47 protein-coding genes (1 of these 47 running past the window's edge) are annotated in these 57,671 nt (G+C 47.5%); 28 read left to right on the forward strand and 19 right to left on the reverse strand.

Going from position 1 to position 57,671, the window contains the following annotated elements:
• The first annotated feature begins 448 nt into the window (after positions 1-448).
• Positions 449-3,940 carry a DNRLRE domain-containing protein gene (locus FVR03_RS04665; protein ID WP_255474061.1) on the forward strand — a complete coding sequence of 1,164 codons (3,492 nt, stop codon included), beginning with the start codon at positions 449-451 and terminating at the stop codon, positions 3,938-3,940.
• 125 nt (positions 3,941-4,065) lie between these two features.
• On the opposite strand, the gene FVR03_RS04670 is transcribed toward FVR03_RS04665, so the two are convergent.
• On the reverse strand, positions 4,066-4,746 hold the full coding sequence (locus FVR03_RS04670) for a hypothetical protein (RefSeq protein ID WP_255474059.1): 681 nt from the start codon (positions 4,744-4,746) through the stop codon (positions 4,066-4,068).
• A 470-nt stretch (positions 4,747-5,216) separates the two neighbouring features.
• Between FVR03_RS04670 and FVR03_RS04675 the strand changes: the two genes are divergently transcribed.
• From FVR03_RS04675 to FVR03_RS04705, 7 genes are all read left to right on the forward strand, one after another.
• Positions 5,217-5,498: an ATP-dependent Clp protease adaptor ClpS gene (locus FVR03_RS04675; protein WP_147920606.1), complete on the forward strand. Its 282-nt coding sequence runs from the start codon at positions 5,217-5,219 to the stop codon at positions 5,496-5,498.
• A gap of 15 nt (positions 5,499-5,513) precedes the next feature.
• Complete coding sequence (gene recR / locus FVR03_RS04680) at positions 5,514-6,122, forward strand: recombination mediator RecR (RefSeq protein WP_147920607.1); 609 nt, start codon at positions 5,514-5,516, stop codon at positions 6,120-6,122.
• A gap of 241 nt (positions 6,123-6,363) precedes the next feature.
• On the forward strand, positions 6,364-7,638 hold the full coding sequence (locus FVR03_RS04685; RefSeq protein ID WP_147920608.1) for a glycosyltransferase family 2 protein: 1,275 nt from the start codon (positions 6,364-6,366) through the stop codon (positions 7,636-7,638).
• A 666-nt stretch (positions 7,639-8,304) separates the two neighbouring features.
• Positions 8,305-9,519, forward strand: a complete 1,215-nt coding sequence (locus tag FVR03_RS04690) for a pyridoxal phosphate-dependent aminotransferase (RefSeq protein WP_147920609.1) — start codon at positions 8,305-8,307, stop codon at positions 9,517-9,519.
• The gene (locus tag FVR03_RS04695; RefSeq protein WP_147920610.1) at positions 9,519-10,538 is read left to right on the forward strand and encodes a bifunctional heptose 7-phosphate kinase/heptose 1-phosphate adenyltransferase; all 1,020 of its coding nucleotides are present in this window, start codon (positions 9,519-9,521) and stop codon (positions 10,536-10,538) included. Before FVR03_RS04690 ends, FVR03_RS04695 begins: the two co-directional genes overlap by 1 nt.
• Positions 10,519-12,318: a TrkH family potassium uptake protein gene (locus FVR03_RS04700; protein WP_147920611.1), complete on the forward strand. Its 1,800-nt coding sequence runs from the start codon at positions 10,519-10,521 to the stop codon at positions 12,316-12,318. The genes FVR03_RS04695 and FVR03_RS04700 overlap by 20 nt, the downstream gene beginning before the upstream one ends.
• 80 nt (positions 12,319-12,398) lie before the next feature.
• Positions 12,399-14,198 carry a TrkH family potassium uptake protein gene (locus tag FVR03_RS04705; protein ID WP_147920612.1) on the forward strand — a complete coding sequence of 600 codons (1,800 nt, stop codon included), beginning with the start codon at positions 12,399-12,401 and terminating at the stop codon, positions 14,196-14,198.
• Between the two features lie 138 nt (positions 14,199-14,336).
• On the opposite strand, the gene hemE is transcribed toward FVR03_RS04705, so the two are convergent.
• Together hemE and FVR03_RS04715 are read right to left on the reverse strand one after the other, a co-directional pair.
• On the reverse strand, positions 14,337-15,377 hold the full coding sequence (hemE, locus tag FVR03_RS04710; protein ID WP_147920613.1) for a uroporphyrinogen decarboxylase: 1,041 nt from the start codon (positions 15,375-15,377) through the stop codon (positions 14,337-14,339).
• Positions 15,378-15,754: 377 nt separating this feature from the next.
• A complete protein-coding gene (locus tag FVR03_RS04715; protein ID WP_147920614.1) occupies positions 15,755-16,369 on the reverse strand; it encodes a MarC family NAAT transporter in 615 nt (204 codons plus the stop codon).
• Between the two features lie 210 nt (positions 16,370-16,579).
• Here FVR03_RS04715 and FVR03_RS04720 point away from each other — a divergent pair, with 210 nt between their 5' ends.
• The 3 genes from FVR03_RS04720 (at position 16,580) to FVR03_RS04730 (ending at position 19,890) form a co-directional block, all read left to right on the forward strand.
• Positions 16,580-17,710: a 5-(carboxyamino)imidazole ribonucleotide synthase gene (locus tag FVR03_RS04720; protein WP_147920615.1), complete on the forward strand. Its 1,131-nt coding sequence runs from the start codon at positions 16,580-16,582 to the stop codon at positions 17,708-17,710.
• A 2-nt stretch (positions 17,711-17,712) separates the two neighbouring features.
• Positions 17,713-18,240: a 5-(carboxyamino)imidazole ribonucleotide mutase gene (gene purE, locus FVR03_RS04725; protein WP_147920616.1), complete on the forward strand. Its 528-nt coding sequence runs from the start codon at positions 17,713-17,715 to the stop codon at positions 18,238-18,240.
• Positions 18,241-18,447: 207 nt separating this feature from the next.
• Positions 18,448-19,890 (forward strand): HTTM domain-containing protein, encoded by a 1,443-nt coding sequence (locus tag FVR03_RS04730; RefSeq protein WP_147920617.1) that lies wholly within the window; start codon positions 18,448-18,450, stop codon positions 19,888-19,890.
• Positions 19,891-19,998: 108 nt separating this feature from the next.
• Here the strand turns inward: FVR03_RS04730 and FVR03_RS04735 are convergent, their stop codons facing one another.
• The 7 genes from FVR03_RS04735 to FVR03_RS04760 form a co-directional block, all read right to left on the reverse strand.
• Positions 19,999-20,271: a hypothetical protein gene (locus tag FVR03_RS04735; RefSeq protein ID WP_147920618.1), complete on the reverse strand. Its 273-nt coding sequence runs from the start codon at positions 20,269-20,271 to the stop codon at positions 19,999-20,001.
• A 347-nt stretch (positions 20,272-20,618) separates the two neighbouring features.
• Positions 20,619-24,260 carry an AAA family ATPase gene (locus FVR03_RS04740; protein ID WP_147920619.1) on the reverse strand — a complete coding sequence of 1,214 codons (3,642 nt, stop codon included), beginning with the start codon at positions 24,258-24,260 and terminating at the stop codon, positions 20,619-20,621.
• A gap of 227 nt (positions 24,261-24,487) precedes the next feature.
• Positions 24,488-25,714, reverse strand: a complete 1,227-nt coding sequence (locus FVR03_RS04745) for an exonuclease SbcCD subunit D C-terminal domain-containing protein (protein WP_147920620.1) — start codon at positions 25,712-25,714, stop codon at positions 24,488-24,490.
• A 201-nt stretch (positions 25,715-25,915) separates the two neighbouring features.
• Positions 25,916-26,317: a rhodanese-like domain-containing protein gene (locus FVR03_RS04750; RefSeq protein WP_147920621.1), complete on the reverse strand. Its 402-nt coding sequence runs from the start codon at positions 26,315-26,317 to the stop codon at positions 25,916-25,918.
• Positions 26,318-26,435: 118 nt separating this feature from the next.
• Entirely contained in the window at positions 26,436-26,954 is a 519-nt protein-coding gene (locus tag FVR03_RS04755; protein ID WP_147920622.1) for an ankyrin repeat domain-containing protein, read from the reverse strand.
• 163 nt (positions 26,955-27,117) lie between these two features.
• On the reverse strand, positions 27,118-27,258 hold the full coding sequence (locus FVR03_RS24260; protein ID WP_187270036.1) for a hypothetical protein: 141 nt from the start codon (positions 27,256-27,258) through the stop codon (positions 27,118-27,120).
• Positions 27,259-27,510: 252 nt separating this feature from the next.
• Positions 27,511-29,037, reverse strand: coding sequence for a catalase (locus FVR03_RS04760; protein WP_147920623.1), 1,527 nt, complete (start codon positions 29,035-29,037; stop codon positions 27,511-27,513).
• A gap of 306 nt (positions 29,038-29,343) precedes the next feature.
• On the opposite strand from FVR03_RS04760, the gene FVR03_RS04765 reads away from it, so the two are divergent.
• From FVR03_RS04765 to FVR03_RS04795, 7 genes are all read left to right on the forward strand, one after another.
• Entirely contained in the window at positions 29,344-29,988 is a 645-nt protein-coding gene (locus tag FVR03_RS04765) for a LuxR C-terminal-related transcriptional regulator (RefSeq protein ID WP_147920624.1), read from the forward strand.
• 521 nt (positions 29,989-30,509) lie between these two features.
• Positions 30,510-31,406 carry a heme/hemin ABC transporter substrate-binding protein gene (locus tag FVR03_RS04770; RefSeq protein ID WP_222707171.1) on the forward strand — a complete coding sequence of 299 codons (897 nt, stop codon included), beginning with the start codon at positions 30,510-30,512 and terminating at the stop codon, positions 31,404-31,406.
• 6 nt (positions 31,407-31,412) lie between these two features.
• Positions 31,413-32,474 (forward strand): FecCD family ABC transporter permease, encoded by a 1,062-nt coding sequence (locus tag FVR03_RS04775; protein ID WP_255474060.1) that lies wholly within the window; start codon positions 31,413-31,415, stop codon positions 32,472-32,474.
• 250 nt (positions 32,475-32,724) lie between these two features.
• Entirely contained in the window at positions 32,725-33,552 is an 828-nt protein-coding gene (locus FVR03_RS04780; protein ID WP_147920627.1) for a heme ABC transporter ATP-binding protein, read from the forward strand.
• Positions 33,545-34,636, forward strand: a complete 1,092-nt coding sequence (locus FVR03_RS04785) for a hemin-degrading factor (RefSeq protein ID WP_147920628.1) — start codon at positions 33,545-33,547, stop codon at positions 34,634-34,636. The genes FVR03_RS04780 and FVR03_RS04785 overlap by 8 nt, the downstream gene beginning before the upstream one ends.
• A 676-nt stretch (positions 34,637-35,312) precedes the next feature.
• Complete coding sequence (locus FVR03_RS04790) at positions 35,313-37,574, forward strand: TonB-dependent receptor (RefSeq protein WP_187270038.1); 2,262 nt, start codon at positions 35,313-35,315, stop codon at positions 37,572-37,574.
• 131 nt (positions 37,575-37,705) lie between these two features.
• The gene (locus FVR03_RS04795) at positions 37,706-39,073 is read left to right on the forward strand and encodes an HmuY family protein (protein WP_147920630.1); all 1,368 of its coding nucleotides are present in this window, start codon (positions 37,706-37,708) and stop codon (positions 39,071-39,073) included.
• Positions 39,074-39,285: 212 nt separating this feature from the next.
• Here FVR03_RS04795 and FVR03_RS04800 read toward each other — a convergent pair whose 3' ends face one another.
• Both FVR03_RS04800 and FVR03_RS04805 read right to left on the reverse strand, forming a co-directional pair.
• A complete protein-coding gene (locus FVR03_RS04800) occupies positions 39,286-39,579 on the reverse strand; it encodes a putative quinol monooxygenase (RefSeq protein WP_147920631.1) in 294 nt (97 codons plus the stop codon).
• A 95-nt stretch (positions 39,580-39,674) separates the two neighbouring features.
• Entirely contained in the window at positions 39,675-40,451 is a 777-nt protein-coding gene (locus FVR03_RS04805) for an SAM hydrolase/SAM-dependent halogenase family protein (protein ID WP_147920632.1), read from the reverse strand.
• A 99-nt stretch (positions 40,452-40,550) separates the two neighbouring features.
• Between FVR03_RS04805 and FVR03_RS04810 the strand changes: the two genes are divergently transcribed.
• From FVR03_RS04810 to thiL, 5 genes are all read left to right on the forward strand, one after another.
• On the forward strand, positions 40,551-41,588 hold the full coding sequence (locus FVR03_RS04810) for a PhoH family protein (protein WP_147920633.1): 1,038 nt from the start codon (positions 40,551-40,553) through the stop codon (positions 41,586-41,588).
• Between the two features lie 194 nt (positions 41,589-41,782).
• Complete coding sequence (locus FVR03_RS04815; protein WP_147920634.1) at positions 41,783-42,679, forward strand: Rpn family recombination-promoting nuclease/putative transposase; 897 nt, start codon at positions 41,783-41,785, stop codon at positions 42,677-42,679.
• A gap of 76 nt (positions 42,680-42,755) precedes the next feature.
• Positions 42,756-43,220: a GNAT family N-acetyltransferase gene (locus FVR03_RS04820; protein ID WP_147920635.1), complete on the forward strand. Its 465-nt coding sequence runs from the start codon at positions 42,756-42,758 to the stop codon at positions 43,218-43,220.
• Complete coding sequence (locus tag FVR03_RS04825) at positions 43,220-45,418, forward strand: ComEC/Rec2 family competence protein (protein ID WP_147920636.1); 2,199 nt, start codon at positions 43,220-43,222, stop codon at positions 45,416-45,418. Before FVR03_RS04820 ends, FVR03_RS04825 begins: the two co-directional genes overlap by 1 nt.
• Before the next feature lie 277 nt (positions 45,419-45,695).
• Positions 45,696-46,721 (forward strand): thiamine-phosphate kinase, encoded by a 1,026-nt coding sequence (thiL, locus tag FVR03_RS04830; protein WP_147920637.1) that lies wholly within the window; start codon positions 45,696-45,698, stop codon positions 46,719-46,721.
• A 210-nt stretch (positions 46,722-46,931) separates the two neighbouring features.
• Here the strand turns inward: thiL and ppnP are convergent, their stop codons facing one another.
• Positions 46,932-47,213: a pyrimidine/purine nucleoside phosphorylase gene (gene ppnP, locus FVR03_RS04835; RefSeq protein ID WP_147920638.1), complete on the reverse strand. Its 282-nt coding sequence runs from the start codon at positions 47,211-47,213 to the stop codon at positions 46,932-46,934.
• 74 nt (positions 47,214-47,287) lie between these two features.
• Positions 47,288-48,388, reverse strand: a complete 1,101-nt coding sequence (locus FVR03_RS04840) for a Gfo/Idh/MocA family protein (protein WP_147920639.1) — start codon at positions 48,386-48,388, stop codon at positions 47,288-47,290.
• A gap of 169 nt (positions 48,389-48,557) precedes the next feature.
• Here FVR03_RS04840 and FVR03_RS04845 point away from each other — a divergent pair, with 169 nt between their 5' ends.
• Complete coding sequence (locus FVR03_RS04845) at positions 48,558-48,968, forward strand: hypothetical protein (RefSeq protein ID WP_222707172.1); 411 nt, start codon at positions 48,558-48,560, stop codon at positions 48,966-48,968.
• Positions 48,969-49,232: 264 nt separating this feature from the next.
• On the opposite strand, the gene FVR03_RS04850 is transcribed toward FVR03_RS04845, so the two are convergent.
• Positions 49,233-49,604, reverse strand: a complete 372-nt coding sequence (locus FVR03_RS04850) for a hypothetical protein (protein WP_147920641.1) — start codon at positions 49,602-49,604, stop codon at positions 49,233-49,235.
• Between the two features lie 306 nt (positions 49,605-49,910).
• On the opposite strand from FVR03_RS04850, the gene FVR03_RS04855 reads away from it, so the two are divergent.
• Complete coding sequence (locus FVR03_RS04855) at positions 49,911-50,486, forward strand: YMGG-like glycine zipper-containing protein (protein ID WP_147920642.1); 576 nt, start codon at positions 49,911-49,913, stop codon at positions 50,484-50,486.
• 119 nt (positions 50,487-50,605) lie between these two features.
• Positions 50,606-51,064: a YybH family protein gene (locus FVR03_RS04860; RefSeq protein WP_147920643.1), complete on the forward strand. Its 459-nt coding sequence runs from the start codon at positions 50,606-50,608 to the stop codon at positions 51,062-51,064.
• Positions 51,065-51,154: 90 nt separating this feature from the next.
• On the opposite strand, the gene FVR03_RS04865 is transcribed toward FVR03_RS04860, so the two are convergent.
• Positions 51,155-51,967 carry a DUF4488 domain-containing protein gene (locus FVR03_RS04865; protein ID WP_147920644.1) on the reverse strand — a complete coding sequence of 271 codons (813 nt, stop codon included), beginning with the start codon at positions 51,965-51,967 and terminating at the stop codon, positions 51,155-51,157.
• Positions 51,968-52,515: 548 nt separating this feature from the next.
• On the opposite strand from FVR03_RS04865, the gene FVR03_RS04870 reads away from it, so the two are divergent.
• Positions 52,516-53,388 carry an SMP-30/gluconolactonase/LRE family protein gene (locus FVR03_RS04870; RefSeq protein ID WP_187270039.1) on the forward strand — a complete coding sequence of 291 codons (873 nt, stop codon included), beginning with the start codon at positions 52,516-52,518 and terminating at the stop codon, positions 53,386-53,388.
• Positions 53,389-53,553: 165 nt separating this feature from the next.
• Here the strand turns inward: FVR03_RS04870 and FVR03_RS04875 are convergent, their stop codons facing one another.
• The 3 genes from FVR03_RS04875 to FVR03_RS04885 form a co-directional block, all read right to left on the reverse strand.
• On the reverse strand, positions 53,554-53,808 hold the full coding sequence (locus FVR03_RS04875) for an SRPBCC family protein (protein WP_147920645.1): 255 nt from the start codon (positions 53,806-53,808) through the stop codon (positions 53,554-53,556).
• A 216-nt stretch (positions 53,809-54,024) separates the two neighbouring features.
• Positions 54,025-54,273: a hypothetical protein gene (locus FVR03_RS04880; protein ID WP_147920646.1), complete on the reverse strand. Its 249-nt coding sequence runs from the start codon at positions 54,271-54,273 to the stop codon at positions 54,025-54,027.
• 260 nt (positions 54,274-54,533) lie between these two features.
• The gene (locus FVR03_RS04885) at positions 54,534-54,812 is read right to left on the reverse strand and encodes a hypothetical protein (RefSeq protein ID WP_147920647.1); all 279 of its coding nucleotides are present in this window, start codon (positions 54,810-54,812) and stop codon (positions 54,534-54,536) included.
• A gap of 1,217 nt (positions 54,813-56,029) precedes the next feature.
• On the opposite strand from FVR03_RS04885, the gene FVR03_RS04890 reads away from it, so the two are divergent.
• Positions 56,030-57,671, forward strand: partial view of a PAS domain-containing hybrid sensor histidine kinase/response regulator gene (locus FVR03_RS04890; RefSeq protein ID WP_147920648.1) — the beginning only. 2,891 nt of this gene lie beyond the right edge of the window; 1,642 of the gene's 4,533 nt are visible here — the first part of the coding sequence; it begins with the start codon at positions 56,030-56,032; its stop codon lies beyond the right edge, outside the window.

Raw genomic sequence — 57,671 nt, forward strand, 5'->3', positions numbered from 1 at the left:
ACTAACGCCAGAGCAGAATGAAAAACTACAGTTAACCCGCCAAGAGGAACAGCGTCAGAAAATGGCGTATGCGGAAGAGAAACTTTACAGAAGTGTACAAGACATGGAACTGAATTTCTAATCCAGCGTGCCTGTTAAATAGGAATTTGGGTAGACGTTTCCCTTAAGAGATCATCTGAAGTTACCCAACTTGATCCTGATACCAGTATCACATCAGGGAGATTGAATCTACACTGCATGCGCCTGCTTGTAATACCATTTGCATTGCAGGAAGAAGATTTTACATGAAGCCAATTCTGAAGTAACTAAATAAGTCATTTTTATGAAAAAATATTTATACTCATTTATGAGAGTGGCATTGCTATGCCCTTTCCTTTTGATGCTGTCCAGCCATCTACTGGCTCAAACGACTGTCACCATTGGCCCAGGAGCCGATTGGACAGATGTTATGCTTTACAGAAACAACTCGAACACTAGTATCGCCAATACGAATTACTATAACCAAGCAAGGAACCTAGCCAGCGCCTGGACTGTTAATGGGCAACAAACCTTCTGGAGAACCCTATTCAAGTTCAATCTCAGCAATATTCCCAGTGGGTCTACAATTACAAGTGCAACCTTGTATCTCTATAGCGATCCCACGGCCACAGGTAACTCAGGCACGACCAACAATCAGTTAAGCGGCTCTAATGCCATTTATTTTGAGAAGGTCGTCTCTAACTGGGGAGAGACTTCCGTTACCTGGAATAATCAGCCGGGAACCACAACCAGCGGGAGAATCTGGCAAGGCCCTTCTACCTCAACCACAGAAAATATACAAGTCAACGTCACATCCTTTGTGCAAGATTGGGTGAACGCTCCCTCCACAAACTACGGCATGCGGATGGCGCTGGAGAATGAGGTGCATTTCAGGGGACGGTCTTACGGCAGTGAGGAACATACCAATACCACTATTCGCCCTAAACTTGTCGTTACCTATACTTCCCCTTCCGGGCTGACGTTCACGCAGGAGACAGATCAACTGTTCCAACACCTGAACAAAACCCCCATTACTACCGGCATACTCTACGACCGCGTAGTTCCCTTTACACGCCTTGACCTGTTCGGACAGCCGCTACAGCTCAACACCGCTGATAGAGAATATTTCAGGCAGGCATATTCAGAACTACGAGGGGCTACTTATGGTACCTCTTCCCTGCTGTCAACAGAAGCAGTAGATCAGAAAATCCGAGAGTCGCTAAATTCCGGCACCGTGCCAATCGGCCTGATCGCCTATAAATTCAATCAGATAGACACCATGTCTATCCAGCATAATTTGCTCTATCAGAGCAACGGCCTCTTGTACGACTCAAACCCACGCAGCCGCTCCCCTTATTGGGAGAAGAAAGCTGTTGTATTGGCTGCTTTAACAGGCTCTGTCAAAGCGGGAGTAGTGAATTTCAGAATTTCTCCGGATCTGGTGGCAAATAACCTGGGGTTAGGAATAAACTATGTGCAGATAGATTTCGGTAATGGGGCGGTTAATTATTCGGTAGGGCAGCAGTTCAGCGTCTCGCTTACCACCGGGGGCGTACGCACGATAAGGTATACGGTCTACTTTAACAACAACACCCAGGTCACTACTTATTCTACTTTGACTGTTGCGTCTAGCAGTGCTGCAACTATGGCAGAGAATGCTCCATGTGGTGAAGCTGCTAGACCAATTGAATCAGACATACCTTTTAGAGGGTATGACGAATCAGTGGCAATTCGTGGTGTAGGGGATCTTACTTATTACTACAAGGACTGTAATACAGAAGTTTTAAATAAACCCGTTATCATACTGGATGGGTTTGATCCAGGCGATGATAGAAAAGGTATTGATATTTATGACGAAGATCTACTGTATGATAATAGAACTAAAAATTTCGGCAGAACTTTAAGGGATGCAGGCTATGATGTAATCATCTTAAACTTTCCTGAGAATAAATACATTCCTGCCGACAAGAGAAATGCGTATGGTGGCGCTGACTTCATTGAGCGCAGCGCTATGGTGCTGGTAAAACTGATAAGGGAAATTAACAAGGACCTGACTGACAAAGGCAGCACAGAACAGCTCATCATCATGGGGCCTAGCATGGGTGGTTTAATCTCCCGGTACGCGCTGGCCTACATGGAGCAGATGAGCTCTCAAAATCCTGGTGATGCCACCTGGAATCATAGGACAAAGCTCTGGATCTCTTTTGATTCGCCACATTTGGGCGCCAACATTCCAATCGGTGATCAGTACTTTCTTGATTATTTTGCAACTAAAGCTGATAATGATGGAGCAAAGGATGGTAAGAAAAAGCTTGATACTCCTGCTGCCAGGCAAATGTTAGTACATCATTATTCTACGAACAGCCAAACTCCGCAGGCACATGCTTTCAGACAAACTTTATTGAACAATTTCGTAAGTGTGGGCAATTACCCGAGCCAGCTACGCAAAATTGCCATTGCCAACGGCAGCCAAAACGGCATTCTGAATAACAGTCCTTGCCAAAAAGCTTTCACGATGGATGTAGCCACTGGAAGGGGCGCACCAGCCCGTACATTTTTGACTATTCTCTATCGTCCTTGGGTTGCTTTCGCGTCAGTAGCTACCTCTAAAGTGCATTTTACACCTAATTATGGTGGTATTTGTGAAGTCTTTGATGGAAGATTTCTTCTTAACTCATCCACAAAATACGCGAGTTCTAACGGGGCTTCTGTTGGTTACGATACGGCTCCTGGTGGTACTTACAATACACAGGAACAACTTAGTGTGCAAGGTACAGGTAAGGACACCTGGATTAAGATGATGCATGCAAAGTTTTATAGCGTAGTTGCCACTCATTCCTTTATTCCGACAACCAGTGCATTGGCTTATAACAAGCCCAACCACAATTTAGCTGAAAATTTAAGTGTCAAAAATCTGGTATGTACCGGAGAAACTCCCTTTAATGCCTACTATGCACCTGCAAATAATCAGGAGCATGTGGAACTTACTGTTGCCAATGTAAACTTCGCCATAAACGAGATACTAGGGAATCTTACTCCCCCTACAGTAGTTTACAATGCCAGTATCCAAGGCCCTGGAAACCTTTGCACCAATAGTACCTACCAGCTAGCCAATCTCCCAACCGGGGCAACCGTAACCTGGAGCGCCGGCGGCTCCATTGCCATAACGGGTTCCAATACAGCCAATCCGGTAAATGTAACCACAGCAGGTAACGGAGCAGGAGCGTTAACAGCTTCCATAACTTCTTCCTGCGGGTCAGGTACTGTAACGAGAAATATCATCACCGGTCCACTCTCTCGGCAAACTGGCAACATTGTGTTGAACAACTATAATATAGGGCAAAGCAGCTCCAACTCCTATTATGTGCCTGATAATATCTGTACCAACTCCTACTATCAAATGAATCTATCTTACTCAGATATATACGGTAATCAGTCGGGCCCCTATAGTTCTGATATATGGTTTGAGGTAGACGAGGGTAACGGCTATGTTGTGAGCACACTGGGCAACAACAGCTTTGAGATTTCTGTGAATAACTCTTCTTTCATCGGAACCATACAGATACCTGTCCGGATAAGGAACCAGTGTAACGTCTTCGGCGACCCGTTGTATGTGTATGTCTATTTCCAGCCTTGCTGGGGTCCTTACTCGTATGCGGTCTCTCCAAACCCTGCCGGAGACGAAATCGTGGTTGCCTATCATCAGGGTGAAGAAGAAACTCTGATAGATGACGAAAAGGCAAAACCCTTTGAGGTAGTGCTCTACAACGACAAAGGCAAAGCGGTAAGCCAGGCCCAAAATGTGGGCAGGGCAAACAAACTTGTTCTCAATACTCGTAATCTGCCAAACGGCATGTACATACTGCACATTACAGACGAGGAAGAAACCATTAAAAAGCAGATTCTCATTAAACATGAGTAGTTGCTAAGCTTCTTAATCTGGTTATGTGGCAGCCGGCAAAAAAGTATATCAGCTTTTTCGCCGGCTGCTTTGCTTTCTGATGCCTGTTGTATTTGTGCCCTGCTTTTACACTAATGCGGATGCGCCTAATCCACCTCAAATACATAAGGCAGCTGGAAACTAAGCGGCTGGTTCCGGTGGTGGATCTGCTGCAGGAAATGATCTACTTCCGGTTTATACTCCAGGTGGTAATCTTCGTGCAGGTTTTTACGGATGAGCTGCGTTGTTTTGAGCAGCAGACGGGCCGTTGCCGTGAAAAAGCTTTTGTAGTAGCCTTCAAAGTGGCTGGTGTAATACTCAAAAATAAGGCGGAGGATGTGCAGGTGCAGGTCTGCCTCTCCTTTGGGATCTTTGGTGATACGTTTAAAACGGGCAATTTCTTTCACTGCTTTCCGTAAGGCTTTGTTACGGGCTTTGCTCATGTTGCGGCCGCTGGCATTGTGCAGCAAATCGGTTATGGTTTCGGCCGACTGGTTATACACATCCTGCAGCGTAACCTCCTCTACCAGTTCATAGGTAAGCATATCGAACAGCTCAGCATCGCGGCGCGCGGCTTTCAGAATAACAGCTTCTTTTTCTTTGTCGCTTAACTGGCGCACAGCCAGCCGTAAGGCCGAAGAGATAGCAGGCATAATCAGGAGTAGTTTAGGTTTACTGTTGAAGCTGATACGCTTAAAAGGGTACAGCAGGTTCCGGTAGCTGGCAAGGCTTGGCAACCCTTGACTAAAAATATGCGGTTTTACCTCCGGAAGGCCATTTTCATTCAAATAATTGCTTGTTGTTAGTTGTTGCTTGTTAAATGGTTAAACAGGTGATTTAAAGAGGGGAAGATTTGGAAATGGAGAAGGATAAATTTTGATTGATTGAATGAGAGGATGAGTGAATAAAAAACCCTCAATTCTTAACCCATACCTTTTAACTAATGAAGGTCTGGCGTCTAAAATCTATCAGAAGAGTAAAATGAATGAATCGACAAGACCTGGCAGTATGCGCAGCTTCGGTGGGTATCTGGGCAGTCGGACGGTCAAAATCTTTCCTTGGTTTTTTAAAAAAGTAAATTATTTGTATTAAACTTTGTGGTAATCGTATAGAGGGGCATAAAAGTCAGTTTCATGGAATTATACCTGTTCTATATTTGTTTTGTTGAATGGTCATTATCAGTCAAATACGTGTATAGTTATTTGCAAATGTTTTAGCCGGGCTTCATAAAATTTAAAATAAATCGTAATTTCGTGTCATGAATATTGGAACAGAAATTTTGCATCAGGAAGATGTAGCCGTTTTAGAAGAAACGACTGATTTCAGAAACCTGGTTGTCTATAATGATGATGTGAATACCTTTGATCATGTAATTGAAACGCTGATCAGGGTGTGCGGCCACGATGCCGAGCAGGCTGAGCAGTGTACGCTCCTGATTCATTATAAAGGGAAATGCACGGTGAAAGTAGGTGCTTACGAGGAACTCGAAGGCATGTGTACTGCCCTGCACGACAAAGACCTTTCTGCTAACATTGAATAACAGGACGGAGGTTTAATGAATTTCCCGTCGAAGCTGATTGAGGGCGCAGTAGAAGAATTAGCGAAGTTGCCCGGTGTTGGTCGTAAAACAGCCTTAAGGTTAGCACTTCATTTGTTAAAAGAAGAATCGGAGGAAACGTTTCAGTTGGCAGAAGCCCTCGTTAAAATGCGGGCAGAAATAAAACATTGCCAGCAGTGCCACAACATCTCCGATACCGACATCTGCAGTATTTGCTCAAACCCACTGCGCGACCGTAGCCTGCTCTGTGTTGTAAGCGATATCCGCGATGTTATTGCCATCGAGAATACAGCTCAGTACAAAGGGCTGTACCATGTGTTGGGTGGTGTTATTTCTCCTATAGAGGGCATCGGGCCATCAGACCTGCACATAGAATCGCTGCTGGAGCGCCTGCCTAAATCGGAGGTAAAAGAAATAGTACTCGCCATTAGCCCGACCATGGAAGGCGATACCACCGGATTTTACCTTACACGCAAACTCCGCGATGCCAATGTCCGCATCACCACAATTGCCAGAGGAGTACCCGTTGGTGGCGAACTGGAGTACACAGATGAAATTACGCTGGGCAGAAGCATTGTGGAAAGAACGAATTACGGGAAGGTGTAACCAGTGTGGGTGTGGTTTTAAAAGCAAGATGTTATACCATCAGTCAGTTATTTTTAGTAGGACACAAATTTTCTGAAGCTTTTTTTACCAGTAAAACGTTTTTTAATGCTCTGCTTGGAAAAAGATACCTCTTTTCGTGGTATCTTTTTTTTATTTTATATTCAGTTTAACTAATATGCGTTTGTAAATTAATTCATCCCGAACCATAAGTACTTGTTTTGTGGGAATATAACATTGTTGCATGTCTAAGAAGCTATCCGTAATTATTGTGAGCTACAATGTGCAGTACTTTTTGGAGCAAGCCTTGCGGTCGGTTCAAAAAGCACTGGCAGGTATTCCTTCAGAAATTTTTGTAGTTGATAACAACTCTAGCGACAGCTCTGTAGAAATGGTTGCCTCCAGGTTCCCGGAGGTGGTGCTCCTTGCAAACCAGGATAATGTTGGTTTCTCCAAAGCAAATAACCAGGCTATTGCGCTGGCAACCGGGCAGTATATACTGCTCCTGAACCCCGACACCGTAGTAGAGGAAGATACCTTTTACAAATGCCTGGAGTTTATGGATGCCAACCCCGAAGCCGGTGGCCTAGGCGTTAAAATGATAGATGGCACCGGCACATTTTTGCCAGAGTCGAAACGGGGGCTGCCAACGCCACTGGTAGCTTTCTCTAAAATTGCAGGTATATCGCGGCTCTTCCCAAGTTCAAAGCTGTTTGGCAGGTACCATTTAGGCTTTTTGTCGCCAGATGAAGTGCATGAGGTGGAGGTGCTTTCGGGCGCTTTTATGCTGATGCGCCACCGCACGTTAGAGCAGGTAGGCTTGCTCGACGAAAGCTTTTTTATGTATGGCGAAGATGTGGACCTCTCGTACCGCATTCTGTTAGGAGGCTACAAAAATTACTATTTTCCTTATACCACCATTATTCATTACAAAGGCGAGAGTACGCACAAAGGCAGCCTGAACTATGTGCTGGTTTTTTATAAAGCCATGGCCATTTTTTACCAGAAGCATTTTTCAGGTTCAAATGCGGTGGTTTTCTCTAAGCTCATTTTAATTGCGATTTACGTGCGGGCTGCCTTGTCGGTGCTGGCGGTGTCGGTAAAAAAACTGTTCGGGTTTAGGTTAAGTAAAAAAGACACCAGCCATAAACTGCCGGCCAGTCGTATGGTATTGGTGGCCGGTCAGGAGCAGGAATATAAGCGGGCGCATGCTATTTTGCAGCTGGCAGGTCTCACTCAATTGCAGATAAACAGAATTTGCCCCTCGCAACTACACCCAGAACAGTTACAGAAGGCACTGGAGCACCGCAAAGCCTGCGAAATTATCTTCTGTGGCAAAGATATGGCTTTTGCTGATATCATAAGTACTATGGAGCAATTGAGAGGAACTGGAATAGCTTGTAGCATTTTGCCTCCCCAGGCCGACTTTATTGTAGGCAGCTACTCCAAAGTTGACAGAGGCTACCATTATGCGCCTGCCACAGCACCTGTTAAAATGCCGGAGGTGGTTAGTTGTTAAGGTGTTTGCCGGTAAGGGGTTCAAGGTCGGTTAATTTCTTTCTCAATTATTCAAATAAAAAAGCCCTTCCAAAGCAAAAAAGCTCCCAAACCTCCAAGGGTACTGCTTAACGAATTGATGTTTGGCAGTCAGCAAACCAGGAAGTTAGCATAAAAATGCTACCAGATAATTTTGGTATTCATTATGTAACTCTCAGCAGCGCTACTTGTAGTATAGCCAAATCTTCCTGAACCAGATTATTCAAATAATAATAGCCTCCAGAAGAAATTTTATCAAAATATTGCCAAGGGTATATCCCACAGTTTTAACGTAGGCGCACCAGCCAGGGCAGTAGTAGCTATCGAAACGTTTGTAAATAAAACATGAACTTCTGTTTGTTCTTAAACGGCGGCTTAAAAGAACTCAGGCGCAAGTGGTTAGGGTGCTGAAAATCTTTGCCGGGCCGCCTGTAGCTGTGCACTCAGGAAATATTTCTTATCTGCAACTTGAAACCAATGCCTCACCTGATTCAAATTTTTTCAAGTTTTTGCGTTTTTCTTTTTAAAATCCATTGCTTCTTCACAATTTACCCGCTTAAATGAAAAGACGCCCGGCAAAAGTGGCTGCTGCCAGGTTGGGAAGTCTGTTTTAGAATAAGTAACTTTGACCTTTATTAATTTTAACCTTATGTATCAGACAGAAGAGGTGAATATTGTACTATCAGACAGAATAAATGCGTTAGCGGAGTCACAGACAATCGCTATGGCAAAGAAAGGCCGCGAGCTATCTGCTCAGGGCTTCGATGTGATAAACCTTAGCTTTGGGGAGCCTGACTTCCAGACCCCACAGTATATTAAGGACGCTGCCAAAAAAGCTATCGACGATGGCTTTACCTTCTACACGCCGGTACCTGGTTACCCAGAGCTGCGCCAGGCGATCGTAGACAAGTTCAAACGCGATAACAACCTCGACTATAAGCCTGAGAACATCGTTGTTTCTACCGGTGCCAAACAATCTATTGCAAACGTGGTATTGTGTTTGGTAAACCCCGGCGATGAGGTTATTATCTTCTCGCCTTACTGGGTATCTTACGAAGAAGTAGTAAAACTGGCAGAAGGTGTTTCTGTGCCGATTATGGGCACGCTCGAGAACGACTTTAAAGTAACCGCCGAGCAGCTGGAGCAGGCTATTACTTCTAACACCAAGCTTATTATGTACTCCTCGCCATGCAACCCGACCGGTTCTGTGTTCGATGCTGCTGAACTTGAGGCCATTGCCCGGGTACTGGAGAAGCACCCGCAGGTGTATGTGATGGCCGACGAGATTTACGAGTACATCAACTTCGGAGAAAAGCATGCCAGCATGGCCAGCTTCGACTTTATAAAAGACCGCGTTATTACTGTTAACGGCTTCTCGAAAGGCTATGCCATGACAGGCTGGCGTGTTGGGTACATTGCAGCCCACAAAGACATAGCCACAGCCTGCGATAAAATTCAGAGCCAGATGACATCCGGCACCTGTTCCATTGCCCAGAAAGCTGCCTATGCCGCCCTGCAGGGTGGTAAGTCCGCAGCCGAGGAAATGTCGGCTGTATACCTACGTCGCCGCGACCTGGTACTGAACCTGATGAAGGACATACCTGGTTTTGCTACAAACGTGCCAAGTGGTGCCTTCTATCTGTTCCCTGATGTTAGCTACTACTTCGGTAAAAGCGTAGACGGCAAAGAAATTAAAGATTCTTTTGACCTGAGCATGTACCTGCTGACCGATGCCCATGTGGCCCTGGTGAGCGGCGATGCCTTTGGTGCGCCACAATGTATCCGCTTCTCTTACGCCACTTCCGATGAGAAGCTGACAGAAGCCATGGATCGCATCAAAAATAGCCTTGCCAAACTTCAGTAATGAGTAAACTTACTTCTCTGGAGGCAATTTCGGAGGCATTTAACAAACTTACTGTACTAATAGTGGGCGATGTCATGATCGACTCCTACTTGTGGGGCAAGTCTACCCGAATATCTCCTGAGGCTCCTGTGCCGATCGTGAACGTGGTAAAACGCGAGAAACGGTTAGGCGGAGCTGCTAACGTGGCCCTTAATGTGCAAGCATTGGGGGCCACTCCTTTACTATGCGCTGTTGTAGGAGACGACCCCGATGGCGCAGATCTGTTGCGCCTGATGGAGGAGCGGCAATTGCCTACAACCGGTATTGTCCAGAGCCCTGAGCGCATAACCACCATTAAGCACCGCATTATTGCTTCCGGGCAGCAGCTGCTCCGCGTAGATGCCGAAATAGAAACAAACCTCACCGACTACGAGGAGCGTTTTCTGGAAGATCGTTACAGAAAGCTACTGGAGCAGGCCGATGTCGTTATTTTTGAGGATTACGATAAAGGCGTGTTTTCGAAGCAGAATATCCAGTCGTTTATCCGGCTGGCACAGGAGCAGGCAATACCCACTGTCGTAGATCCTAAAAAGAAGAATTTTCTGAGCTACGTAAGCTGCACCCTGTTTAAACCTAACCTGAAAGAACTTAAAGAGGGGTTGGGCACCGACTTTGCCGATGAGAACCAGGCGGCGTTTGAGAAAGCAGTAGCTGACCTGCAGGAACGGTTGGCCACTAGCAAAGTGCTTGTTACCTTATCGGAGCGTGGTGTGTTTGTAGCCGATGGCCAGGAAAAGACCTATATCGAGGCACATCGCAGAGCCATTTCCGATGTTTCTGGCGCAGGCGACACTGTAATCAGCATTGCTGCTTTGTGCATGGCTCTGCAAACCTCTATGCCGTTTCTGGCGGGGCTGAGTAACCTGGGCGGAGGACTTGTATGCGAGCAGGTAGGGGTGGTGCCGGTAGATAAGAACCGGTTGTTTGAAGAAGCAATGCAGGTAAGGCTATTTGAGGTGCATGAGTACAGAAACGCTTAACAGGTACCTATACGACAGCAAGCTGAAGGCCTATGCCCTGATGCGACGCACAACCTATATACTTACTACGCTGGCCATTGCCCTGCTAATTTATGCACACGGCGTAGTAGAGAGTCCTGTTGAGCTTCGTGTGCTGTATTATGCCATAGATGCTATTCTGGCTATTTTTGTCTTTATTTACCTGCTTCGGATACTCTACAACTTTGAGCGTATTAAATTTTTGAGGCGTACCTGGTTCGAAGGGCTGCTGATGGCAGTTATTCTGGTGAACCAGGTAGGCACTTACCTCCTTCATTTCCCGGTTATCTTTATCTTTTTTGATCGGCTGGGCATTCCGCTATCTGTCGAGTTGTACCGGATAGCCATCTCTCTCTACATGCTGGTGCTACTCCTGATCGAACTGTTTGAGACCAGGGTGTACCATAAAACCTTACAGTTACAGCCTACCATCACCTTTATAATGAGTTTCCTGCTACTCATTTTTACCGGAACATGCCTTTTCATGCTTCCAAAAATGAGTAATGCACCCGATGGCATGCGCCTGGTTGATGCCATTTTTATGGCCACCAGTGCCTCCTGTATTACAGGGCTGGCCGTAGTGGACCCTGGCACCTACTTTACATTTGCCGGTCAGGTGGTGCTGCTCATGCTCGTGCAGTTGGGTGGCCTGGGTATCCTGACCTTTGCTACATTTTTTGCTTCGCTTATGCGGCAGGGGCTCGGTATAAAACAGCACGTGGCCATGCATAAACTCATGGAAGGAGAAAGCCTGTTCTCTACCAAAGGCTTATTGCGCAAACTCATCCTCCTGACGCTTACCATAGAGGCAGTAGGTGCTTTTCTGATTTTTCATACCTGGGGTCCCGAGGTCGAATTTTCGAACCTGGGTACGAAGTTGTTTTACTCGGTTTTTCATGCGGTTTCTGCGTTTTGTAATGCAGGTTTTTCGCTTTACCCCGAAGGGCTTTATACGGCTCCCATTCGTAACGCCTATGTGCTGCACATGATGGTAGCCATACTTATTATGTTTGGGGGAATCGGGTTCCCGACGATGCTCGATGTACTGTCGCCTCAGGCGATGCGCAAACGGATGGATGCCCCCTGGCAGAACTGGAAATTACTTTCCAGAATAACTATTTACACCTCGGCAGCTTTGCTGTTGTTTGGCACTATCTTCTTCTTTTTTCTGGAATATTTCAACACACTGTCTCACTTAAGTTTTGTCGAGGCGCTCATAACGTCTTTTTTTCAGTCTGTCACAACACGATCCTCAGGTTTTAGCACCGTAGATATCTCGGCACTTTCTGGCCCAACCCTGCTTATTTTTATGATTTTAATGTTCATAGGGGCATCGCCGGGTTCAACGGGTGGCGGCATCAAAACCACAACCTTTTTGGTGGTGCTGCTCTCGGTGCTCACCACCATCCGGGGCCGCGACAACCTGGAGGTTGGTAGGCGCACCATTCCGCACTCTGTGTCGTACAAAGCGTTTTCGGTTTTTACCTTTGCCGTACTCATCGACATGAGTTTTCTTTTTCTTCTTTCTATAACCGATGCGCAGTACGATATTTTGCGTCTTGCCTTTGAGCAGGTATCGGCCTTTGCAACCACAGGTTTAAGTACCGGTATAACAGCAGGTCTTTCAGATCCGGGTAAAATGATAATTGCGGTGTCTATGTTCACCGGTAGGGTAGGCACCCTGACGCTGGCACTGGCCCTTAGTACCAGGGCAAAATCTACCTCCTACAAATATCCGCCAACGCACTTGCCGGTTGGCTAGTGGCTGCAAGTGTTTGCTGTTGCACTTCAGGAGTTGTTCACATCCCGGAAAATTAATCTTACCAGATCATCTCTACTTTCATGAGTACAGAAACCCTTAACAGGTATTTATACGACAGTAAGCTGAAGGCATATGCCATCATGCGGCGAACTACTTATATCCTTACCATTCTATCTATAGGGCTACTGATTTATGCGCACGGTGTTGTAAAGAGCCCTGTCAGACTTCAGATTCTGTATTATGCCATCGACTTTATTCTGGCAGTATTCGTTATTATTTACCTCCTGCGTATTCTTTACAATTTTGAGCGGGTAAGGTTTTTAAGGCGCACATGGTTTGAGGGGGTACTTATGGCGGTTATCCTGGTTAACCAAATAGGAACTTACCTGCTCCATTTTCCTTTGGTATATATTTTTTTCGAGTGGCTAGGTATTCCGCTTTCTGTAGAACTGTACCGTATTGCTATTTCGCTTTACATGCTGGTGCTGCTCCTCATTGAGCTTTTCGAAACCAAAATTTACCTGCAGACAGTACGGTTAAAATCGAGTATTACCTTTATCCTGAGTTTTGTATTTCTGATTCTGGGTGGGGCCTGCCTGCTCATGCTGCCCAAAATGACCAATGCGCCAGCAGGTATGGGGTTTGTCGATGCACTTTTTATGTCGGCCAGCGCTTCTTGTGTTACTGGCCTTGCCGTTGTAGACCCAGGTACTTATTTCACATTTGCCGGGCAGGTCGTGCTGCTCATGCTGGTCCAGTCGGGTGGTTTGGGTATTCTGACCTTTGCCACTTTTTTTGCTTCGCTTATGCGGCAGGGGCTGGGGTTCAAACAAAACGTAGCCATGCACCAACTGCTCGAGAGCGAAACACTCTTCTCTACTAAAAGGCTGCTGCGCCAGTTAATATTTCTGACCATCACCATTGAGGCTATCGGGGCCATCATCATATTTATGACCTGGGGGCCGGCTGCCGAGTTTCCAAACCTGGGTGCCAAAATATTCTATTCGGTTTTTCATGCGGTTTCTGCCTTTTGCAATGCCGGCTTCTCCTTGTATCCGGAAGGACTCTACTCCGAACCTGTGCGCGTTGCCTATGTAATGCACCTGGTGGTAGCCATCTTAATCTTGTTCGGAGGTATTGGTTTTCCTACTATTATGGATGTATTGTCGCCCAAGGCAATGCGCAGGCGAATGGATGCCCCCTGGCAAAACTGGAAACTCCTCTCGCGGGTAACTATTTATACGTCGGCTGCCCTTATCTTTTTCGGGACATTTTTTTTCTTCTTTTTAGAGTACTTTAACACGCTCTCGCACCTTAGTTTTGTAGAGGCGCTCATAACGTCTTTTTTTCAGTCTGTAACTACCCGTACTGCCGGTTTTAACACCGTCGATATTTCGGCGCTCAACGTGCCAACGCTCCTTGTTTTTCTGGTGCTGATGTTTATTGGGGCATCGCCGGGTTCAACGGGTGGCGGCATTAAAACCACTACCTTTTTGGTAGTGCTGCTCTCGGTGCTCACCACCATCCGGGGCCGCGATAACCTGGAAGTTGGTAGGCGCACTATCCCGCACTCTGTGTCGTACAAAGCCTTTTCTGTTTTTACCTTTGCCGTGCTGATAGATATGGGCTTTATTTTCCTGCTTTCCATAACCGATGGACAGTACGACATCCTGCGGCTTGCCTTTGAACAGGTGTCGGCTTTTGCTACTGTAGGGCTGAGTACAGGAATCACAGCTGGCCTTTCTGATCCGGGTAAAATGATTATTGTACTTTCGATGTTTATTGGCAGGGTGGGTACGCTTACACTGGCGCTGGCACTGAGTACCAGGGCCAAATCCACTTCTTATAAATATCCTCCAACACATTTACCAGTTGGGTAAAAACAACCGCGCCTCAGACCTGTTGAGGTTGAGGCGCGGTTGTTTTTATGTGAAACTCCTTGTAAGGCCTTGGGTAATTAAAGGTGAAAAAACCTTCGGAAGGCCATTTCCATTAGAATAATTTAAAACAGACTTATTTTAGCTGTTTACGATACCGCTGTATTCCTTCACCGTCTGGATAAAGCATTTCACTTTTTCCGGATCTGTATCGGGATAAACGCCGTGGCCCAGGTTGGCGATGTGCCGCTGTGGCCCGAATTGCTTCAGCATTTTTATAGTTTCGGATTGAATGGTTTCGAAAGAGCTGTACAGCAGGCAAGGGTCCATGTTGCCTTGCAGGGTTTTGCTGTTGCCCACCTGCTCCCGCGATGTAGCTACCTCCATGTTCCAGTCAAGCCCGATAACTTCGCAATTCAGTTTGCTAAAATCCTCTAAAGCGAAGAAGGCACCTTTGGCAAATACAGTTACAGGCACGTCATTTATAGCATTGCAGATTTCGCTGATGTATGGCAACGAAAAAGTCCTGTATTGCGCCGGCGACAGAATCCCTGCCCAGGAGTCGAAGATCTGAATCAGGTTAGCGCCTGCCTTTACCTGCGCCTGCAGGTAAGCAATGGTGGTGTCGGTGATCATGCGCAGCAACTGGTGCGCCAGTTTGGGGTTGGTGTACAACAAGCCACGGGCATGCGAAAACGTTTTAGAACCGCTTCCTTCTACCATATAGGCCAGAATAGTCCAGGGGGCACCGGCAAAACCGATGAGGGGAACCCGGCCGTTAAGGGCTCTTTTGGTAACGCGTATTGCTTCGAGCACATAGCCCAGGTGCTCCTCAGGGTCAGCTACCCGCAGGCGTTTCAGGTCCTGCTCCGTCCGGATGGTAGCCGGGAAGTAAGGACCACGCTTCTCCACCATCTCGTAAGTGCAGCCCATGGCTTCGGGCACCACCAGGATGTCGGAAAAAATAATGGCCGCGTCCACATCCAGAATATCAACCGGCTGAATGGTTACTTCTGCTGCAAACTCCGGCGTTTCTACCAATTCTTTAAAGCCACTCAGGCTTTCGCGCACCGCTCTGTATTCAGGTAAAATGCGTCCGGCCTGGCGCATGAGCCAAACAGGAGTGCGTTCTACTACCTCTCCCTTAGCTGCTCTAATAAGCAAATCGTTTTTCAGTTGCATGCCGCAAAGATAGGGATTTTTAGGGATTTTGAATGAGTGATTGAATGGATGAATGAATGGTTTTGTTTGTAGGTTTTGATGAAAAGAAGAAGCAAATTCGATTTTGAGTGAGCGTAAAAACGAATCGGTCTGTTTCTATAACCTGTGCAGAAGCCATTCAGATATAACTCTACAACCTTGGCAATAAATGCCTGAAAAACCTTCTGAAGGCCAAATTCATTAGAATAATTATAGGGAACACCATACAAACATCATGATCAAAGAGCAAATTCCTGAAATCATAAATTTTGTGAACTCTTAAATTAGAGGCTATTTATAATGAATAGCATTACTATTAATTCATCCATTCATTCTCTAAATCATCCATTCATTCAAAATTAAAAAAACAGCGCCTTTAAAGCAGATACTATAAAGTTTACACCGATAGAAAGCACAATAAAGCCCATAATACGTGAAAGAGCGGCCAACCCTGATTTGCCCATGAAACGGGTAAGCTGGTGCGAAAAACGAAGAATAATAAAAGTAACCACAGCCAGCAGCAGAATAGCAGCCAGAATCATGACCATATCTATAATGGAGAGCGACGTAGTAAAAAAGCCAATGCTCACCGCTATAGCACCCGGACCAGATAGCATGGGCATGGCCAGTGGCGTAAACGAAATATCTTCTTTCTGCTGTCCTTCTTCCACCACATCGGGCGAAATCTTTTTCTTGTTGGCTCCCGGCGTTAGCAGATCAAAACCTGCTTTCATAATCATGAGGCCACCTGCAATGCGCAAATCGTGCATCCGGATGCCGAAAAAGTTGAGCACATATTGCCCCGTCAGGAAAAAGATAGCCAGAATACCAACCATGTAGAGGCAGGCCTTGAGCGCCTGCTGGTTACGGTGGGCCGGGGTGTCGTCCTGTGTCAGGGTTAGGAACACGGGCATGGCGCCAAAGGGATTTACAACAGAGAACAAGGCAGAGAATGTAGCCAGTAATATTTCCATAGAGGATCGGTAGCGTATAAAGTAGGGCGTTAAATATAGCTTTTTCAGGATGCAAAACAAAAGTATTGCCGCCCCGGATGCATAATACCGCAGCAGGGGGAGTAGGGTTTGCAGATTATCCTTAATTTTGAGGAAACATTGGCTGAAGCAACCCCGCAACAAGGTGCACCAGCTGCAAATTGTAAAGATCATTTTATTCAGATAAATAGTATGAAAGGAGAAGTAAAGCTGGGGATTTTGGGTGGCGGACAGCTGGGCCGGATGCTCATGCAGGCCGGGCTCGATTTTAACCTCTACACGCTGGTGCTCGACCCGGATGAAAACGCGCCCTGCAAAGACATTTGCCACGAGTTCTTTGTGGGCAGTTTCCGCGATTTCGACACAGTGTATGAGTTCGGTAAAAACTGCGATATCCTCACCATCGAGATCGAGCACGTAAATGCCGATGCGCTACAGAAGCTGGAAGAGGAGGGGGTAAAAGTGTACCCCGATGCCACCACCGTTCGTACCATTCAGGACAAAGGGCTGCAGAAAGAGTTCTTCCAGAAGCATAACATCCCGACTTCTGAATTTAGACTTTTGAAAGATGCCACAGAGCTGGAGGCCAATACCGATTTTCTACCCGCTTTCCAGAAGCTGCGCCGCGAAGGCTACGACGGCAAAGGAGTAGTAAAGCTTACTGGCAGCAACGACCTGGGCAAAGGTTTTCAGGAGCCATCGGTGCTGGAGAAACTCGTAGATTACGAGAAGGAGATTTCTGTGATCGTGGCGCGCAACCCAAAGGGCGAGGTCACTGCTTTTCCGGTGGTGGAGCTGAGCTTTCATCCGGAGCATAACCTCGTCGATTCGCTTTTTGCACCGGCCAATGTACCTTACAAGCTACAGCGCCACGCCATCGAAATTGCCAGCCGGGTAATAGAGGCCTTCGGAATGGTAGGTATTCTGGCTGTTGAGATGTTCCTGACAAAAGACGGGCAGATACTGGTAAACGAAGTAGCACCGCGTCCGCACAACAGCGGGCACCATACCATCAAAGCAAATTTCACCTCGCAATACGAGCAGCACCTGCGGGCCATCCTAAACCTTCCGCTGGGTGCCACCGATATTCAAAGTGCCGCCGTTATGCTGAACCTGCTGGGCGAGCCCGGTTACGACGGCGAAGCAGCCTACGAGGGCCTGCAGGAGGCGCTGGCGGTACCAGGCGTTTACATTCACCTCTATGGCAAAAAGTACACCCGGCCTGCCCGCAAAATGGGGCACATCACCGTGCTTGGCCAGACCATTGAAGAAGCACAGCAGCGGGCCGAGTCAGTTAAAAATGTTATCAAAGTAAAAGCATAAACATGTCTGAAGAAACAAAACAAACGCAACCGCTGGTAGGCATTATCATGGGCAGCCAGTCTGACCTGAACGTAATGGACGCAGCGGCAGAATTTCTGGAGAACCTGGGCATACCTTTCGAACTGACCATTGTATCGGCGCACCGCACGCCGCACCGCATGGTCGAGTATGCTGAGTTGGCGCGTAAAAAAGGGCTGAAAGTAATTATAGCCGGAGCAGGTGGAGCAGCCCATTTGCCAGGCATGGTGGCTTCGTTAACAACCTTACCCGTTATTGGCGTACCCGTAAAATCGAGTAACTCCATCGATGGCTGGGATTCGGTGCTGTCTATTCTGCAGATGCCCGGAGGTGTACCAGTGGCTACTGTAGCCTTAAATGGCGCCTTAAACGCAGGCATTCTGGCAGCCCAGATTCTGGGAACAAGCAACGCAGCCATTGCCGATAAGCTGGAGAAATACAAAACCGGCCTCAAAGATAAAGTCATGCGCTCTGTTGATGAACTCAGAAGAGGCGACCGCGATATAGATTAAGGCTGCTCATAAGTGAGCTGTAGCACCACAAAACGGCTTTCCCTGTAATAAGGGAAAGCCGTTTTGCTTTTAAAGCAGAAGGCGGTGCAGCAGTAGAACCAAGCAAAATCATTGCTTTGATTTCTTAACATAAGCTTAACCTCTCTGACTTAACAAGGTGTTTGCAGCAGCGTAGTTTCTATTTTCGGTTTTAGCACCTTCACCAACATGCGCACTGTATACCCCCTGAAAACTACACATGCCCCTCTCGACCAACTGGCTGTTTTCTCTTTTTTATGGGGAATGGCCAACCTGTTTCACCTGCTTTCCTTCCCGTATGTGGTTAGCCTGGATGATCCATTTAGTTGGGTGGTAGGCATTTTTGCATTTTTTGTGGTGCTGTGGCCCCGGTCTTTGGCGCTCCTGTTCCTGATGCTCTGCTTCAGCCTTACCAGAACATTTCGTTGGATGCCCGACACGCCCAATCATATTCTGTTTGAGTTTGTGCTTAACACGGCTTTGCTGCTGTGCATTTGTTATGCGTGCCTTTCCTTCTTCAACAAAAACAGGAAGATGCCGGACCTGCGCAACCTGGCGCTAAGAGAGCAGGTGTTTACTGCCTTTGCTGCACCTGCCCGGGTTAGCCTGCTGTTGTTGTATTTCTACGCCGTGCTCCACAAACTGAACTATGATTATTTAAATACCGACATCAGTTGCAGCTCTGTTCTGCTGACCTCTTTCGGAGATCGCCTGCCTTTTCTGCCTACAAACCAACCAGCACAACTAGGAGCCATTTACGGGACCTTGGTAGTAGAAGCAGCCATTCCGCTGATGTTCTGCTTTAGGCGCACCCGTGCTGCCGGCATCTTTTTAGGCTTAGGCTTCCACTATTTTCTTTCTTTGCACCCACACGACGGACTCTATAGCTTTTCGTCGCTACTGTTTTCGCTCTTCTTCCTGTTTACACCACCTGCTTTTACCACCGAGCTGAATAAGTTGCTGCTGTCTTCCTCCGGAAAAGTAAGACAGCCTCTCCGGCTGCTGCTGAAAGCGCTGGTTCTTTTGGTTGCAGCAGCCATACTGGTACGGTGGGCAGGCGCCATAAATTTTGCAGGCTTCTTAATCTGGTTGGTATTCGGAGCTTTTGTGATTATGATTTACACCGTGCAGGCTGTTGCACAACCTGCTACAGAAACCATGTTTGCTGCTTACTTTTCCATCAGACCTGCTGCACTATGGGTATTCCCGGCACTGGTGCTATTTAATGGCTTAAACCCTTACCTTGGTTTTAAAACCCAAACCAGCTTTTCGATGTTCAGCAACCTGCGTACAGAAGGTGGTTACAGTAACCACCTGTTTATTCCGGGTTCTTTGCAGTTCACCAACCTGCAGCACGATTTAGTTGATGTTGTGGAAAGTGATTTAGAGGAGCTGCAGCGGTATAAGCAGGAAGATCAGTATTTAACTTACTTTGAACTACGCCGCTTGGTAAGCTCTCACCTGAACAAAGATTTTTATGTAAACTTCCTGAGAAATGGTCAGCTGCAAGGGCTCCGGGTGGAAAATGGTATCGCCGATCAGCCGGACCTGGCGCTTCCGCACGCTTACCTGACCTCCAAATTTGTCCGTTTCAGACCAATAGACAAAGGAGCCTGCCTCTGCAAACACTAGTGCTGGCAGCAAATTATTTAAATGAAAATGGCCTTCAGAAGCTTCTCAGGTCATTTTTAGCCAAGGGTTGATCTAAGTTAGTTCGTTTTTATAGACCTGAACTACTGCTTAAATATCGCATTTAAAGTATTCCGTATCGTAACCGGGGGCTGGTGTGTCGCCGACCCGCACCAGCTTGCTGAGTGGTATGGTTTCGCCGGTGGCAAGTTCCAGGTAATCTACTCCCGCTGTAGTTGTAAGTTGTTTCAGAAGCGCCCTTACGTTCATAAATTCGCCAATTTCACTGTGGTACTGCACCCGCACATACACCTTCTGCCGCACAAGCTCTTCTAATGCTGTTCTGAATTGCTGTACCTCTGCTGTTTTATCTGTTGTACTCATAAAGTTAGAGTTGATTTTTGATAGTATACGGTGGTACAGTAAAAGCTGTGCTATCACATTTTTACTTTGGCGAACCCCGGTCCCCAACCAGTATCTCTAAATAAGTATAGGCAATTATTATATGTCAGGTAAACCCTTGGCAGCAATTTGATGAAAATCCTTCAGAAGGCTATTTTCATTAGAATAATTTGGAATACGAAAGCTGAAATAGTTTTGGACTTAGGAGATAGAACTAATTTGCATGTACTTAGTTCACAGTCAGCTTTAGTTCTAAATATAACTTAAGACCTATAAATTAAGAAATGCCCCTATAGCCCCTCATTCATAATTTCTGATTTGGGAAAAGTCTAAACCACCTCCACCTTACTTACACCACCAGCCAGTTTTTTAACGCGAATCTGCGTGCTGATCCGCTCTTTCAGCGCCTCTACGTGCGAGATGATTCCGATCATTTTACCGCCTGCCTGCAGGTTCTCCAGGGTCGAAATAGCAGCATCCAGCGTTTCAGCATCTAAAGTGCCGAAGCCTTCATCAATAAACAAGGAATTGATCTGGGTGCGGCGGCCGGCAAGGTCAGAGAGCCCCAGGGCCAGCGCCAGGCTCACCAGAAAGCTCTCGCCGCCCGAAAGCGTGTTCATCGGTCGCACCGCCTCCGCCTGGTAGGTGTCCACAATCAGCAGCTCCAGGTCTTCGGCAGTAGATTTCTGGATGCGGTAGCGGTCGTTGAGTTTTTGCAGGTGCCGGTTGGCCAGCTCCACCAGCCTTGCCAGCGTGAGCCCCTGCGCAAAGCGGCTGAACTTGTTGCCATCTGCAGAGCCGATCAGCTGCGACAGTTGCTCCCAACGGTTACACACCTGCTGCTGTGTCTGGAGTTGTTCGGCCAGGTCGCGGTTTTTCTCGCGCTGCTGTGCGTCCTGCTCCAGCAGTTGCTGGTGGCGTGCGCGTTGTTCTATCAGGTTGCGCTGCGCTGTGGTTTTCTGCAGGTGCAGTTCCTGCAGTTCTTCTGCTGTTTTATCAGTCAGGTTTTGTTGCCGGGTTGCTGCCAGTTCGTGCTGCACATCTGTGAGGCTTTTTCGCAGCTCGGTCAGGTGCTTTTCGGTCTGGGCTTTGAGGTTGGCCAGGCGCAGGGCTTCGTCTTTGTCGAGGAGCATCTGGCTCAGGGCCTCAATGGTTTCGATACCCTGCTGTTGCAGTACCCGCAGCAGCCCGTCGCGCAGATTATCCAAAGCTGATTTGCTCTGCTGTTGCGACTGCTGGATTTCCTGCTGCCGCTGGCGGTTTTCGTGCAGTTCATGTTTCGTTTGGAGGTGTCTGGTGCGGGCTTTTTCAGCCTGGTTCCTGCTGACAATCAGTTGCTGCTGTGCCTTTTGCCGTTCCTTTTGCGGGTCTTTTTCACTGAAAAGCTGGGTACGCTCTTCCTTAAGTTTAGTCAGGTTAATATGTGTCTGCTTCAGGTGCTCCTGCCGTTCTTTTAAGTCCTGCTGCTTCTCCTCCTGCCGGGTTTTCATGTTTTTTACGTTCTCCTGCAACTGCTGGAACGGGTCGCGCAGGTCTTCGTAAGCCTTGTGCTTCTGCTGGTACTCTACCACCTGTGCCTCAAAAGTTCGTAGCTGCTCGGCCAGCCTGTTGTTTTCAGATGAAGCGCCATAGGCTGCAGCAAAAGAGGCAGCCATTTCCAGCTGGTCCTGCTGCTCTTCGAGCTGTTCCTGCAGCTGTGCCTGCGCCTTCTGGAGCTGCGCCTGGTGCATTTTTTCAGATTGCTCCAGCCGGCTTTGTTGTCCCTGCGTCCGAAGCTGTTCTTCCCGAATCTGCTGCAGGCGCTGGTTCAGCTGCTCTGCCGTGCGGCTAAGGCTGCGGCCCATACTTAAGGTATGGTTCAGCTTCTCAAAGTCTTTTCGTTGCTGCTCCAGGCTGTTTGCCAGCAGGTCGGGTGCGGTAATGGCAATTGCAAGGCCTTCGGATTGCTGTTGATATGCCTGCTGCAGCCGCTTTATTTCCGTATCAGTTTCAGTTTTTTGTTGAAGCGCTGCCTCTTGCTGGTGCTGCAGGGTGTGCAGTTGCAGCTGAAGGTTGTTCAGGCTGGCTTCCAGTTCTTTTACCAGGAGCTGTTGCTTGTCGCGCCGCTGCACTTCTTCGGTAAGCGTGGTCTCATAGGCTCCTTCTACAAACGGATGATGCGCGGAACCACACAGCGGGCATGGCTCGTTTGGCTGCAGTGCATGGCGGGCCTGCTCCAGCTCCTGGATGCGCTGCTGCTGGGTTACCAGTTGCTGCAGGTCCTGCAGGCGTTCTGTCGCGTCGGCATATTTTTGCCGGGTTACTTCAAGTTGTGTTTTCTGACTAATACTGTTTTTTTGCTGCTGCTCCAGCTGCAGTTCAAGTTGCTCCTGCTTTTGCTGCACTGCAGTATGCAGCCGCGAAAGCTCCAGCAGGCGTTCGTAGCGGTTCAGGAGTTGTTGTTGCGCTTGTGGCAGTGCCTCCAGTTCTTCCAGCTTTTGCCCGTTTAACTTCTCCTGCAACTGCACCGATACCTGCTGCTTTTCTTCTGTGAGCTGCGCATAAGCTGCCTGCTGCTCTTCCTGCTTTTTGCTTAGCGCCTCTAGTTGCTGCGTATCCTGCTGCAGTTGCTGTTGCAATGCCTGCTGTTCCTGCTCCAATTTTTTCCTGCTTTGGCTTACCTCTGCCAGGCTTTTCACCATGAGGCGGAACTCGGGGAGGTGCTGCTGCAGGTCCTGCAGGCGTTGGTTCTGCTGCAGCCAGGTTTTGTAGCTGATGGCTTTTTGCGTCAGCTCCTGCAGTTCGCTCTGTTTCTGTTGGAGCAGGCTTTGTTCCTGTTTCAGCGAAGCATCCAACTGCTCATAAATTTTCTTGTTTTCCTGGAACTGGTCCCGGATGGTTTGTAGCTGGTGGTCGAGTTGGGCTACTTTCTGCAGGAGCGGCTCGAGCTCCTGCAACGCAGTTTCCTGTTGCTGCTGCTGTTTACCGGCCTCCTCAGCCACCCTTCCCGATAGCTCCAGCTCCGTCTCCAGCACGGGTAGCTGTTTTACCAGTGTTTCGAGCTGGGTCTGTTCCTTCACCAGTTGGCCGTTGGCCAGCTCAATACGGGTTAGCTGCCCTTCGTATTGCCGTGCGTGTTCGTGCTGCTCCAGCCTCCGGAAATCGGGTTGGAGCTGTGCCAGTTTAACTTCCTGTGTATGTAGTGCCTGCTTGTGCTGTTGCTCTTTTGCCTGCAGTTTCTGTACCTGCCCGAGCCATTGCGACTGCTCCTGCAGCATGGTGGCTTCCTGTCGTAACTGTTCCTCCTGCTCCTGTAGTTCGGCAATGGATGTTTGTAAGGCAACCAGCTGTTCCTCCGGCAGCAGTTTAGTGTCCTGCAGGCGGCGTTCCATTTCTTCTTTCAGGCTGCGTTCGGTTTTGGCTTTTTCAAAAGCGAAGCGGGATATGTCGGAGTAAATGCCTGTTTCGGTTATTTTTTCGAGCAGGCTGCTGCGTTCGTTGGGGTTCGCCTTTAGAAATCGTGCGAAGTCGCCCTGCGAGAGCATGACGGAGCGCAGAAACTGGTTATAGTCGAGGCCGCAAAGTTCGGCTACTTTGTCGGGTACCTGGCTTGGCTTCAGGTCGAAGTTCTTTTCGTCGGCCAAATCGCAGAGCTCCATGTGCACTGCCTGCATGTTGCCATCTGCTTTGCCCCGGCTCCGCCTGATGTGCCATTTGGAGCGGTAGCACCTGCCGTTGGCCTCAAACTCCACCTCGGCAGAACTTTCGGCGGTGTGGCGTGTCATGAGCTCCAGCGGTTTGTCGTTGCTGTGGCGGTGCACCAGCCCATAAAGCCCCACGGTAATAGCATCCAGAATGGTAGTTTTACCTGCGCCCGTTGGCCCGGTTATCGCAAACAAACCTGCTTCTGCCAATGGAGCCTGGTCGAAACGGATCTCGTGCTGCCCTTTAAGCGAGTTCAGGTTCTGGAAACGGACGGCAAGGATTTTCATGGGTTGCTTTTTTTAGAGACACAAGTATCAGGACAGAAGACTTTGTCAAATTAAAAATTAGGAATCAGGAATGAATATGGCGCGAGCATCCTCGCTCGTGACTTCTATTCCAAGGCCCCTGGCCACATTTAAGCACAAATTTGGTTGGAGGGGCAATTTCATTAGAATAATTCAGATGTCAGAAGTTGCTGCTCTAACTATCCAACTCACCAGCTTTCTATCTAAGATCAGCTCTCTTTTCCCTGCCCCATCAGCTCCAGCAGCTCAGAGAAGGTGGCCAGGAGTTCCTGATGGTCGCCATCCGGGTACACGCTTTCGCAACGTTTCAGAAATACATCTTTTTCCCGAAGCGTGTGTAGGTCGGCCTCCTGCTCTACCTGTTGTTCCAGCGTCTGTCGCTGTAACTGTATGACAGGCGGGCGGTGGATGAGCATTTCGATCTCCGGCTTTAGCTTCAGGACCTCCTCCAGTTGCTGGTTCAGGTCGGGGAGGGGCGTTTCGAGTTCTACCTGCACTTCGGCCCAGGCAATGAGGGAATAGCCGCTGTTATCGTACACGGCCAGTTGCTGTTTCACTTTATCGAGTGCGCCTTTAATCCGGATCAGTTTGCGGCTGTAAGGCACCTCCAGCTCCCGCAGGCCTGCTAGTTTGCCATCCTCAAAATCGAGGATGTAGACCAGTTTTTTGTCTGTTACTTCACTAAAGCTAAGCGGAATAGGGGAGCCGGAATAGCGGATGTGGTGCGTTTTATTTACTTGCTGCGGCCGGTGCAGGTGCCCGAGCGCCACGTAATCGAACTCTGCGGGAAACTGGTCAGCGCCGATTTGCCCCAGGTTGCCAACATGAATTTCTTTTTCACTGTCAGAAGCGGTACCTCCGGCTGCAAACAAATGTCCCATCGCCACCACTGGTACCTGCTGTGCTTTGTAGGGTTGCAGATGCGGCACAAAAGCCTGGTAATGTGCCGCAATGCCTTGCTTAATGCGTTGCTCCCGTTCCTCGTAGGTCTCTCCGGCCACCGACAACCGTACATCGCGGTCGCGCAGAAAAGGTACGGCACACACCACGAGTTGCAGCCTTCCCTGCGCATCGTGCAGCTCAATCAGCTCATCCAGTAGGTTATCGGTGGCACCGCCTACTACTTTAATGTGCAGGCAGTCGAGCAGCTCTTTGGGCGCGTTTAGGGTGGAGACGGAGTCGTGATTACCGCCTGTAATAATAATGTGGCGGCAGCAGGTGGAACAGACCCTGGTCAGGAAGCTGTAATATTGTTTAAGCGCTGTATTAGACGGAGCACCCGTGTCGAACACATCGCCGGACATGAGCAGCACCTCTACCTGCTCCTGCTCGATGGTCTGCAGCAGCCAGTCGAGGAAGCATTGGTGTTCTTCTGTGCGTTCGAGGTTAACGAGTCGCTGGCCCAGATGCCAGTCGGAGGTGTGTAGTATGCGCATGTTCCCGGGTTCCTTTCTCCAATACTGCTCCAAGATACATCAGGATGCAGGAACATGGCAAGCTTGCGCCTGAAAAAACTGGTAAGCTGGCTCTATGCTGCAGTAGCCAATCCTCAGGCGGCTTTAATCTGCCAGCCACAAGAAAGACTGGCAAATCAAATTATTCTAATGAAAACGGCCTTCCAAAGCTTTTTAGTGAAATTAAGGCTTAGGGTGCTTCACTGGAAGGCCAGCTTCTTTAAGCTCTTTAAAGCCTCCGATATTATAGATGTGTTTAAAACCAGCTTCTTCCATAAGTTTGGCCGCTTTGCCGCTCCGGTTGCCGGAGGCACAGTAGAGGTAATAGGTTTTGTTCTTGTCCCAGTGTTGCATCTGCTGCTCAAACTCCTTGCTCAGGAAGTCGGCGTTTTGGGCGCCTTGAAGGTGTCCTTCTTCAAACTCAGCAGAAGTCCGCACATCAACCAGCACAGTATTTTTCTTTTTCGCATGTTGTTCTTTATAAGCAGTAGCTGTTAACGAAGTGTTGGCCTGCGCCCTTTCCTGCTGATGCGGGGCAGCACAGGAAGTTAAGTATATCAAGACGATTGCAAATATCCATTTCATAAAAGCAAGTTAACACATTGCATCGTGCTACTAAACGTTTTTATTTAGTTTTAGATTGTGTGTCGGGTATTTGCGTTAAAAAGTCTTCGGCCACTTTACCTCCTGTGGCACGCAACGGCTACTGCAGCAGAATTACCGCTTCCTGGTTTCCCTGCTGTTTTGCCAGATCCAGTGCGGTAAAGTTGCGCTCGTCTTTCACGGTTTTATCAGCTCCATTTTCGAGTAGAATTTTTACGAGTTCGTTACGGCCAAACATGGTCGCGAACATGAGCGCAGTGCCTCCGTTACCGTTTTGCAGGTTTGCCTCAGCCCCATGTTCCAGGAGTAATTTTGCCAGTTCGGAGTATCCTTTAAAGGCTGCACCCATCAGGGCTGTGTTACCGGTGGCATCCTGGTGGTTAACTTGGGCTCCAGCCTGTAACAGTTGTTCTGCAGCAGCAGTGTGCCCGCCGTAAACGGCTATAATAAATGGCGTAAAACCTTTCTGGTCTTGTGCGTTTACATCGGCTTTGTTGTGCAGCAGTGTCCGGATGGTAGCAGTATCGCCTGCTCTGGCAGCTGAAATTAAGTCTGTTGCTTGTGCAACAAGTGCAAGCGGGAAAAACAAGAAGAGGATCGGAAGAAAAAATAATTTCATGGTTGGTTTGTTATGTTAATTAGAAATGTAGGTTAATAGCTGATGAAGCTCCTAGTGCTCTTTCAAATTAAAAATTAGAAATTAAAAATTAGAAATGAGGTAGAGAAAGCACGTTTGCTGGGCTTTTAATTCTAAAAACTAAATTGGAAGAGCACTAGGCTATCTAAAAAAGGGTGTTTAACGAATCCAGTAGCAGTTGCCGGGAGGGGCCTTCGGCAGATCTCAGGGCTCCGGCTGGCCTTCTGATGAGGCGGTCCAGCGCAGCTTTGGCCATTGTCTTGCCTGTTTCCGGCTGCAGGTGCATGTTATGTTTACTTAGCCGTTTGATGCGATAATGATACTGCTCGTAACATAAATAGTAAAGGAGTAATTGTAAGAATGATAGAATGTTGTTTTTAAGTCGAAAAAGTGATGGCAGAAAAGGTTTTAGGTAAAGTGGCGTGGGTTCTCTGCATGAATGAGCATCGGGGAGAAGAGGAGAGTTTTTATACTCTTCTTCTATAACCCAGCCTGGCTTACTTTCGAACCCTTCTGCCATCACTCCTTCAACATGCTGTTACCTGGCAGAGGCTACAATAGAAGTTACCTCTTTCTGGTTCAGCTTCAGGGTTTTGATCAGGCGGTTACCGAAGTCGGCATCGGCCTGGTAAAAATAGCTTACCATTTTATTCAGAACTTCCTTGTTCGCTACCTGCCCCAGGTCACCGGCCAGGTTGCTGACCAGGTGCTTTTTGTCTGATTCTGCCAATGAACGGTACAACTCGCCTGCCTGTGCAAAATTGTTCGTTTTGGAGATGGCGCGTTGCATGGTTTCGGCATTGATGGTGCGGGTTGAATATTCGTACTGCGCGTTATCTGTAACTGCTTGTGTTACGCTTGGCTGGTAGTTAACATTCGATTTGGTGCCCCTGTTGCTTAAAACGCCATTCTGGTTGTAGCTGTTTACTTCTACTTTAGGAGCGTTTACAGGTAGCCGTTGAAAGTTGCCGCCAAGTCGGTAACGCTGCGTATCGAAGTAAGAGAACACACGGCCCTGCAGCAACCTGTCTTCAGATGGTTCAATGCCTGGTACCAGTGTGCCGGGGGAAAAAGCCGCCTGCTCTACCTCCTCAAAGAAGTTGTCAGGCATACGGTTCAGCACCATTTTACCTATTTTCAGGCTGGGCGCCACCGCTTCGGGCCAGATTTTGGTTGGGTCTAGTGGGTTAAAGTCGAACTTGTCGAGGTCTTCGGGTTTAATCATCTGCACAGAAAGCTCCCAGGCCGGAAAGTTGCCTTTGTTTATTTCATCGTATAAGTCGGCAGTAGCGTGCTGGTGATTTTTGGCCTGTATGGCAGAGGCTTCGGCAGCGGTCAGGCTCTTTACGCCTTGTTGTGAGGTCCACTTATATTTTACATACACTACCTCTCCCTGCGCATTTACCCATTTAAAGGCGTGCACTCCAAAACCGTCCATCTGGCGGTAGTTAGCAGGAGTGCCAAGGTTTGTGTACAGGTAAGTGAACATGTTGGTTGCCTCCGGAATGTGCGAGAAAAAGTCGAACACACGGTTCTGGTCCTGGGCATTGTACACTGGCGATGGCTTAAATGCATGTACCATATCCGGGAACTTAATAGCATCGCGGATAAAGAATACGGGCAGGTTGTTGCCTACTAAATCGTAGTTACCCTGGTCGGTGTAGAACTTAATGGCAAAGCCACGCGGGTCGCGCAGTGTTTCAGGGGAGCCTTGCTGGTGCACTACCGTAGAAAAGCGTACGAAAAGAGGTGTTTTCTTGCCTTTGGCACGAAACAATGACGCTTTGGTGTAGGACGAAAAGTCACCGTAGCTCTCGAACTCACCATAAGCACCGGCGCCACGGGCATGCACTACTCGCTCCGGTATCCGCTCCCGGTCAAATGCGGCCAGTTTTTCGATGAGATGTACATCTTCTAAAAGAACAGGACCATTTTCTCCGGCAGTCTTGGAGTTTTGATTGTTGCCAACTGGGGCACCTGTGTTGGTCGTAAGTGGCTTTTGTTGAGCAAAGGCTACTTGTGCACTAACGAGTGCTGTCAGGAGTAAAAGTTTATACTTTAACATGTGTATAGTGTTTGATTAATATTGCAAAGCTGCCATAGTTGAGGTTATATATCAAATTGATATTTATGATAACATTATAGTTTTTTGTTATAAAACAAGCTTGATAAATGGCAGGTGTTGAAAGTGAGAGAGGTACGGTTAAGATAAGTGCAGTAGAACGGGAGGATATAATTGGTTCAGAAGGAAAATATATTCGAAGTACTTAATGCGGATAAACCGTTTTTATTTAGAAATATTCTAAATAATATTGCGACTTTTCCTATTCTTCTCTACATTTAGCTTTCTGTTATAACACTAAACCAGCGCATGTATCCAATTTCTATTCTTGTTTCTGAAGCTAACCTATTGGTTCGTAAGGGCCTGCAGGTGCTGCTGACGGAGCACGAGGAGTTGGAGGTAGTTGGCAAGGCCGAAAGCCTTCAGGAGCTTCAGCTGCTAGTCGAGAAGCTACAACCCCGGGTCGTGACTATTGATTGTGGGCAGGCAGATATTTTTTCGGCTTCTGTCGTTCAGGCTTTCCGGGAAGAATACCCGCAAACCAATTGGTTAGTCATTACCGCTGAAAAAGATAAAGATTGCATTCTGGATGCGCTCAGGTGTGGCGTTTGCAGTTATATTCTGAAAGATTGCGGGGCGCAGGAAATAGTGAACGCTGTTTTTGCCACGGCACGCGGCGATAAGTATATGTGCAGCAATGTACTGGAGGTGCTTTTTTCTGAGCCGAAGCCGCTAAAGGCTGAGGCCGAAGCAGAAGCTTTAACTGCCAGAGAGACTGAAATAATTCAGCTTATTGCAGCCGGTAACTCTACCATGCAAATTGCCGATATGCTTCATCTCAGTTACCATACTATAAACTCCCACCGTAAGAATATTCTGCGTAAGCTTCAGATTAAATCTCCTGCCGAACTCATCTTAAAAGCGCTCGATTTAAAAATAATAAAAATGAAGTAACACCATACGCTGGTGCAGCAATAGCTACAGTATTATTTAGAAAGTTTTGAAGCAATTATTCTAATCAAATTGGCCTTCCGAAGGTGTTTTATCAAATTATCGCCAAGGGTATGGCAGGCCTTTTTCAGTGGTGTGTATGTAAATATAAATTACCACTGCCAAGAGCTGAAAGCTCACAAGAGAAAGTTGTAAGAAGTAGACTTTTATTTAGCTATATCTGAAAACTATTCGCTCATCCACTCTATCTTTCATTCAAAATTCCGACTTCCCGAAGGCTTTTTTAGAGACACCAGACTTTTCCTCTTCTCACTACAACTAGCTATTCCGCTCGCTACTTCTGGTATAAAAATAGGCTACTACTGGCGATTGACAGGGGCCTGTTTTATGGCCTACCTTTGCTTGCATCAACACAGAAATAAGCAACAGGAATGAAGACTACCACTCTCGCGACTATAAAGAAAATAACCCAAAGGAAACATAACTTATCACTGCTCACAATGCTGCCATTTGTTTTATTTTGGATGAGTTGCACCAAGGGAACTAGCGAACAGGCAACGGCAGAAAATACGGTTGTTTTTCAGGAACCGGCAGGAACATCATCGGTGAAAATAGTGACTGTGGGTGGTACCATTACCGAGACTGTTTGCGCACTTGGCCTCTGCGACAACATTGTAGCCACCGACCTGACAAGCTCGTATCCGGAGCACATGAGGCAGTTGCCTTCGTTGGGTTACCGCAACAGCATAAAAGCAGAAGGAATAATTTCTACGGGAGCTGAGCTGGTTTTGGTTGAGGCTGGTTACCTCGATAAAGTGGTGGAAGAGCAGCTTGCCGCAGCTAACATAAAAACTTACCTGTTCGAAAACAAATGGAGCAAGGCAGGCTCGGCAGAACTGATTACCGCATTAGGCAAACTGCTGCAGCAGGAAGGCAAAGCCACGGAACTTGTGCAGGAACTGGAGCAGGATTTCGCAGAAGTGAACACGCTGCTGCAGCGAGCCAAAACAAAACCCAAGGTGCTTTTTGTGTATGCACGTGGTCAGGGTACATTAAATATTGGGGGGCGCAAAACCTTTGCCGATGCCATGCTGCAACTGGCAGGCGCACAACTGGCTGTGCCGGAAATAGAAGATTACAAACCACTTACTGCCGAGGCCATGATTGCCGCTAACCCCGATTACCTGCTGTTTTTCGACACTGGGCTTCAAAGCCTTGGTGGTGCAGGTGGTGTAGCTGCCATACCCGGAATAAAAGAAACAGCAGCTGGTAAAAAGAACCAGGTTATTTCCATGGATGGACTCTATCTGTCGGGGTTTGGGCCACGGCTCGGGAAGGCGGTGAAAGAGCTGGCTTGGCAGCTGCATCCGGAGCTGCATACTCCCGATAACCTGCACCAAAATGCTCTAACCCATAATTAAGTGCTGGTGCTGCTGGTGAAAACTTTGTCGGGCACGCATAGGTTGGTGTTACTCGGCCTTTTGCTGGTGCTGTTGGCTGTAGTGGTGCTGTCGTTGCAGGTGGGGGCCGTTAAAATAACTGCCGGCGAGGCGCTGGCCATACTGGTGCACAAAATGGGAGGTGCCGCTACTGGCTTCAGCAGCCAGCAGGAAGCAGTGCTGCTAAGCATCCGGCTGCCGCGGCTGGTGCTAGGCATGCTGGTGGGAGCAGCGCTGGGTGTGGCAGGAGCATCGTTGCAGGGCCTGTTCCGGAACCCGCTCGTGGAGCCAGGTCTGATCGGTGTTTCCAGCGGTGCTGCCCTGTTTGCTGTTGCAGCCATTGTTTTTGGTGCTGCCTTGCCGGATCTGGGTTCTGTTTTAGCCGGGCCGGTTATGTTGCCGGTAGCAGCTTTTGCAGGAGGCCTGCTCACTACCTTACTTACCTACAAGCTGGGGCAGCGGGAGGGGAAGGTTGAAATCACGATCCTGATTCTGGCCGGAATAGCCATTAACGCGCTGGCTGGCGCTCTGATCGGACTTTGCATTTATTACGCCGATGATGCCGCCCTCCGCACCTTTACGTTCTGGAACATGGGCGACCTGGGCGGGGCTAGCTGGAACCGTTTACAGATTGCAGTACCCATGATGCTGGTGCCCACTTTTTTCCTCACCTTTTTAGGAAAGCAACTCAATGCGCTGGCGCTGGGAGAGTCGGAGGCCTACCACCTGGGCGTAAAAGTGGAGCAGGTGAAGTACACGATTATTCTGCTGAGCTCCATGGCAGTGGGGGCAGCAGTGTCGCTTACCGGTATAATCGGGTTTGTGGGGCTGGTGGTGCCGCATATCCTCCGGATGGCCTTTGGCCCTGATCACCAACTCGTGCTGCCGGCGGCCGTGCTGACAGGAGCTATTGTTTTGGTGCTGGGCGATTTGTTTGCACGCACAGTCGTGGCTCCCTCCGAGTTGCCAATCGGGATTGTAACTGCCTTGCTCGGCGGTCCCTTTTTTATCTGGATTCTAATGAATGCCAAAAGGAAACGAACACTATAAGGCTGCGCTGACTTCAAAATTAAAAATTAGAAATTCAAAATTAGAAATGTCGTAGAATATGGTGCTTTGTATATTTTATGCCTGAATTATTCTAATGAAAATAGCCTTCCAAAGCTTCATGCACAAAGATGTTTCAAGGGTTTCAGAGTTAAAAATGATTTACAGAACTGTCATTTGGAAATCTTCAAATTTTCAAATTTCCAAATTAAAAAAATAGCACTTACCAACTTAATCTGGCAAAGCCAAATATATGTACACAGCCCAACATATCAGTCTGAAAAGAGGCAACCGGCAGGTGTTGCAGCAGGTGAGCCTGGCAGTAAAGCCGGGGGTGTTTACGGCAGTGCTAGGACCCAACGGAGCCGGGAAATCGACTTTGCTCAAAATTTTCTCAAACGAGCTGAGCCAGTACGCCGGGGAGGTGAAGTTAAACGGGAAACCGCTGCCACAATACAAGGCGCAGGAGCTGGCGCTGGTGCGGGCAGTGCTTCCGCAGAGTATCCATATTAACTTCCCGTACACGGCCCGCGAAATTGTGCAGCTGGGGCGTTTGCCATACCACGAGCCTCGGCAACAGACAGAGGCAGTGGCCGAAGAAATAATGGAAGCACTCGGGTTGCAACTGCTCGCTGATCGGAAGTATGTAACGCTTTCGGGTGGGGAGCAGCAACGGGTGCAGCTGGCACGGGTTATGGCCCAGATAAAAAACAAAACTTTGTCGCCGCGCTACCTGCTCCTCGATGAGCCTACTTCCAGCCTCGACCTGGCGCAGCAACACAGCATGCTGCAAGTGGCAAAGAACCTGTGCAGGCAAAATGTAGGCGTACTGGCCATTCTGCACGATCTGAACCTGGCGGCACTCTATGCCGATGAACTACTTTTACTGAAAGACGGTAAACCCATAGCACAAGGCGCTGTTGCCGAGGTAATGCAGGAGGGCTTACTGGAAAAAACATTCTCGCACCCGGTGCAGGTGGTGTGTAATGGCTGCTGTGGCCGCCCCTTTGTAATGGCTATGCCACAGCAGCAACCGAAAAATGAACTAATATACGCTTTAAAATTCAGCAATCATGGATAATACGATAACAGAAGTAAAAGCTACAGCTGTAGCCAACACACTGGCAAAAGCCTGGGCGGGGCTACAACAGGCAAAGCCAGGCATCCGGATACGGGAAGGGGCACGGGAACTAGGTACCAGCGAAGCGGCACTGGTTGCCACACTGGTGGGTACCAGTGCCATACGCTTAAACAACAACTGGCACGAGTTGGTAAAGCGGTTGCCGGAGCTGGGCTATGTTATGTCGCTTACCCGAAACGATAGTTGCATACTGGAACATAAAGGTGTGTTTGAGCAGATAAGCACCAGCGGAAGCGGCAATGGAGGCGTGGGCACAGTTATTGGCCCCATAGAAACGCGTATGTTCTTCTTTAACTGGCATGTGGCCTTTCTGGTAGAGCAGGAGAAGAGCGGCCGGAATTTAACCAGCATACAGGTTTTCGACAAAGCCGGTGAAGCCATAACAAAAATTTACCTGCAGGAAGGTAAAAGTAACTATGGTGTGCTGGCTGGCATCGTAGATGATTTCAGTTCGGAAGACCAGAGCCAGGAGCAGTATACCGAAGCTTACCCGGCTAAAACTTATGCCACCGATGTTGATGTGCAGGCGCTGCTCTACGATTGGTCTGAGCTGGAAGATACCCACGATTTCCATAGCATGTTGCAAAAGCATCAGGTGCAGCGGCACCAGGCCCTGAAACTGGCGCACGGACCTTTTACGTATCCTGTAGACCTGGCCTGTTCAAAATTCCTTCTGGAAGCAGCAGCTGCCGCAAAACTGCCTATTATGGTGTTTGTTGGCAACCGTGGCAACATCCAGATTCACCAGGATAAAGTGAGAACCATTCGGGTGCTGGAGCGTGGGCATGCCGGATCAGAGACCTGGGTTAACGTACTTGACCCGCAGTTTAACATGCACCTTCGCCAGGATACCATTGCCTCGGCCTGGGTGGTGCTGAAACCAACCCGCGACGGACTGGTGACATCGGTGGAGCTGTACGATCATGATCAGGAGCTGGTGGTGACTTACTTTGGCCTCCGCAAACCAGGCCAGCCGGAGCAGGAAGCCTGGCGAGAGCTGGTGAAGCAGTTGCCAAAACGGTAACATGTTCACAGGTAATTAGAAAGACCTTAGTTTATTTAAGTTAGACCCTTGGCAAGATTCGGATGAAAAACCTTCTGGAGGCTGTTTTCATTTGAATAATTTAGAAACTAACGATGAAATGTGCCTTTTCAATCCGACAAACCTCCTTTGAATGCTTTTAATAATTCCTTAACCGGCGCTTTTGGCTCTAGTAGTACTTAGTTTATTAGTTGCAAGGTTTAATATATAACAGCTGGTGTGTTTTCGTTGCAGATAGTTTATTAGTTTTTGCTTTACTGATAAGGCCGGAGGGGCAGGTGAAAGGTGAAATTTGCCTGCTCCAATGGTTCTGCTTCGGTACCTGCACACAAATTTTGTAGCACTGCCCGAACCTCTTCTAGCATCGAACGAAAGATTATTCAAATGAAAATGGCCTTCGGAAGAAATTTTAATTGAATTCTGCCAAGGGTAATACCGTCTTATTCATCCGGCAGTTAAGCTGACCAAATTGCCTGCTGCTGCTTTTACTTCAAATAATTCGTTAACTCCATTTGGTGATTTAACACAAGACGTATCAGTTTTTCTTATTCTGCCCTGTTGCCGTAGCACTTCCAACTAGTAGCTGCGGCAGGAGCAGCCCTGTATGCTGTTGCCTTTTCTGAATTGCTATAGCCATGTTGTTAGTTCCTTATTTTTTATGAGAACCTCTACTATTCTGTTTTTCTGTTTTCTGTTTTGCTTGCCAGGTGTGTATGCGCAGCAGCCGTCTGGCACTGTTCAAGGGAAAGTGCTGACTGCTGGTGGCAAACCCGTGGCATACGCTTCTGTTGCTTTGGCAGGAACTTCTTTTGGCACCATAACGCAGGAAGATGGCACCTTTCAGTTTACAGCTCCTGCAGGCACTTACACCATTTCAGCGCAGGCGATAGGTTCCGGAAATGTAGCTCTTCAGGTAGCCATTGTGCCGCATCAGACACTCGAATTACCACCCATCAAGCTAAACCAGCAGGCTGTTGAGCTGCCCGATGTGGTGGTTACAGGGCAGTTTGAGCCGCAGTCGGCGCGTAAGTCGGTGTACCAGGTGCGTACTATCGGCAGTGAGCAGATAAGGATGCGGGGTGCAACCGATGTGCAGGGGGTGCTGAACAACCAGCTTGGCATCCGGTTCGACCAGGATCTGGCGTTGGGCAGCTCCAACCTGAGCTTGCAGGGTATTTCTGGGCAGAATGTAAAGGTGCTGCTCGATGGTGCTCCCATGATTGGCCGTGGAGGAACCTCCAACGAAATCAATATTAATCAGTTAGACATTAACAGCATTGAGCGCATCGAGATTGTGGAAGGACCGATGTCGGTGGTGTACGGTGCTGATGCCTTGGCTGGTGTCATCAATATCATCACCAAAAAACCAGGAACCGAGAAACTTGCCTTGTCGGCCCGGTTGCACGAGGAAACAATTGCCAAGGAATACGGCACCGAAAGTGGCATCCATAACCAAAATCTTCGGGCCAGCTGGCAACATAAAGGTTGGCAGCTGGTGGGAGGAATTTCGCACAATAATTTTACGGGTCTTAAGGGCGGTAAAGTTGGGCGAGGGTTAGCCTGGCCGTGGCACCCGAAAGAGCAGTGGCTCGGAGATGTGCTGGTTGGTTACCAGAGCAGCCACCTGAAAACCTGGTACCGCCTGAACCTGCTCGACGAGGAAATTAATAACCTGGGCACTTTTGTAAACGGCAGAACCACGGATAAAAATTACCTGAGCAAGCGCTACATGCACCAGGCGCAGGCAGACTGGCAGCTAAACGAAAAGCTGAGTGCCACAGCAGTAGCCTCCTACACCAATTTCAGTCGCAGAACCCAGGGCGTGGAGGTAGAAGAAGCCACGGGCAAAGAAACACTTTCGCTGGCGGCAGGTGCCCAGGATATGACCACCTTCAGCGGCACAACATTTCGCAGCACGGTACAATATGCTTTATCGTCTGCTATAGCGCTACAACCCGGAGTAGACCTGAACCTGGAGAAAGGCAGCGGCGACAGAATAGCAGGAGAACCAGCCATTAATGATTACGCTCTTTTTGTATCGGCGGAGTTTAGTCCATCCTCTACCATACATATCAGGCCGGGGCTACGGGTGGTTCATAATTCAGTGTATCAGGCACCACCTGTTCTTCCATCTGTAAATGCAAAAGTAAGCCTTACTCCTAAGCTGGATCTTCGGGTGGCGTATGGCCGTGGTTTCAGGGCACCATCGCTGCGGGAGCTTTACTTTAACTTCCATGATGCCAGCCACAACATTGTCGGGAACACCGATCTGCAGGCGGAGCTGTCGCATAGCGTGAATGGATCGCTGGCCTGGAAGGTGCTGGAGGGGAGCAGGGTGCAGCTAGCCTCTACCATTGGCACTTTTTACAACCACCTCGATAACCAGATTACGACCGGGCAGGATGCACGTACCCCCGGCAATTACACTTACCTAAATGTAGAGAGGCATAAAACAACCGGGGCTAATGTAACCAATACGCTTCGGGTGGAGGCTTTTGAGGCAACGGCAGGTGCCTCTTATATCGGGCGCTACAACCGGTTTTATGAGGAGCAGGAGGGGCTGGCGCATTTTACCTGGTCGCCGGAAGTTATCCTGAATGCCACCTATTCCTTTCGCAGCCTTGGTGCCAGCTTCGGGGTTTTTTATAAGTACACAGGCGTAATGCCAACCTATGTGCTGGGCACTGAATCTGTTTACCTGGCCGAAATAGCAGGTTTTAGCTGGGCTGATGTTACTGCCACTAAATCATTAACAAAATTTCTGACGCTGAATGTCGGGGTGAAAAACCTGTTCGATGTGCAGCAGATTACCAGTTCGCAGCTTATTACGGGAGGTGCGCATAGCACAGGAGGCAACCGCCCGGTAGGCTATGGGCGCTCCTTTTTCCTGGGCCTGAACTTTCAGTTAAGCAAACTGTAGCCTGAAGCCACACCAGCTTTTATGCCCCTTTTTAATTGCCTAAACCCTTGGCTACAAAACACTTATTTTCCTTCTGAAGACCATTTTTATTTAAATAATTTACTTCAACTAATCTTAAAAACCTTACTTACATGCAACGTTTATATTATTCATTTTTGATGCTGTTTGTCCTGCATTCGCTCGTGTCCTGCCAAGACGATGATCCTCCTTTACCAGATAACATGGTGCAGTTCGAGGCCGAAACGATTGGCTTTGAGGCGCAGGCTACCGAAATCGACGTAAAAGTAAGATTCACACGGGCAACTGATGCGGCGGTTCCGGTTACGGTAACTTTGCAAAGCACCAGCCTCACCTACGGCACTCATTTTACAACAGAGCCGGCAGCCACAAATGGCGCTATAGACCTGACCGTGCCATCAGGCAGCAGCGAAGCGTCCATTAAGGTGAAGAAGGTGGCGGGCTTGCTGCTCGATGGGGATGAGGAAATCAGCTTTACGATGGCAGCAGCCAGTGTGGGAATAGTAGTAGGCAGTGCGGCTTCGCTTACCCTGAGCTTCTCCGAAATTCTTTCGCAAAATGCCGCTATGGCTATAAACGGGGGAGGAGCTGCATATCTGAACAAGGTTTTTATAGACTTAAGCGCCAACAGGCAGGTAGCCGTTGCCCGCATCGCCTGGGACCTTGGTTTTTTTGCCGGAGACGATTTCAGGGTGATCCTCAACAACGAAACCGGAGCACTGGCCATTGCTTTAGATAAAACAGATCTGAACCAGGTTACTGCCCAGGATACAGTAGCACTTGTCTCTAAACTCAGCCTGGATACCTTCTCACCAGAAGCCATGAATTTCATAGATGATGTGGAAGGTGATCTGACCAAAACTGCCATTGCTTCCGTTTCTGCCACCGATTCGGAAAACAAGGTGTACATCGTTAACCGTGGTACAAAAGGCGCTGCTGCCAGAGGCTGGCAAAAGATTCGGGTGCTGCGCAGCGGTAACGGCTACAAACTCCAATATGCCGATATTAAGGCCACCACCTTTAAGGAGCTGACGGTTGCAAAAGACAGCAACTACAATTTCCAGTATGTGTCGTTTACGAATGGTGCGGTAACGGTGGAGCCAGCCAAAGATCGCTGGGACATCGCCTGGACTGCCTACACCTACAAATCGGGTGCTATACCTTATTATTTTCAGGACATGGTGCTGCTCAACAACCTGGGTGGTGCCGCAGTAGCCAAAGTGCCGGCGAGTGAGGTTAGTTACGATGCCTTTGGCGAAAGTCACCTTTCCGGTCTCGATTTTAAAACGAACCGCATGGCCATTGGCTCAGACTGGCGCTTTACTACAGGAGAGGGAGCGCCCAATGTTTACATCGATAGGTTTTATGTGGTGAAAGATGCGGACGGTAACATCTACAAACTCAAATTTACGGCCATGACCCAAAGTGGCGAACGTGGCAAGCCACAAATTCAGTATGCTCTGGTAAAAAAAGGAGCTTAGGTTATTTGGCTTCAATCGGGTTGGTTTGGCAGGTCCGCCTGGTTGTTGTCGTACTTTAACACAGATCTACTAAAATCTGCCGCTATTTACCATTGCTATTTTTAAGTAAAACTCGGTCAGGAGTAATTATTGTAATGAAAACAGCCTTCCAGAAGCTTTTTTAGCATTTGGAAGGCTGTTTTGTTCAAGGGTAATTTATTTCTGGATGCGAGTTAATCTACTATCAAATGCCGGTGCGACCAGGCTTGTGGTTTGGCAGCAAATAATGCCTTCGTCTCTTTCCAGACAGATTGGAACAGCTCAGACTGGCGGTAGGCGTTCAGGTGTTCTTCTGAGTCCCAGAGGCTATAGGTGCTGAACACATTCGGCTGGTGCAGGTCCTGCAGCAACTCCACATGCCGGCACCCTGCAAAGCTCTGAATCTTATCTCGCGAGTTTCTGAAAATAGCCAGAAAAGCCTCCGTTTCCTCCTCCCGAAAAGTCATGCGCACGATCCGTATCAGCATTTTTTTAATTTTGAGTTTTGAATTCTTTCAAGTTTTTGGTTTAGGTACTGAACAGAGGGCAAAAAAACATTCACTCATTCACTCAAAATTCCAAATTAACCTCCCGGGTAAAACCGGACGTCTATTTGCGAGTCGAAGCCGAGACGTAACTGCTCGGAAGCGTTACCTTTATTGATGCCAATACAGAGTTGGTCCAGGCTGTTGTAGATGCAGCAGGTGTCGCCTTCATCGGCCTGGTTGTAGTTAGCTAGAATTTTGGCAATGGTTTCGCGCCCGAAATGAATGGTGTAGGTGCGGCCATGCGATATGGTGTCGATGCTCTCACGGGTAATATTGGTAACCAGATTGCCGTACTGGTCCACGTGTATAACATGGCCTGTAATGGAGTGGTCGTTTAATCGGAGCTGCCGGTTGAGCAGGTGCCTGAAATCGGCGGTAGTTTCGCCAAGCACCTCTATGTCGCCGCCTTTGGCCAGAAATACTGCCGCTGGAGCGAGCAGTTCTTTTGCCGGAAAAGAGAATACCTGTCCGTGTGTAGCTATTTCCACCACTTTGTCGGGCTTGTCGTCGGTCAGGAGCGAGAGCAGGCCATTGTCGGCCATCAGGAAATAATGCCCTTTGTAAAAGGCCGCATGGTAGCGCACTTTTTTGCTGCCGTGCGTGTCTACGCCCACCAGATGTACCGTTCCCAGCGGGAATTCATGATAGACCGACCCCAGCACGTACTCCGCCTGCGGAATGTTGTAGGGCTCCACGGCATGCGAAATATCCACGATCTGCGCTTGGGCATCGTGGGTCAGAATTCTGGCTTTTACAGCAGCCACATAATGGTCGGCATATCCAAAATCGGAGGTGAACGTAATTACAGCCATAGTACGAACTATAATTTGTGGAGAATTGTATTCTATATGTGACAAATTTATTTAAATTAAGCAAAAAATTACCATCGAACTATATTTAAGAGGAAGCATTTGGTAGAGAAAGTTATAACGCTGGAGAACATCTCCCTTGTAGACTTCCTGGGGACAGGGAATCAGAACATAAAACAGCTTGCCGCTGCCTTTCCAAGCAGCAAGATTATATCGCGAGGAAACGAAATCAAGATCCAGGGTCAAACTCCCGAAATCATTAAAATTCACGACATCCTTTCTTCCCTGATCGATCATTACCATAAGTTTGGTAAGCTTACGCAGAACAGCGTGAACAGATACCTTTCTTCTGATCCTTTATTAGATGATGAAGAAGTTATTACCGCTCCAGACGTTATTGTGTATGGCGTAAAAGGTGGCATGATCAAGGCTAAAACGCCTAACCAGCAGAAGCTGGTAGATGCCGTGGCAAAAAATGACCTGGTGTTCGCTCTAGGTCCTGCCGGTACAGGTAAAACCTATATTTCGGTGGCCATGGCGGTGCGCGCCCTTAAGAATAAGGAAGTTAAGAAAATTATAATTTCGAGGCCGGTGGTAGAGGCTGGCGAAAGCCTTGGCTTTTTGCCCGGCGACATGAAGGACAAAGTAGACCCTTACCTGCGCCCGATCTACGATGCCCTCGAAGACATGATTCCGATTGAGAAGCTGAAGTATTACCAGGAAAACAAAATTATAGAAATTGCTCCCCTGGCGTATATGCGCGGCCGAACGCTGAATAATGCCTTTGTGCTGCTCGATGAGGCGCAGAACACTACGCCTGCCCAGATCAAGATGTTCCTGACACGTATGGGGCCAACTGCGAAAGTGCTGGTAAACGGCGACCGCTCCCAGATCGACTTGCCGCGCAACCAGCGATCCGGTTTAATGGAAGCCCTGCATATTCTAAAGGACATTAAGGGTATTGGCTTTGTAGAAATGACCGCAGAAGATGTGGTGCGCCACAGGCTGGTACGGGATATCGTAAATGCGTATACCAAACTCGATGAAGAACGCCGTGCCGCCAGAGACGAAAATGAAGCTACCGATGGAGACCGCGGAAACGGGCGCCGAAAAACATTTGAGGTGGTGTCTAAGAACTAACCTTTGTTTAATTTAGGGTTTCCTTGAACAGTGCAAATATAAGTTACAGCAAGAGCTCCTTTAATAGGGAGCTTTTTCTGTTCATGACCCTTGAGACTTAAATTGTACTTTCCCTTTTGGAGGCCCATTTCATGTAAATAATTTGTGAAAGCATAAATTCGTAAAAGCTGTAACTTTGTGTAAAGTGTAAGATCATGGATAGATTTGAAGAAAAGTACGTCAATCCGTTTACCGACTACGGCTTTAAGCGCATTTTCGGCGAGGAGCCAAACAAAGAACTGCTGCTCGATTTTCTGAATGTATTGCTGAAAGAAGAACAGGGGGAGATTGTAGAACTGACCTACCTGAAGAACGAAAATTTAGGCACCAGCGAACTGGATAGAAAAGCCATCTTCGATTTGTATTGCGAAAATGAGCGGGGCGAGAAGTTTATAGTAGAGCTTCAGAAAACAAAGCAAAACTTCTTCAAAGACCGGACGCTGTACTACGCCACCTTCGCGATACGCGAGCAGGCAAAGCGAGCAGGGTGGAATTATGAGCTGAAAGCTGTGTACACCATTGCCATACTCGACTTTGTTTTCGAGGAAGATAAGAACGAACCACATAAATTCCGCTACGACATCAAGCTGTCGGATATAGAAACAAAAAAGGTGTTTTATAATAAACTCACCTTCATTTACCTCGAAATGCCCAAGTTCAACAAAACCCTGGAAGAGCTTGAAACGCGGTTCGATAAATGGCTTTTTGTTATAAAAAACCTGCACAGGTTAGAGCGTATACCGGATAAACTGCGGGAACGGATCTTTGAAAAGCTTTTTGAGTCGGCCGAGATAGCCAAGTTTACGCCTCACCAGGTTCGGTTGTATGAAGACAGTTTAAAATATTACCGGGACTTAAAAAATTCCTTAGATACAGCCAAGGAAGAAGGTCGGGAAGAGGGTAGGGAAGAAGGTAGACAGGAAGGTTGGGAGCAAGGTAGAAAACAGCGGGCTCTGGAGATTGCCAGAAAAGCAATCGCAAAAGGGTTTGCTGTTGAAGATATTATTGACCTAACAGGCTTATCGAAAGATGACATTGAAAAGCTGATGTAAGATTGGCAGTAACCTGTTCACTATATAATATCGTAATACTTTAAAATATACAAAATAATAAGTATACAACAATAGCATGCAACAAGAAAGCGCGGTAGAGGCCACTGATGAGATTACTACCGTCATCAGGATAGGGAATGACACAGACAGGCAACTGGCCATGCAGGTAAGGCGACAGGTGTTTGTGCAGGAGCAGGGAGTGCCTGCCGACGCGGAGTACGACTCCTATGAAAGTAGCGCTACCCACTACCTGGCCACTTACGCTGGTGCTCCGGTTGGTGCTGCCCGCTGGCGCGTGACCGAACATGGCGTTAAATTGGAGCGGTTTGCCGTATTGAAAGACTTTCGGAGCCAAGGCGTTGGTGAGAAGCTGCTAAAGGTAATACTGGAGGATGTACAGGCCCAACACCCGGAAAAGAAAATCTACCTGCATGCGCAATTACCAGCTTTCCGTTTCTACAGCCGCCATGGCTTTGAGCCGGAAGGCGAGCAATTCAGAGAGTGCGACATCGAACACTATAAAATGTATTTTAGAGGCTGATGCGGCTGCCCTGGGCACCATACCCGTTTTTGCGCATCACGCTATGCTTCATAGCAGGCATCCTGATTTATATTTTTACAGGCAAGGAGTTCAGGCATAGCCAGGAGATCCTTGCTTTTTTTATTTTAGCCTTTGTGCTAACTTGTCTTGTGAGCAAACACCTGAAAACAGCACACGCAACGGCTGTAACTGGCACACTAGGGTTGCTCTGCTTTGTAGCAGGTGGTATCTGGCTAACACACTGGCATACAGAATCGCACCGGCAGGATCACCTGTTGCAGCTGCCAGGCCAGCCTACGGCTTATGTGGGTGTGGTAGATGATTTTGTAGCGCAGAAAACCGGTTATCAGAGTACAGTGCTCAGGCTGGAACAGGTGCAGGCAGATGGCGTTTGGCGGCAGGTGACAGGCAAAGTGCAGCTATCGGTGCCACATGATTCGGAGAAAAAATATGAGGTGCGTTATGGCGACAGGCTGTTAATACGGGGTGCTCCACAGGCTGTGCCACCGCCCACAAACCCCAACCAGTTCGATTACAAACAATACCTCGCCAACAAAAACATTTACCACCGGCACTCTCTACGGCCACAGCAGTACCAGTTACTTGGCACCGATCCACCCAACCCGATTAAATATTACAGCATTATACTGCGCCGGAAACTGGATGCGATTCTGCAGGAGTCAATAGAGGAGCGGCGGGAATATGGCATCTCAACGGCACTTGTGCTGGGTGTGAAAGATGATATGGATAACGCCATCCGCTCTGCTTATTCCAGCACCGGTACTATGCATGTGCTGGCGGTTTCGGGGTTGCATGTAGGTATGATTTACCTGCCATTGTCGTTACTGTTCAAAAAGTTTCGTCGGAATAAAAGTCAGCGCGTTTTTGGGGCTGTAGTTATAATTGGCTTCTTAATGCTGTATGCCTTTCTTACAGGCCTTTCGCCATCGGTGCAGCGAGCGGTGCTTATGTTCTCGCTCGTGACGGTAGCACAGGCTATACGGCGTAAAACGAACAGTTATAACACGCTGGCTATCGCTGCTTTTATACTTCTGTTTCTCGATCCATATTACCTGTTTGATGTAGGTTTTCAGCTATCGTTTCTGGCGGTGCTGGGTATTGTGTACTTGCAGCCCAAGCTAAACAGAGTACTTGATTTTTCTTGCTTTGAAGCACATCACCGGCCATTTAACTTCAAAGAAATAAAAAAGGCACCCTTGTTGGTAGCGAAAAGTATGGTCTTGAGCTTGCCAGAAACCATATGGGTTTCATTTACCTTGTCGGTGGCGGCACAACTGGCTACTTCTCCGCTAGGTATATTTTATTTCTACCAGTTTCCGGTTTATTTCTGGTTTGCAAACCTGCTTGTTGTGCCGCTGGCTATGCTGGTGCTATATATGGGAGTGGGAGCTTTGTTTTTTTCGTGTGTGCCGCTACTGGGCTGGGCTTTGTTCCGGCTGCATTTCGGGCTGATCTGGTGCATGAATGAGTTTAACCTATGGGTAGAGCAACTGCCGCATGCCGTTGTTCAGGGCATCGACATAAATGCGCTGCAAACCTGGCTGCTCTATGGCATTATGTTGCTTTTGTTGCTTTTCATGGCCTACAGGCGGCTTAGTTACCTTGCTGTAGCTGTTTTGGTTACGGCTATGCTGGCATTTCAGCAGATACAGAAAAGCGGGCAACAATTTCGGCAACAGCGGTTTGCTGTATACAACCTGCGTGGCAACACGGCCTTTGCGCTTGTAAATGGCAAGAAGGCGGCAGTCGTGAGCAATGCTGCGCTACATCCTGCTGCACCAGACTATACTTTTAATGTGCAGCCGCACCTGTGGCAACAAGGGGTAATGAAGCCCGATTTCACTCAAATAAATTCTTCAGTTCCTCCGGCAGGAGCAGCCTACGCTATGCTACCCGACAGTAACATCGTTTACCAGTGGCAGGATTTGCGCCTGCTTGTGCTTACAAAGCCGCTGAAGGTGCAGCCGCCGGAACTGCTGAACCCCGATTTTGTGCTTATCACTAAAAATGCCCGCCTCGTGCCGGAGGACCTGCAGCCACTTCAGTTCCGGAAACTTATTCTCGACGCTTCGAACAGCCCCTGGTACCTGGAGCGACTGAAACCTCAGCTGCTTGCCCTCCATATTCCTTTTCATGATGTAAGTGTGGATGGGGCTTTTGTGGCGGAGCTGGAGTAGCCTTGCCATTAAGTTTGACCCTAAGGCCTGAAGAACAATAAATGCCTCCGGAAGGCTCTTTTCATTAGAATAATTTGGTTGCTGGTTACTGATTGTTAAATGGTTGATTTGTTGATGTGAAGATTTGGAAATTTGAAGATGGAGAAGGCGAAATTTTGTTTGAATGAATAAAAAATCCTTAACTCTTCACTTGTAACTCATAAAAGTCCTGCGTCCTGATACTTGTGTCCGTTTACTTAAATGCCTTACCTTTGCACCTGTACAAGCAGCATATACCATGAGCAACATGACTCCCTTAAGTGAACTCGGCGAATTTGGTTTAATTAAACTGATAAAAGATAAGATAACGCTCCAGCAGAATTCCACCATAAAAGGCATCGGAGACGATGCTGCTGTGCTGGAGCCAACCGAAAAGCAGCTGGTCGTGTCGAGCGATATGCTGTTAGAAGGAGTGCACTTCGACCTGACGTTTTGCCCGCTCAAGCACCTGGGCTATAAAGCTGTGGCCGTTAACGTATCGGATATTGCAGCTATGAACGCCAAACCTACCCAGATTACAGTGAACATTGCACTGGGTGCCAAGTTTACGGTCGAGGCAGTGGAGGAACTATATGAAGGCATCAGGCTGGCATGCGAGAATTACAAAGTTGATCTGGTGGGTGGCGATACGACCTCCTCGAGAACCGGCCTGGTTATCAGCGTAACGGCTATTGGCGAAGTAGCGAAGGGTGAGGCAGTTCTGCGGAGCGGTGCCAAAGAAAACGACCTGATTTGCGTAACCGGCGATTTGGGAGCCGCTTATCTTGGTCTTCAGATTCTGGAACGTGAAAAGCAGGCGTTTCTGGCAGACCCGGACATGCAGCCGGAGCTGGAGGATAAGCAGTACATTGTTGGTCGGCAGTTGAGGCCCGAAGCGCGTATGGATGTGGTTTATGACCTGAAAGAGCGCGGCATCAAACCTACTGCTATGATCGATGTGTCGGATGGACTGGCTTCAGAGCTTTTTCATATTTGTGCACAATCGGGTGTGGGTGCCACTATTTATAAAGATAACCTGCCTATTGATGAGCAGGCGCTCGAAGCGGCTATGGAGTTTAACCTCGACCCGATTACCTGCATCTTAAACGGTGGCGAAGATTACGAGCTCCTTTTTACAGTGCCGCTTGCTGATTACGACAAAGTGAAAAACCACCCGGACATCACCATCATAGGGAAAATAACGAACAAAAGCGAAGGCATAAACCTGGCCAATAAGCACGGGCAGTCGTTCCCGCTACAGGCGCAGGGCTGGAAACACTTTTAAGGCCGTACGGCCAAATTCAAAATTAGAAATTCAAAATTAGAAATTTAACTTAAAGGATCTAACAGCCCTCTTAGGAGCCTCTCTTCCTTTGAGCGATTCTTCAGGATGTTATAAAAGCGCTGCCAAGCATCCTGCTTTTGAGAATAGCAGGAAATAAACAATACTATAATTTCTAATTTTGAATTTCTAATTTTGAATTAAATTAAAGCCTTACCGGTACTGGCAAAGGTAGGCGGTTGGTGCTGTTGCCACTACTTTAAAAGAAGCGTTGGCTGCTACTTCAAATTTCTGGCCTGCGCCGAACACCTGCCACTCCTGCTCACCAGGCAGCAAGGCTTTTAATTCGCCTTCAAGAACGTGCATAATTTCGTGCTCTGATGTGCCGAACTCGTATTCGCCTTCGTTTATAACACCTACTGTAGATCTTCCGGCAGCTGTCTGGTAACCAAGCGATTTTACAGCACCATCGAAATACTCATTTACATTGATCATAAAAGTCTGTGGGTTAGTTTGCAGCGCGAAGTAAACTGTTTTTGGCTATAAATTCTAAACAACTTTTAGAGCCTCTATAATTTAACCCGTTGCCTGGTGCGGGCCGATTGGTAAATAGCTTCCACAATACGAATGTCGCGCATGCCCTCCTCGCCTGGAACCAGCATGGGTTTGTTTTGCATAATCGAGAGGGCATCGTTGTCCATCTGGTTTGCCTGCTGCCACGGCACTTGGTACGAGTGGTTCAGCTCGCCAAGGGGGCTGCTGCCCCGTATGCCGGCGTAGCTCTGGAAAGGATCCAGCTTTATATCGCCTTTCTGGCAGGTAATGTTCAGATAATTTATGCTTTCGCCAAAGCTGGTTTTAATGTTGGCCATTACGCCACCCGGAAACTCCAGTACGGCAGAAGTGGTTTCATCTAAGCCATCTTTATAAATATGGGGCCGGGTAGTAGAGGTTTCGGCCGAAACTACGGCAAGCGGTTCCATGTTGGTTCCGAGCCGGGCTCCCTGAATAGAGTATACACCCATGTCGTAAAGTGCGCCTCCGCCCATTTCCTTTTTCTGTTTCCAGTGGTCGGAGCGGCTGTCGCGGTAACCGGCACCACAAATAACCTGCTTCACGTTGCCCAGCAGCTTTTGTTTTACAATGCGCTGAAACTCCTGCGTGTTTGGTTCGTGTTGCATACGGTAGCCAATGGCCAGTGATCGTTTGTTCTGGCTGCAGGCATCGATCATGGCTTTGCATTCCTGGGCCGTCATAGCCATTGGTTTTTCGCACCAGGCATGTTTGCCGGCGTTGGCTGCACGCACTACAAATTCTTTGTGCATAGATGGCGGCAACACTACATACACGACATCAATGTCGGGGTTGTTGGCAATCTGATCGAAGTTGTCGTAGTTGTAGATATTCTTGTCGGGGATCTTGTATTTCTGTTTCCAGGTTTCTGCTTTGGCAGGAGTGCCCGTTACAATGCCTGCCAGGTAACAATGTTTGGTCTGCTGCAGGGCAGGCGCCAGCAAATCGGTGCTGTAATGGCCCAGGCCTACCAGTGCCACCCCCAGCCGGTTTTTTTGCTGGCGTGTGGCAGCCAGTAGCGTATGGGGCGAAAAAAGGACGGCGGCACTTCCCAGTGCCAGGCTTTTTAAGATTGTTCTGCGCGAAAAATGGTTCATGAAATTTAACTTTATCAAACGTGTGACAGATGACCTGCTCGTTATACTCCTGTTTGTCTTTTACTGTTTTATAACACCACCCACTATTGTTGTCGGAATCTTTTTAAATATTATGCTTATATTGAAATTAATGGCGTACCTTCACAGCACCTTAACCCGCCCCGCCAACATGCTACTCCATATAAATAATGTTATCCAGATGCGCTACAGCGCGTCTGCCGATGTGCTGACCGTGAAGTGGCCGGATGTAAGAGGTGTTGCTGTACCTGAACTAAGGTATGCTTTCGAAATGATGGGAGATGTGCTGCGCCATTACGACATCAAAAAACTACTGATCGACTCCAGCTCTAATGCAACAGAAATTGTTCCGACAGCTTACCTGCAGCTCATGGAAGAATTGCTTGGCACTTTTACTGCCACACGCCTGCAAAAAGTGGCAAGGTTGAGTGCAAGCAACTCAGCCAAAGAAGCGATACTTACTTTCTACACCAGCCTGGTAGCCGGTAAAAAGCTGAAGGGTATTTTGTTCTCCAATTTTTACGTAAAAAAGGAAGCGATAACCTGGCTTACCAATAACTAACAGAATTGGTTTTTTAGCAGCTTCAAATTTAAAAATCGGGTTTAAAAGTTTCGACCAGGCAATGCTACAGATCATACTTATGCTGAAGTTGACCTTGATTGTGGTAGTGCTCAGGTAGAAAAAAAGACTGGGCTAAGAAGATTCTTATGGCTACCAAATCTGAATTATTCTAATAAAAAGTGCCTTCCGAAGATTTCTTGGCTATATGATGCCAAGGGTCTACATACACCTTTACCTTTTTTAAGCACTTTTAAACCTACAGCATTAGCCCTGCACCGGCAATTTTACCTGGCCAAGCGCCTCAATCAGTTTTTCGGCAAGCGCTTGCCCGTGTTTACTTCTTATAGTGTCTTCCTGAATAACAAAAGCAGGGGCAGCGGGGTCTGGATCTATCGCATATTCTCCGCCATCACCTTTTATTGCTGCAGTTAAATCGAGGCCCGGTTGCTGGAGCAGTACCCGTGCCCGCTGGTCCAGAGCTGTCCAGATAAGTTTTTCTGCCTCGGTTTTTCCAGCAAGTTTTCCTGCGCCTGCTGTTGATTCTTCCATTGCTGCAGCAATTGCTGTAGGGTTTAGGTCGTTTACCTCACAAATTTGCTGAAACACTGCCGAAGCCATTTTTTCCTGATCCATCATTTTTTCTTCTTGCTTTAATTCTCCATACGAAGACCTGCGCAGAAAGTGAATAAAACCGCCTTTTTTACTTCTGAGAGGTTATTTTGAAAGTTGTAACTCTTCTAAAATAAAGAAAAATAAATTTTAGCAGAACACTTATAAAGCATCTGGTCTTAACGAGATAAATAAGATTATTTATATGTAAATATTGTTTAAATGCTATGTTGGGGAGCTTCGTCTTGTACATAAAAATGATTGTGGCACACCAATTGCAAATGCTCTCCAATATATAGCAAATAAGTTGTTTTTAACTTTATGTAAACTGTTATGAAAAAGGTAACCTCAATAGTAAGTATGATGCTGATGGTAGCCATCGCATGTACAGGGTCTGTGCACGCTCAGGATAAAAAGAAATGGAGCCCGCAGGCAAAGGGCACGGTTATAGGCGCCGGTACCGGAGCTGCGGCAGGTGCTATTATACATAAGCGCAACAGGGTAGTGGGTGGTGTAGTAGGAGGTGTGGTTGGTGGTGGTACCGGCTATGCCATTGGCAAACACATCGACAATAAAAACAAAGAGAAGGAAGCTGAGGCAGCCAGAATAGCCGCCGCAAACAAAGCCGCCGCCGACAGAGCCGCTGCCGAACGGGCCATGGCCAGAAGAACGGAAACCAGCCGGGCTGCAGCAAATCAAAAACCAGCATCGCCGGCACGAACAGTAACTACAGGGCATGCTTATGCGCCTAATCAGGGCGAGTTCGAAATGGCAAACTTTACCTCGGTGTATGATGCCAAAGGAAACGTAGTCCCTAACATGATGAGTACGGCCTATTTGCCAAATAACCACTACGGCGACCATACAAAACCCTACGCTACCTCCGAACTCAGAAGAAAGAGCTGGTAACGAAATAGTTTTACTCTTAACAGTGCCCAGGCGCTACAGCGTTCGGGCACCTCCTTTTAAATTGTAGCTGGCTACAGGCGCTATGGCGCGGTAGCAGTACTCAACTAAATATCAACGTCATGAAATCATTTATCTTTAGTATCGTCATAACTGTTATGCTGGCTTCGTGTGCGGGCAATAACGAGGGGGTAAACGTGCAGGCCCTGAACCAGGAGTTTATCAGCGCCTGGAACAATAAAGATGTAGCCGGTCTAGAAGCCATGCTGGCAGAAGATGTTCATTTTCTGCAAGGCGAAGTACACTACCGGGGCAAAGCAGAAGTAGCCAAAAACTGGGTACGCGAAACCACCGGCACTATCAGCGACCTCAAGACAAACGTCGTTAGCTCTGCATCAGATAGCCAAATGGCTTACGAAGGCGGTACTTATTCTGTTGATGTACTGCCTGCAGGCCCAGATCAGCCCTACGGTATCGGAGAAGGTAATTTTATGCTGCTCTGGAAAAAAGGAACCGATGGCGCATGGAAGTTAAGTTACGCTCAACTAGAAGGGCTACCTGTGCAGGTGAAGAATAGGTAAGTGCTACCAGTTAAGCAAATTTATAGAAAAAGGCCAGCAACAAGCTGGCCTTTTTCTATTGTGGAAAGTTCTATGTAACGCGTGTAGTGGTTAATGCGGCAGCCGTTGCCAGGTTTCGTTTATCTTGTTGCCGGTGCTGCTCAGGCCACTGTGGTGCCAGTCGCCGTTTTTGAGTTCAAAATCGAAGCTGAGTTGCTGACCAACCCTGCTGCCGTCGCGCGAGAAGAATTCGATTTGCTCGGTGTATTTGCCGTTGCCGGTGGTGTAGGTGCCGCCGCCTGTGCCGAAGAAGCCGGCCGTTTCGGAGTTAAAGGCAATCCACTGGAACCTGTTGCCTGCCAGTATTTTAATGGTTTTGCGAGGTCCGGGTTTAATGGTGCTCATTTTCCCTTCTTCATCTACACGACCGCTGATGCGCCAGGAGCCGGTAAGTGGTGTCTTGCTTTTATCAGCGGGTAATTTCTCCCAGGTTTCGGGTTTGCCGGAGGCTGGCTTTTGCTGCAGCGAGTTTTTCTGAAGGGTAAAGGTGCTGGTGACGGAGCTGCCCACGGTAGTAGAATCGAGGGTATTAAACTCGTAGGTTTCGGTGAGCTGGCCATTGCTGATGCTATAGGTGCCGCCATAGGTGCCCACAAACTTTTTCTGCTCTTTATCGAAAACAGCAACCGAGAAAAAACCATCGGCCACGAGTTTTATAACTGTTGCACCCGCCTCCGGACCTGTGGCCGAGCTGGTGCTTCGTTTCCAGGCGCCTTCCAGAGCCTGAACCTGTGGGCTCGATTGCGCTACCGCTGGCGATGAAGCGGCAGAACCAACATCTTTTTTGGGTACAGTAAAGCCCATCAGCAGCACCAGGCTAAGGCACAGAGCTTTTTTGAAGGGAGATAGCAGGTGAGTTTTCATGGCAGATGATTTATTTGTTTTAGATGTTTAACGATTTCTATACTAAAAAAGAAGAAGGCAAGGAATAAACTGTAAAACGAAACTAACATGCCTAAGTTAAACTATTCCGCCAATTAAAAGTAAGTTACAACGAAAGTGCTGCACCAAGTTATAGTCCTTGACTCAACTTTCCAGAACTTGGAATAGCACTGCTATCTGTTACTGGACATAAGACGCAGGACGCAAGAAGTTAACTTTAACCTTCGAATCTGAAAGTTACAGGTAAGTGCAAGTTTCTGAATAATTAAAAATTGCAAAGAAATGACTAGAGTCTTCATACTTGCATCTTTTTTTGCCTGATTAAAGTTCGTGACGAATTATTTGAATGAAAATGGCCTTCCGAAGGTTTTTTGGCTACATTTCGGTAAGGTCTGCATATAGCTATGTGCCTTTGCGTACACCTTTGTTTTATGAGTGCCGGGCAGAATTTAGCAGCCAACGTTTGTTATTTCTGCTAAGTGGTGCTAATATTAACTGTTGATATCGCTTTACCTGAATTAAACTGTACTATGAAAAAAATATGGATACTCGCGGCAGCCTCTGCTGTACTTTTCTCTTGTTCCAACCAGCCTGAGAACCAGGAAACTGCAGAAACAGAAGTAGCCGCAATTAAAGAACCTTCTCTTACGAAGGTGTGGGAAACCGACACCATCATGACAACAGCCGAGTCTACGCTCTACGACCGTGCGGCTAATATTATCTACGTCAGCAACATCAGCGGTAATTCGGCCGAAAAAAACGGGAAAGGGTTTATTGCCACCATGAAACCAGACGGTTCTGTAGCGGAACTTAACTGGCTTACGGGCCTCAACGCGCCCAAAGGAATGGCCATGCTAAACGGCAGGTTGTATGTTACAGACATCGATGTGCTGGTTGAAATAGATGTGGCCTCCCGCAAAGTGCTGAACCGTTACCCAGTGCAGGATGCTGTGTTCCTGAACGATGCCGCAACCGATGGCCGTATTATTTACTTCTCTGACTCCAGAACCGGTAAAATTCACTCACTCGAAAACGGCACTGTGGTTACTGTTGCCGAGGGCCTCGAAAATATTAACGGCCTGGCCTTTAACGAAGCGGGCCAACTGTTCCTGCTCGATGGCAAAGGCTTGCACCGTTACATTATGGCCGATAAAAACACCGAACCTGTAAACGAAGCGGTAACAGGTGGCGATGGCCTGGTGATCCTGAACGACTCTACCTTTATTGCCAGCCGCTGGGATGGCGAAATCTACTTTATCAGTAACGGGCAGGAGCACCTGATGCTCGACACCAAAGCCGCAGGAGCCAACACCGCCGACATAGACTTTATTGCAGAAGAAAACCTGGTGCTGGTACCTACTTTTAAAGATAACAGGGTAGTAGCCTATAAACTCAATTACTAGCAGAAGCGTGAAATTTGAGCAGTAGCGGCGATTCATAATCACGCCGCTACTCTTGTACTTATTGCCTGCTCCAGCTTGTTTTTCTGGCTACATGCTTTAATTATTTGAATGGAAAAGGCCTTCAGAAGGTTTTTTAAGATTTTTTTGCCAAGGGTAATCCGGTAACTACACACCTTGCTGTAGCCGTTTGGTGATCTGGAGCACCTCGTTCCACTTTCCTGTTTCGGCATATGCTTTCAGAACCTGGTTGCGTTTGGTGAGCAGGCGCGTCATATAGTGCTCCAGAAAAAGTTTATTGGCCAGCGTACCCAGCAAGCCAAGCGGCGACGTGTAATCGAAAATATCGGTGATGCGTGTTTCTGCGCCTGCTTTCTCGAACAGGTGCTGGTGCCTGAAACTTTTAAATGCGTCACTTACCATTTCATCTGCAAAATAATAAGGCCGGTTATAGGCTGTTAGGGTGGGAAAACGAGATGGGGTATGGTGGGTAGTAAGGTATTTACCTTTGATGTAAAGCAGCCACTGTAGTATGCTGTAAGGCTGGATGACGTTAAAAAGGGAGCTGCCAGTTCTCTGGCAACTCCCTTTTTAATTTTTTACTCCGGATGAAGGATGATCATCTGAATTTAAAGCACATTATCTTTTTTTGAGATCGTCCCGATCCCTTTCCTTCTCCGAGTTAACAGTTCTGGTTCTGGTGGTTGTATCGTATTCAACAACGGTTTCTTCTACTTCGTACTCCGTCACGATGGTGTCACGGGCAACTACGCGCCTGCTGTCATCATCGTCCATAACGGTAGCACTATCTCCACTGCCTTGCCTTTCGCAAGAAAACAGAAAAACAGCTGTAAGTGTAAACACACCTGGTAATAGTATATTTTTCATTTCTGTATCGGTTAATGTGACAATACGTGGCCTTTGAACAGGACTTTTCCTGTGGCTGGGCCACAACTTCTTATAGTACGAATTAAAATGCCGAAATGATTTTTTTGCCTGAATATGCGGCTTGCAGCAGTTGTTGTAATGTAAGAAAGTGCCTTGTGTGGCAGGAGGCAAATCCTAAAAGGCGGAAGCCCATTTTCAGAAGTTGGTCAATATCCGTCTTCTGAAAATGGGCTTCCGCCTTTTAAACTGGTATGGTGATATTAAGCGAGTGCTTTCTCAATAGAAGGTACCAGCATTTTATGTGCAACAGATTCCATTAGGTTCGCTTCTTTTGAATACGGATGAACGCCATCCATAAACGTGTAGGTAATTCGTTCGAATTGCATCTCGTTGCCGGTAATTTTACTCATTGCCATATGGCGTATATCGGTGCATTGGCCTACGTGTACTACTTTACCATCAAGATACAGGGCATACACATAGGTGCCAGCCTTTTGGGTTGTTTCGTTCAGTTTGTTTTCTTTGCTAGAGATTATCATGATCTTTTAGGATTATGTAGTAGACTTGATATTCATGTTTATTGACAATGGATAATTATAATTAGTTCAGGAAATAAAGAAAATATTTTTAGTTTAAAAGTTGTAACATTAAGAAAATGTGAAACTTATAAGCGTTAGTTATTCTTGCTTATGGTTTATTGCATTTGAGCTAATTCTTTATAAATGTACTAAATAAATATTTATTAGCCTTCCATAATGTTAATATTTGAGTATAAATACTTAAAAATAGGTGATGTTGCAGTTAAAGATAGCTTGAATAATGTGTATTTTTTACTTTCGTTTACTTTTGTTTTATATTTTTGCCGAAGATATTGGTTATTAAACGGAATACGATGTAGAGCTTTAGAGGCAAAGCGCAAGTATTATTTTTAGCTTGCTTTTATAGCACAGCAGCAATTATTCTAATGAAATCAGGCTTCCGAAGGTTTTTTAGAAAACTTCTTCCAAGGTCTTTACACAACAGTATAAACTGTTAATGCCGCTGTTCAAATGGTTGAGACAGAACATTTGTTTATAAACTTCCAAAGCTCTTAGGAAATACTCAAAATTTTTTTGGTTGGCTACAGCAGGATTTGGAGAAGGATTACAAATACTGTACAATTTTGCTGAAATTCACAAGTGATATAATGCTTATATAAAATAGAACTATATCGAGGTTCGGAAAGCCGTCTGTTTAGCTAAGTCTCTTATAATGCTCACCTCAGGTAGCTGTTGTTTAACCAGGCAAGTAAAAGTGTTTTCTCTTTCTTGAGCCAAAATGAACTGCACCTACAGTCCTGGCACATTGAGTAGCAGACTCTGCCTAGGTTCAACTAAACACAAATGAAGGTGTTTACCCTTGGATAAAAACTAACGAAAAACTCTTGGAAGGCACTTTTTATTCTAATAATTACAGACAGACGTTTCCTTTTTTTCAGAAGCATCCTCTAAAATAGACTTGAAAGTTCGCACCGGTTATGAACAGCAAGAACATTCTTCTGAGTGGTGCAGAGGCGCTAATTTCGTTTTCTGGTGCTGATCTCTGGAACAGATAATTTTTTCATTCTCTTAATCCTGTTTAAATTAGCTTTCTTTGTAGGTTGAAGTAATTGCATAAAGATAAGATAGGTGGAGCTTGGAAAACGTATACAGCTTTTTTTTATAGGCAAGAAACAGTTTCTTTTTGGTGCAACTAGTATAATAGGCAGGCTTAGAATATGATGCATGATCAAAATCAGGACAGTGCTTTGGCAGTATTGCTTTTCGAAAAGTTGCAATATGGTATCCTCGTAACAGATGGCCAGGGTACCATTGTGTCGGTAAACGATGCGTTTGCAGCCTATGTGGCCTTGCCTGCACCAGCCTACTCTTATGCGGGTAAGCCCATCAGCTCACTCGGGGAATATGCTTTTTTAGCGCAGCCTGCTGTTGCTCCCGGTAAAAGTGCCGGACCTGTTACCACACGCATCACCGTTGATGGAACAGATTTTCGTTGCCAGGTCGTTGCCGGTATAGAGGTGGCAGGAGCTGGTGCTACAGGAATAGCCTGCATTTTAAGCGCGGAAGATGCTTTAGATACAGTTCCTCAGAAACCTGATCCAAAGCAGCAGCAAACGTTTACAGATCATAATCCTAATCCTGTTTTTAGTGTAAGTTACGAGGGGGAGCTGCTCTACCGCAATGCAGCCGCCCACAAGTTATTGCAGCAATTATCGGCCAAACGCCAGGCTGCACTGGGCAAGCTGCTGCTCCGCAAAATACGAAAGGCAGATAAAGACCTGTATACCGGCGAATGTGTGGTGTATCTGGGGCAGTCTTATTATAATTTCTCTGTGGTGCACGATCAGCACCACGAATTTGTAAGGCTCTACCTGATCGATATTTCAACGAAAAGACAGGCGCAACAGGCCCTGAAAGAAAGTCAGCGGCTGGTGCACAATATTATGCGTACGGTGCCGGGTATTATTTTTATTTATGAACCTGCTACTGGCAAAACCCTCTACACCAACAGTTATGTGGAGCAGGTGCTGGGCTATAACAGCGTAGATGTTGCCATTATGGGCGAAACATTCCTGTTTTCTATTATTTGCGAAGACCAGGTAGAACAGGTGCGCGCCAGGCTGCAGCGGATAGCCCATTCACCCTCCGACGATGTAGACGAATTAGAATACAAAGTAAAGGACAAAGCAGGCAATGTGCGGTGGCTCGCCTGCCGCGAGTCTGTTTTTGAACGCAATGCTGCAGGTCAGGTAACCCAGGTTATCGGGTCAGCCATCGATATAACCGAACAGAAACGCCATACCCAGCTGCTTGCCAAGCAAAAAGCTTTTTACGAGTCTATCCTGGATACTATTTCATCTGAAATCGTGGTATTCGACCATGAACTCCGCTATAAATATGTCAATCCTTCGGCCATCAAAGAAAAAGAAGTCAGGGATTGGATGTTAGGCAAGAACAACACAGAATTTGCAGCTTTCCGGAATTTGCCCGAAGAGCGATTTTTACACAGGTCTAAACATTTAAAAGAAGCACTGGAGAAAAAGGCACCGGTGCAGATGAGCGAAACCATTACAGATGAGGCTGGTGCTGCAACACACGTTATCCGGGAAATAAACCCGTTAATAGATGAGAAAGGCCGTGTGAAACTACTGGTTACATCGGGGCAGGATGTAACTGCGCTGCATAATGCACAGCAGGAGGCCCTTACCAGCGAGGCCTACAACAAAGCCATTTTACGCGCCATACCCGACCTTGTATTTATTGTAGACAAAGACGGTACCTTTAAAGCTGCCAACAACTCTGCCTACATCCCGATGGGTATGACCGAGGCGGAGCTGGTTGGCAAAAATTTGCGCAGCC

Source organism: Pontibacter qinzhouensis (assembly GCF_008017455.1).
GTDB classification, from domain to species: domain Bacteria; phylum Bacteroidota; class Bacteroidia; order Cytophagales; family Hymenobacteraceae; genus Pontibacter; species Pontibacter qinzhouensis.

Bases quoted from the DNA above. Each gene is read 5' to 3' on its own strand.
- FVR03_RS04825 (WP_147920636.1), top strand. From the start codon at position 43,220: ATGCGGCTGCCCTGGGCACCATACCCGTTTTTGCGCATCACGCTATGC.
- FVR03_RS04700 (WP_147920611.1), top strand. From the start codon at position 10,519: ATGAGTACAGAAACGCTTAACAGGTACCTATACGACAGCAAGCTGAAG.
- FVR03_RS04735 (WP_147920618.1), bottom strand. From the start codon at position 20,271: ATGAGTACAACAGATAAAACAGCAGAGGTACAGCAATTCAGAACAGCA.
- FVR03_RS04695 (WP_147920610.1), top strand. From the start codon at position 9,519: ATGAGTAAACTTACTTCTCTGGAGGCAATTTCGGAGGCATTTAACAAA.
- FVR03_RS04885 (WP_147920647.1), bottom strand. From the start codon at position 54,812: ATGATAATCTCTAGCAAAGAAAACAAACTGAACGAAACAACCCAAAAG.
- FVR03_RS04750 (WP_147920621.1), bottom strand. From the start codon at position 26,317: ATGAAATGGATATTTGCAATCGTCTTGATATACTTAACTTCCTGTGCT.
- FVR03_RS04855 (WP_147920642.1), top strand. From the start codon at position 49,911: ATGAAAAAGGTAACCTCAATAGTAAGTATGATGCTGATGGTAGCCATC.
- FVR03_RS04770 (WP_222707171.1), top strand. From the start codon at position 30,510: ATGAGTTGCACCAAGGGAACTAGCGAACAGGCAACGGCAGAAAATACG.
- FVR03_RS04865 (WP_147920644.1), bottom strand. From the start codon at position 51,967: ATGAAAACTCACCTGCTATCTCCCTTCAAAAAAGCTCTGTGCCTTAGC.
- FVR03_RS04745 (WP_147920620.1), bottom strand. From the start codon at position 25,714: ATGCGCATACTACACACCTCCGACTGGCATCTGGGCCAGCGACTCGTT.
- thiL (WP_147920637.1), top strand. From the start codon at position 45,696: ATGAGCAACATGACTCCCTTAAGTGAACTCGGCGAATTTGGTTTAATT.
- ppnP (WP_147920638.1), bottom strand. From the start codon at position 47,213: ATGATCAATGTAAATGAGTATTTCGATGGTGCTGTAAAATCGCTTGGT.
- FVR03_RS04685 (WP_147920608.1), top strand. From the start codon at position 6,364: ATGTCTAAGAAGCTATCCGTAATTATTGTGAGCTACAATGTGCAGTAC.
- FVR03_RS04740 (WP_147920619.1), bottom strand. From the start codon at position 24,260: ATGAAAATCCTTGCCGTCCGTTTCCAGAACCTGAACTCGCTTAAAGGG.
- FVR03_RS04730 (WP_147920617.1), top strand. From the start codon at position 18,448: ATGCGCACTGTATACCCCCTGAAAACTACACATGCCCCTCTCGACCAA.
- FVR03_RS24260 (WP_187270036.1), bottom strand. From the start codon at position 27,258: ATGCACCTGCAGCCGGAAACAGGCAAGACAATGGCCAAAGCTGCGCTG.
- FVR03_RS04795 (WP_147920630.1), top strand. From the start codon at position 37,706: ATGCAACGTTTATATTATTCATTTTTGATGCTGTTTGTCCTGCATTCG.
- recR (WP_147920607.1), top strand. From the start codon at position 5,514: ATGAATTTCCCGTCGAAGCTGATTGAGGGCGCAGTAGAAGAATTAGCG.
- FVR03_RS04875 (WP_147920645.1), bottom strand. From the start codon at position 53,808: ATGGTAAGTGACGCATTTAAAAGTTTCAGGCACCAGCACCTGTTCGAG.
- FVR03_RS04860 (WP_147920643.1), top strand. From the start codon at position 50,606: ATGAAATCATTTATCTTTAGTATCGTCATAACTGTTATGCTGGCTTCG.
- FVR03_RS04815 (WP_147920634.1), top strand. From the start codon at position 41,783: ATGGATAGATTTGAAGAAAAGTACGTCAATCCGTTTACCGACTACGGC.
- FVR03_RS04880 (WP_147920646.1), bottom strand. From the start codon at position 54,273: ATGAAAAATATACTATTACCAGGTGTGTTTACACTTACAGCTGTTTTT.
- FVR03_RS04705 (WP_147920612.1), top strand. From the start codon at position 12,399: ATGAGTACAGAAACCCTTAACAGGTATTTATACGACAGTAAGCTGAAG.
- FVR03_RS04780 (WP_147920627.1), top strand. From the start codon at position 32,725: ATGTACACAGCCCAACATATCAGTCTGAAAAGAGGCAACCGGCAGGTG.
- FVR03_RS04850 (WP_147920641.1), bottom strand. From the start codon at position 49,604: ATGATGGATCAGGAAAAAATGGCTTCGGCAGTGTTTCAGCAAATTTGT.
- FVR03_RS04805 (WP_147920632.1), bottom strand. From the start codon at position 40,451: ATGGCTGTAATTACGTTCACCTCCGATTTTGGATATGCCGACCATTAT.
- FVR03_RS04765 (WP_147920624.1), top strand. From the start codon at position 29,344: ATGTATCCAATTTCTATTCTTGTTTCTGAAGCTAACCTATTGGTTCGT.
- FVR03_RS04845 (WP_222707172.1), top strand. From the start codon at position 48,558: ATGCTACTCCATATAAATAATGTTATCCAGATGCGCTACAGCGCGTCT.
- FVR03_RS04785 (WP_147920628.1), top strand. From the start codon at position 33,545: ATGGATAATACGATAACAGAAGTAAAAGCTACAGCTGTAGCCAACACA.
- FVR03_RS04800 (WP_147920631.1), bottom strand. From the start codon at position 39,579: ATGCTGATACGGATCGTGCGCATGACTTTTCGGGAGGAGGAAACGGAG.
- FVR03_RS04840 (WP_147920639.1), bottom strand. From the start codon at position 48,388: ATGAACCATTTTTCGCGCAGAACAATCTTAAAAAGCCTGGCACTGGGA.
- purE (WP_147920616.1), top strand. From the start codon at position 17,713: ATGTCTGAAGAAACAAAACAAACGCAACCGCTGGTAGGCATTATCATG.
- FVR03_RS04715 (WP_147920614.1), bottom strand. From the start codon at position 16,369: ATGGAAATATTACTGGCTACATTCTCTGCCTTGTTCTCTGTTGTAAAT.
- FVR03_RS04820 (WP_147920635.1), top strand. From the start codon at position 42,756: ATGCAACAAGAAAGCGCGGTAGAGGCCACTGATGAGATTACTACCGTC.
- FVR03_RS04870 (WP_187270039.1), top strand. From the start codon at position 52,516: ATGAAAAAAATATGGATACTCGCGGCAGCCTCTGCTGTACTTTTCTCT.
- FVR03_RS04675 (WP_147920606.1), top strand. From the start codon at position 5,217: ATGAATATTGGAACAGAAATTTTGCATCAGGAAGATGTAGCCGTTTTA.
- FVR03_RS04690 (WP_147920609.1), top strand. From the start codon at position 8,305: ATGTATCAGACAGAAGAGGTGAATATTGTACTATCAGACAGAATAAAT.
- FVR03_RS04760 (WP_147920623.1), bottom strand. From the start codon at position 29,037: ATGTTAAAGTATAAACTTTTACTCCTGACAGCACTCGTTAGTGCACAA.
- hemE (WP_147920613.1), bottom strand. From the start codon at position 15,377: ATGCAACTGAAAAACGATTTGCTTATTAGAGCAGCTAAGGGAGAGGTA.
- FVR03_RS04665 (WP_255474061.1), top strand. From the start codon at position 449: ATGCTTTACAGAAACAACTCGAACACTAGTATCGCCAATACGAATTAC.
- FVR03_RS04755 (WP_147920622.1), bottom strand. From the start codon at position 26,954: ATGAAATTATTTTTTCTTCCGATCCTCTTCTTGTTTTTCCCGCTTGCA.
- FVR03_RS04790 (WP_187270038.1), top strand. From the start codon at position 35,313: ATGAGAACCTCTACTATTCTGTTTTTCTGTTTTCTGTTTTGCTTGCCA.
- FVR03_RS04720 (WP_147920615.1), top strand. From the start codon at position 16,580: ATGAAAGGAGAAGTAAAGCTGGGGATTTTGGGTGGCGGACAGCTGGGC.